The sequence below is a fragment of the Phenylobacterium sp. genome, from assembly GCF_036563285.1.
GTDB lineage: Bacteria > Pseudomonadota > Alphaproteobacteria > Caulobacterales > Caulobacteraceae > Phenylobacterium.
In genome coordinates, this window is record NZ_DATCMR010000012.1 from 111951 (window position 1) to 167634 (window position 55684).

The 55684-nt window shown below is 70.5% G+C and carries 53 protein-coding genes and 1 pseudogene (2 of these 54 only partly in view); 33 read left to right on the top strand and 21 right to left on the bottom strand.

Features of this window, described 5'->3' with window-relative positions; all coding sequences use genetic code 11:
* Positions 1–931, bottom strand: partial view of a M20/M25/M40 family metallo-hydrolase gene (locus tag VIL76_RS18890; protein WP_332046623.1) — the 5' end (the start) only. Its footprint begins 1313 nt before the window's first position; 931 of the gene's 2244 nt are visible here — the first part of the coding sequence; it begins with the start codon at positions 929–931; its stop codon lies off the left edge, out of view.
* Between the two features lie 110 nt (positions 932–1041).
* On the opposite strand from VIL76_RS18890, the gene glmU reads away from it, so the two are divergent.
* From glmU to VIL76_RS18920, 6 genes and pseudogenes are all read left to right on the top strand, one after another.
* On the top strand, positions 1042–2403 hold the full coding sequence (gene glmU, locus VIL76_RS18895; RefSeq protein ID WP_332046624.1) for a bifunctional UDP-N-acetylglucosamine diphosphorylase/glucosamine-1-phosphate N-acetyltransferase GlmU: 1362 nt from the start codon (positions 1042–1044) through the stop codon (positions 2401–2403).
* Complete coding sequence (gene rpiA, locus VIL76_RS18900) at positions 2400–3086, top strand: ribose-5-phosphate isomerase RpiA (protein WP_332046625.1); 687 nt, start codon at positions 2400–2402, stop codon at positions 3084–3086. The genes glmU and rpiA overlap by 4 nt, the downstream gene beginning before the upstream one ends.
* Before the next feature lie 13 nt (positions 3087–3099).
* Positions 3100–4482 (top strand): glutathione-disulfide reductase, encoded by a 1383-nt coding sequence (gene gor / locus VIL76_RS18905; protein WP_332046626.1) that lies wholly within the window; start codon positions 3100–3102, stop codon positions 4480–4482.
* Complete coding sequence (locus tag VIL76_RS18910) at positions 4479–5693, top strand: O-antigen ligase family protein (protein ID WP_332046627.1); 1215 nt, start codon at positions 4479–4481, stop codon at positions 5691–5693. The genes gor and VIL76_RS18910 overlap by 4 nt, the downstream gene beginning before the upstream one ends.
* A gap of 60 nt (positions 5694–5753) precedes the next feature.
* The gene (locus VIL76_RS18915; RefSeq protein ID WP_332046628.1) at positions 5754–7133 is read left to right on the top strand and encodes a class II 3-deoxy-7-phosphoheptulonate synthase; all 1380 of its coding nucleotides are present in this window, start codon (positions 5754–5756) and stop codon (positions 7131–7133) included.
* An 88-nt stretch (positions 7134–7221) separates the two neighbouring features.
* Positions 7222–8633: pseudogene (locus VIL76_RS18920) on the top strand (MATE family efflux transporter).
* Here the strand turns inward: VIL76_RS18920 and VIL76_RS18925 are convergent.
* The 3 genes from VIL76_RS18925 to VIL76_RS18935 all read right to left on the bottom strand — a co-directional run bounded on the left by VIL76_RS18925 (position 8630) and on the right by VIL76_RS18935 (position 12679).
* Positions 8630–10558, bottom strand: a complete 1929-nt coding sequence (locus tag VIL76_RS18925; protein WP_332046630.1) for a pyrroloquinoline quinone-dependent dehydrogenase — start codon at positions 10556–10558, stop codon at positions 8630–8632. The pseudogene VIL76_RS18920 and the gene VIL76_RS18925 sit on opposite strands and share 4 nt — an antisense overlap.
* Positions 10559–10703: 145 nt before the next feature.
* On the bottom strand, positions 10704–11606 hold the full coding sequence (locus tag VIL76_RS18930; RefSeq protein ID WP_332046631.1) for a cobalamin biosynthesis protein CbiG: 903 nt from the start codon (positions 11604–11606) through the stop codon (positions 10704–10706).
* Positions 11607–11677: 71 nt separating this feature from the next.
* On the bottom strand, positions 11678–12679 hold the full coding sequence (locus VIL76_RS18935) for an NADP-dependent oxidoreductase (protein ID WP_332046632.1): 1002 nt from the start codon (positions 12677–12679) through the stop codon (positions 11678–11680).
* 101 nt (positions 12680–12780) lie between these two features.
* On the opposite strand from VIL76_RS18935, the gene VIL76_RS18940 reads away from it, so the two are divergent.
* On the top strand, positions 12781–13713 hold the full coding sequence (locus tag VIL76_RS18940) for a Gfo/Idh/MocA family oxidoreductase (RefSeq protein ID WP_332046633.1): 933 nt from the start codon (positions 12781–12783) through the stop codon (positions 13711–13713).
* A 31-nt stretch (positions 13714–13744) separates the two neighbouring features.
* Positions 13745–14224, top strand: coding sequence for a glutathione peroxidase (locus VIL76_RS18945; RefSeq protein ID WP_332046634.1), 480 nt, complete (start codon positions 13745–13747; stop codon positions 14222–14224).
* Between the two features lie 3 nt (positions 14225–14227).
* Here the strand turns inward: VIL76_RS18945 and VIL76_RS18950 are convergent, their stop codons facing one another.
* A complete protein-coding gene (locus VIL76_RS18950) occupies positions 14228–15178 on the bottom strand; it encodes an amidohydrolase family protein (RefSeq protein WP_332046635.1) in 951 nt (316 codons plus the stop codon).
* A 53-nt stretch (positions 15179–15231) separates the two neighbouring features.
* Positions 15232–16068, bottom strand: coding sequence for an enoyl-CoA hydratase-related protein (locus tag VIL76_RS18955; RefSeq protein ID WP_332046636.1), 837 nt, complete (start codon positions 16066–16068; stop codon positions 15232–15234).
* Between the two features lie 43 nt (positions 16069–16111).
* Here VIL76_RS18955 and VIL76_RS18960 point away from each other — a divergent pair, with 43 nt between their 5' ends.
* The gene (locus VIL76_RS18960; protein ID WP_332046637.1) at positions 16112–16495 is read left to right on the top strand and encodes a hypothetical protein; all 384 of its coding nucleotides are present in this window, start codon (positions 16112–16114) and stop codon (positions 16493–16495) included.
* Positions 16496–16547: 52 nt separating this feature from the next.
* On the opposite strand, the gene VIL76_RS18965 is transcribed toward VIL76_RS18960, so the two are convergent.
* On the bottom strand, positions 16548–19253 hold the full coding sequence (locus VIL76_RS18965) for a TonB-dependent receptor (protein ID WP_332046638.1): 2706 nt from the start codon (positions 19251–19253) through the stop codon (positions 16548–16550).
* A gap of 379 nt (positions 19254–19632) precedes the next feature.
* Between VIL76_RS18965 and ilvD the strand changes: the two genes are divergently transcribed.
* Together ilvD and VIL76_RS18975 are read left to right on the top strand one after the other, a co-directional pair.
* Entirely contained in the window at positions 19633–21372 is a 1740-nt protein-coding gene (ilvD, locus tag VIL76_RS18970; RefSeq protein ID WP_332046639.1) for a dihydroxy-acid dehydratase, read from the top strand.
* Positions 21372–22085: an aspartate/glutamate racemase family protein gene (locus VIL76_RS18975; protein ID WP_332046640.1), complete on the top strand. Its 714-nt coding sequence runs from the start codon at positions 21372–21374 to the stop codon at positions 22083–22085. The genes ilvD and VIL76_RS18975 overlap by 1 nt, the downstream gene beginning before the upstream one ends.
* Here the strand turns inward: VIL76_RS18975 and VIL76_RS18980 are convergent.
* From VIL76_RS18980 to erpA, 5 genes are all read right to left on the bottom strand, one after another.
* Complete coding sequence (locus VIL76_RS18980; RefSeq protein ID WP_332046641.1) at positions 22055–22747, bottom strand: NnrU family protein; 693 nt, start codon at positions 22745–22747, stop codon at positions 22055–22057. The two genes, VIL76_RS18975 and VIL76_RS18980, sit on opposite strands and share 31 nt — an antisense overlap.
* Before the next feature lie 45 nt (positions 22748–22792).
* Positions 22793–23509, bottom strand: coding sequence for a hypothetical protein (locus VIL76_RS18985; RefSeq protein WP_332046642.1), 717 nt, complete (start codon positions 23507–23509; stop codon positions 22793–22795).
* Between the two features lie 49 nt (positions 23510–23558).
* Positions 23559–24338, bottom strand: coding sequence for an exodeoxyribonuclease III (gene xth / locus VIL76_RS18990; protein ID WP_332046643.1), 780 nt, complete (start codon positions 24336–24338; stop codon positions 23559–23561).
* A gap of 159 nt (positions 24339–24497) precedes the next feature.
* On the bottom strand, positions 24498–24872 hold the full coding sequence (locus VIL76_RS18995) for a hypothetical protein (protein WP_332046644.1): 375 nt from the start codon (positions 24870–24872) through the stop codon (positions 24498–24500).
* Between the two features lie 103 nt (positions 24873–24975).
* Positions 24976–25311: an iron-sulfur cluster insertion protein ErpA gene (gene erpA / locus VIL76_RS19000; RefSeq protein ID WP_332046645.1), complete on the bottom strand. Its 336-nt coding sequence runs from the start codon at positions 25309–25311 to the stop codon at positions 24976–24978.
* Between the two features lie 81 nt (positions 25312–25392).
* On the opposite strand from erpA, the gene VIL76_RS19005 reads away from it, so the two are divergent.
* From VIL76_RS19005 to VIL76_RS19065, 13 genes are all read left to right on the top strand, one after another.
* On the top strand, positions 25393–26571 hold the full coding sequence (locus VIL76_RS19005) for a deoxyguanosinetriphosphate triphosphohydrolase (RefSeq protein ID WP_332046646.1): 1179 nt from the start codon (positions 25393–25395) through the stop codon (positions 26569–26571).
* Positions 26572–26730: 159 nt separating this feature from the next.
* A complete protein-coding gene (locus tag VIL76_RS19010) occupies positions 26731–27537 on the top strand; it encodes an SPOR domain-containing protein (protein WP_332046647.1) in 807 nt (268 codons plus the stop codon).
* Positions 27534–28553: a beta-N-acetylhexosaminidase gene (nagZ, locus tag VIL76_RS19015; RefSeq protein WP_332046648.1), complete on the top strand. Its 1020-nt coding sequence runs from the start codon at positions 27534–27536 to the stop codon at positions 28551–28553. The genes VIL76_RS19010 and nagZ overlap by 4 nt, the downstream gene beginning before the upstream one ends.
* Entirely contained in the window at positions 28550–29353 is an 804-nt protein-coding gene (locus tag VIL76_RS19020) for a ScpA family protein (protein ID WP_332046649.1), read from the top strand. The genes nagZ and VIL76_RS19020 overlap by 4 nt, the downstream gene beginning before the upstream one ends.
* Entirely contained in the window at positions 29350–30003 is a 654-nt protein-coding gene (scpB, locus tag VIL76_RS19025) for an SMC-Scp complex subunit ScpB (RefSeq protein WP_332046650.1), read from the top strand. Before VIL76_RS19020 ends, scpB begins: the two co-directional genes overlap by 4 nt.
* Before the next feature lie 103 nt (positions 30004–30106).
* On the top strand, positions 30107–30316 hold the full coding sequence (tatA, locus tag VIL76_RS19030; RefSeq protein WP_332046651.1) for a twin-arginine translocase TatA/TatE family subunit: 210 nt from the start codon (positions 30107–30109) through the stop codon (positions 30314–30316).
* Positions 30317–30391: 75 nt separating this feature from the next.
* Complete coding sequence (tatB, locus tag VIL76_RS19035; RefSeq protein ID WP_332046652.1) at positions 30392–30910, top strand: Sec-independent protein translocase protein TatB; 519 nt, start codon at positions 30392–30394, stop codon at positions 30908–30910.
* Positions 30907–31800: a twin-arginine translocase subunit TatC gene (gene tatC / locus VIL76_RS19040; protein WP_332046653.1), complete on the top strand. Its 894-nt coding sequence runs from the start codon at positions 30907–30909 to the stop codon at positions 31798–31800. The genes tatB and tatC overlap by 4 nt, the downstream gene beginning before the upstream one ends.
* A gap of 58 nt (positions 31801–31858) precedes the next feature.
* Entirely contained in the window at positions 31859–33193 is a 1335-nt protein-coding gene (serS, locus tag VIL76_RS19045) for a serine--tRNA ligase (protein ID WP_332046654.1), read from the top strand.
* On the top strand, positions 33190–33966 hold the full coding sequence (gene surE, locus VIL76_RS19050; protein WP_332046655.1) for a 5'/3'-nucleotidase SurE: 777 nt from the start codon (positions 33190–33192) through the stop codon (positions 33964–33966). Before serS ends, surE begins: the two co-directional genes overlap by 4 nt.
* A 3-nt stretch (positions 33967–33969) precedes the next feature.
* Positions 33970–34629, top strand: coding sequence for a protein-L-isoaspartate(D-aspartate) O-methyltransferase (locus VIL76_RS19055; protein WP_332046656.1), 660 nt, complete (start codon positions 33970–33972; stop codon positions 34627–34629).
* Positions 34630–34748: 119 nt separating this feature from the next.
* Positions 34749–36557, top strand: a complete 1809-nt coding sequence (locus VIL76_RS19060) for a LysM peptidoglycan-binding domain-containing protein (RefSeq protein WP_332046657.1) — start codon at positions 34749–34751, stop codon at positions 36555–36557.
* 4 nt (positions 36558–36561) lie between these two features.
* Positions 36562–37893 (top strand): MltA domain-containing protein, encoded by a 1332-nt coding sequence (locus VIL76_RS19065; protein WP_332046658.1) that lies wholly within the window; start codon positions 36562–36564, stop codon positions 37891–37893.
* A 157-nt stretch (positions 37894–38050) separates the two neighbouring features.
* Here the strand turns inward: VIL76_RS19065 and VIL76_RS19070 are convergent, their stop codons facing one another.
* Positions 38051–38890 (bottom strand): ATP-binding protein, encoded by an 840-nt coding sequence (locus VIL76_RS19070; protein WP_332046659.1) that lies wholly within the window; start codon positions 38888–38890, stop codon positions 38051–38053.
* A gap of 117 nt (positions 38891–39007) precedes the next feature.
* On the opposite strand from VIL76_RS19070, the gene yajC reads away from it, so the two are divergent.
* From yajC to VIL76_RS19100, 6 genes are all read left to right on the top strand, one after another.
* Positions 39008–39358, top strand: coding sequence for a preprotein translocase subunit YajC (yajC, locus tag VIL76_RS19075; protein ID WP_332046660.1), 351 nt, complete (start codon positions 39008–39010; stop codon positions 39356–39358).
* A 12-nt stretch (positions 39359–39370) separates the two neighbouring features.
* On the top strand, positions 39371–40969 hold the full coding sequence (gene secD, locus VIL76_RS19080) for a protein translocase subunit SecD (RefSeq protein WP_332046661.1): 1599 nt from the start codon (positions 39371–39373) through the stop codon (positions 40967–40969).
* Positions 40970–40981: 12 nt separating this feature from the next.
* Positions 40982–41950, top strand: coding sequence for a protein translocase subunit SecF (gene secF / locus VIL76_RS19085; protein WP_332046662.1), 969 nt, complete (start codon positions 40982–40984; stop codon positions 41948–41950).
* 13 nt (positions 41951–41963) lie between these two features.
* Complete coding sequence (locus VIL76_RS19090) at positions 41964–42323, top strand: Mth938-like domain-containing protein (protein ID WP_332046663.1); 360 nt, start codon at positions 41964–41966, stop codon at positions 42321–42323.
* Positions 42324–42556: 233 nt separating this feature from the next.
* A complete protein-coding gene (locus VIL76_RS19095) occupies positions 42557–43156 on the top strand; it encodes a urate hydroxylase PuuD (protein ID WP_332046776.1) in 600 nt (199 codons plus the stop codon).
* A 61-nt stretch (positions 43157–43217) separates the two neighbouring features.
* Positions 43218–43871 (top strand): squalene/phytoene synthase family protein, encoded by a 654-nt coding sequence (locus tag VIL76_RS19100; RefSeq protein ID WP_332046664.1) that lies wholly within the window; start codon positions 43218–43220, stop codon positions 43869–43871.
* Between the two features lie 141 nt (positions 43872–44012).
* Here VIL76_RS19100 and trmFO read toward each other — a convergent pair whose 3' ends face one another.
* Positions 44013–45416, bottom strand: a complete 1404-nt coding sequence (trmFO, locus tag VIL76_RS19105) for a methylenetetrahydrofolate--tRNA-(uracil(54)-C(5))-methyltransferase (FADH(2)-oxidizing) TrmFO (protein WP_332046665.1) — start codon at positions 45414–45416, stop codon at positions 44013–44015.
* A gap of 134 nt (positions 45417–45550) precedes the next feature.
* On the opposite strand from trmFO, the gene VIL76_RS19110 reads away from it, so the two are divergent.
* Positions 45551–46453 carry a hypothetical protein gene (locus VIL76_RS19110; RefSeq protein ID WP_332046666.1) on the top strand — a complete coding sequence of 301 codons (903 nt, stop codon included), beginning with the start codon at positions 45551–45553 and terminating at the stop codon, positions 46451–46453.
* Complete coding sequence (locus VIL76_RS19115; RefSeq protein ID WP_332046667.1) at positions 46450–47289, top strand: hypothetical protein; 840 nt, start codon at positions 46450–46452, stop codon at positions 47287–47289. The genes VIL76_RS19110 and VIL76_RS19115 overlap by 4 nt, the downstream gene beginning before the upstream one ends.
* Here the strand turns inward: VIL76_RS19115 and VIL76_RS19120 are convergent.
* Positions 47273–47884 (bottom strand): glutathione S-transferase family protein, encoded by a 612-nt coding sequence (locus VIL76_RS19120; protein ID WP_332046668.1) that lies wholly within the window; start codon positions 47882–47884, stop codon positions 47273–47275. The genes VIL76_RS19115 and VIL76_RS19120 overlap by 17 nt on opposite strands.
* Complete coding sequence (uvrA, locus tag VIL76_RS19125) at positions 47881–50781, bottom strand: excinuclease ABC subunit UvrA (RefSeq protein ID WP_332046669.1); 2901 nt, start codon at positions 50779–50781, stop codon at positions 47881–47883. Before uvrA ends, VIL76_RS19120 begins: the two co-directional genes overlap by 4 nt.
* Positions 50782–51004: 223 nt before the next feature.
* On the opposite strand from uvrA, the gene VIL76_RS19130 reads away from it, so the two are divergent.
* Positions 51005–52588, top strand: coding sequence for a PQQ-dependent sugar dehydrogenase (locus VIL76_RS19130; RefSeq protein ID WP_332046670.1), 1584 nt, complete (start codon positions 51005–51007; stop codon positions 52586–52588).
* 5 nt (positions 52589–52593) lie between these two features.
* Here VIL76_RS19130 and VIL76_RS19135 read toward each other — a convergent pair whose 3' ends face one another.
* The 5 genes from VIL76_RS19135 to VIL76_RS19155 form a co-directional block, all read right to left on the bottom strand.
* The gene (locus VIL76_RS19135) at positions 52594–53316 is read right to left on the bottom strand and encodes a Crp/Fnr family transcriptional regulator (protein ID WP_332046671.1); all 723 of its coding nucleotides are present in this window, start codon (positions 53314–53316) and stop codon (positions 52594–52596) included.
* Between the two features lie 222 nt (positions 53317–53538).
* Positions 53539–54261 carry a hypothetical protein gene (locus tag VIL76_RS19140; RefSeq protein ID WP_332046672.1) on the bottom strand — a complete coding sequence of 241 codons (723 nt, stop codon included), beginning with the start codon at positions 54259–54261 and terminating at the stop codon, positions 53539–53541.
* A 19-nt stretch (positions 54262–54280) separates the two neighbouring features.
* Entirely contained in the window at positions 54281–54517 is a 237-nt protein-coding gene (locus tag VIL76_RS19145) for a hypothetical protein (RefSeq protein WP_332046673.1), read from the bottom strand.
* A 105-nt stretch (positions 54518–54622) separates the two neighbouring features.
* Positions 54623–55297 (bottom strand): hypothetical protein, encoded by a 675-nt coding sequence (locus tag VIL76_RS19150; RefSeq protein ID WP_332046674.1) that lies wholly within the window; start codon positions 55295–55297, stop codon positions 54623–54625.
* Between the two features lie 339 nt (positions 55298–55636).
* Positions 55637–55684, bottom strand: partial view of a DUF1203 domain-containing protein gene (locus VIL76_RS19155; RefSeq protein ID WP_332046675.1) — the final stretch only. It continues 423 nt past the right edge of the window; the window shows 48 of its 471 coding nt (coding positions 424–471); the start codon falls outside the window, past its right edge; it ends in the stop codon at positions 55637–55639.

Consider the following 55684-nt stretch of genomic DNA (forward strand, 5'->3'; position numbering starts at 1 on the left):
AGTCGGACTTCACCGCGATCCGGACCTTGGCCTGCTCGCCGCCGCCCACGCGGTAGGTGATCGGCAGGGAGCCGCGGAAGGCCGGCGGCGCCACGGGACCGTCTAGCGCGCGCAGCAGCATCTCCGCCTGGCCATAGGCGATCGGCAGGGTGGGGATCTTGAGTATGGTCTGGGCTTCGCTGCGGTCGAGGCGCTTGGCGTTCCTGGTGGCGCCGTAACCGGGCGTCAGCGGGTCACCTGCGTAGACCGTCATGTCCGCAACCGAGCCGCGCTGCAGGCCCTCCGGCGGGCGCATGGGGCCTTCCGGATAGACGCCGCCGACCGAATAGCCGTCGTCGCGGGGGTCCGAGTAGATGATGGCCCCCACCGCGCCATGGTCCTGGGCGAGCTTGGGCTTCAGGCCGCGCCAGCCCTGGCCGTAGCGTGCGATGACGATCTTGCCCCTCACGGAGACGCCCATCCGCTCAAGGGCGTCGTAGTCGGCGGGCATGCCGTAGTTGACGTAGACCAGCGGGGCGGTGACGTCCCCGTCGCCCTGGAACGCCACGTAGGCGGGCAGGGCGCCCGGGCCCGCGGACGTCTGGTCCTTGGCAGGCTCGGTGAGCTGGATCTGCACCGGCGCGCCCGGGCCGGACACAAGCTCCAGGGCCGTGCTGATCGGGGTCGGGTAGAGGACCCAGTAGGTCTCCATCTTCGCGTCCCAGCCCCAGCTCCTGAACTGGGCCAGCGTCATCTCGGCGTTCTTGCGCCCATGCTCGGAGCCGACGTGGGTGGGGGCCGCGGCCATGGTGCGGATCCACGACCCCAGCTCGGCCGGGTCGATCATCGCATCGAAGCGCGCCTCCAGGTCGCGGTCCGGCGCCGGCTGGGCGTGCGCGGCGGTGAGCGCGCAGGCCGAAGCGCAGGCGGCCAGGAGCAGACGAAGCGACATGGAGATCCCCCTCAGACAGCGGTGACGCTAGCCGGTTCTCGCCCACGGCCACAAGGCTTGCTAAGGCTCGCGAACCAAACCGCTGACTCGACGCTCCGGAGACGCCCTAAATGCCCTCACGCGCCGCCGTAATCCTGGCCGCCGGCCAGGGCACGCGCATGAAGTCCCCGGTGCCCAAGGTGCTGCACAAGGTGGGCGGCCGGACCCACCTGGACCGGATGATCGACACGGTCACCGCGGCGGGCTGCGAGCGGATCGTGGTGGTGGTGGGCACGCACAGCCCCGCTGTGCGCGAACTCGTGGAGAAACGGCTGGGCCCGCAAGCGGTCGCCGTGCAGGAGCAGCCGCTGGGCACCGCCCATGCCGTGCTGGCGGCCCGGGAGAACCTCGCCGACTTCACCGGTGACGTCCTGATCACCTACGCGGACGCGCCGCTGCTGACCGCGCAGGACCTGGAGCCACTGTTCCTGCTGCGCGAGCGGCGCGCGGACCTCGCCATGCTGAGCTTCGAGCCGGTCGATCCGCTGCTCTACGGCCGGGTGATCAAGGGCGCCGACGGCCACGTGATCCGCATCGTCGAGGCGCGCGACGCAACCGAGGAGCAGAGGGCTGTCCGCTGCTGCAACGCCGGCATGATGGTCGCCGACCGTGCGCGGCTGTTCGGCTGGCTGTCACAGGTGGGCAACCAGAACGCCAAGGGCGAATACTACCTGACCGACATCGTGGGCATCGCCGTCCACGAGGAGGCGCTGGTGCGCAGCCATACGGCGCCGGAGTCTGCGGTCATGGGCTGCGACACGCCGGCCCAGCTCGCCCAGGCCGAGCACCTGTTCCAGCAGCGCCAGCGCCAGCGGTTCCTGGCCGACGGCGTCACCATGCTGGCGCCCGAGACGGTGCACTTCTCCTGGGACACCCAGATCGCGCCGGGCGCCATCATCGAGCAGTTCGTGGTGTTCGGCGTGGGCGTGAGGATCGAGGAGGGAGCCGTCATCCGCGCCTTCAGCCACCTTGAGGGGGCGACGGTGCGCTCCGGCGCCCTGATCGGCCCGTATGCCCGGCTGCGCCCCGGGGCCGAGATCGGCAAGGACGCCCACATCGGCAACTTCGTCGAGGTGAAGAACGTGAGGGTGGGCGAGGGCGCCAAGGCCAATCACCTCAGCTATCTGGGCGATGGCTCGGTGGGGGCGAAGGCGAACATCGGCGCCGGCACCATCTTCTGCAACTACGACGGCTTCTTCAAATACGAGACCCATGTCGGAGAGGGCGCCTTCGTGGGCTCCAACACCGCGCTCGTGGCGCCGGTGACGCTGGGGGCCGGCGCGATGACCGGCTCCGGCTCGGTGATCACGCAGGACGTGGCGGCCGACGCGCTCGCCTTGGAGCGCAGCCCGCAGACGGTCAAGGCCGGCTGGGCGGCGGCCTTCCGCAAGAAGAAGTCGGCGGAGAAGGCGGCGAAGGCGAAGAAGAAATGAGCGACGTCGAAGCGCAGAAGCGCGCCGCCGGAGACGCGGCTGCGCAGCTCGTCGAGAGCGGCATGGTCGTGGGGTTGGGCACCGGGTCGACCGCCGTCTGGTTCGTTCGCGCCCTGGCGGCGCGCAAGCTGGACGTGCTCTGCGTCGCCACGTCGAGCTCGACCCAGGCGCTGGGCGAGGAGCTGGGCCTGCGGTTCGGCGAACTCGGCGAGACGCGGGAGATCGACCTCACCGTGGACGGGGCCGACGAGATCGGCCCCGGGCTGTCGTTGATCAAGGGCGGCGGAGCGGCGCTGCTACGCGAGAAGCTGGTGTGGGAGGCGTCCAGGCGCTGCGTGGTCATCGCCGACGCGGCCAAGCAGGTGAACACCCTGGGCAAGTACCCCCTGCCCATCGAGGTGGTGGCGTTCGGGCACAAAACCACGGCGCTGCGGATCTGCGACGCACTCGCCGAATGCGACCTGGGCGTCGCGCCGCGGATGCGGGTGAAGGACGGCGCCCCCGTGCGGACCGACGGGGGAAACCTCATCTATGACGTAGCCTGCGGGCGGATCGAGGAGCCGGCGGCGCTGGCCAGTGCCCTGAAGAGCGTCACCGGGGTCGTGGACCACGGCCTGTTCCTCGACCTGGCCGACCTGGCCCTGATCGGCGCCGAGACCGGTGTCGTGACGCTGGAACCGTAAGGAGGCCACGACCTTGGCCAAGTACGACTACGACCTCTTCGTTATCGGCGCGGGTTCGGGCGGCGTCCGCGCGGCGCGCCTGGCGGCCATCTCCGGCGCCAAGGTTCTCGTGGCCGAGGAGCACCGGGTCGGCGGCACCTGCGTGATCCGCGGCTGCGTGCCCAAGAAATTTATGGTCTACGCCTCGGAATTCGCTCACCATTTCGAGACGGCGAAGGGGTACGGCTGGACCGTGGAGGGCGCCAGCTTCGACTGGCCGGCCTTCATCGCCGAGAAGGACAAGGAGATCGCCCGGCTGTCGGGGATCTATGTCCGCAACCTGCAGAACGCCGGCGCCGAGCTGGTGCACGGCCGGGCGAGGCTGGTGGACGCCCACACCGTGGAGGTGGAGGGCCGAGGCTCCGTCACTGCCGACAAGATCCTCATCGCCACCGGCGGGCGGCCGTGGCGGCCGAGCGAGCTCCCCGGCTGCGAGCTCGCCATCACCTCGGAGGAAGCCTTCCACCTGCCGCAGCTGCCCAAGAGCATCGTCATCGCCGGCGGCGGCTACATCGCCCTGGAGTTCGCCGGCATCTTCGCGGGTCTCGGCGTCGACACCACCCTGGTCCACCGCGGGCCGAACGTGCTGCGCGGCTTCGACGACGACGTCCGCGCCCACATCGCCGAGGAGATGGAGCGCCGCGGCATCAAGGTGCTGCTGGGCACCCAGCACACGGCGCTGGAGAAGACCGACACCGGCATCCTCAACCGCTTCACCAACGTTCATCACTGCGAAAGCGACGTAGTGATGTTCGCCCTCGGGCGCGTCCCCTACACCGCGGGCCTGGGCCTGGAGAACGCCGGGGTGAAGCTCGCCGACAACGGCGCCGTCGTGGTGGACGCCTATTCGAAGACCAGCGTCGACAACATCTGGGCGGTGGGCGACGTCACGGACCGCATCAACCTGACCCCCGTCGCCATCCGTGAGGGCCAGGCCTTCGCGGAGACGGAGTTCTACGGGCGGCCCACCACCTTCGACCACGAGATGGTGGCGCTGGCGGTGTTCGCCCAGCCGCCGATCGGCTCGGTGGGCCTGTCCGAAGCCGACGCGCGGCGCCAGTACGGCAAGGTGGACGTCTACCTCGCCCGCTTCCGGCCCATGAAGTACGCCTTCATGCACGGCGAGGAGAAGTGCCTGGTGAAGCTCGTCGTGGACGCCGCCAGCCAGAAGATCGTCGGGTGCCATGTGGTCGGCCCCGACGCGCCCGAGATCATCCAGATGGCCGCCATCGCCATGAAGATGGGCGTGACCAAGGCCCAGTGGGATTCCACCTGCGCCGTGCACCCCACCCTGGCCGAGGAGCTGGTCACCCTGCGTGAGAAGTACGTGCCGCAAGGGCTGGGCCAGGCGGCATGACGATGGAGGCGGGGAAGCCTCCGCGGGACCTACTCGGCATGTGGTGCGGCGCGGTCCTGATACTGGGGGCCGTGCTGACGCCGCTGCTCGCCTGGCTCGGGCCGCTGGGGTTCGCCGCCTTACTGGCGCTGATGGGGCTGCTCAGCCTGCCGGCGCTGCGGCTGAGGGCGCTGGACCGGCCGGTGGCGATCGCGCTGCTGGCGGGCCTCTTGTGGGCGGGGGCCTCGACGATCTGGACGGTGCACCAGCCGAAGAATCCCGAGGACAGCCAGGCGCTGAAGCTGGCCCTCGAGCTCCCGCTCTACTGGGCGGCGGTGTGCGGGGCGCGGCGTGCGGACCCGAGGCTCGCCCGCTTGGCATTACTGGTGGTGGCCTGGGGCCTGGCGCTAATGGGGCTGATGCTGCTCGTGGAGGCCTGGCTCGGCGCCGGGGTTTACCGCTGGCTCCACGAACGCTTCTACGAGCCGATCCGGCCCGACCTGGCGGGCAAGAACCTCGGCCAGTCCACCTTCGTGCTGGCGCTGCTCTGGCCGCTGGCGGCGGTGGGCGGGCGCCGCGCCGGCGCGAGCGGCTGGCTTGCCGTGCCCATGGTGCTGGGCGCCGCGATCGGCGCGGTGACCTTCAACGCCGATGCGCCGGCCATCGCCGTGGCGCTGGCGGTGCTGGTCGGGTTGGCGGCGATCCGCTGGCCGGTCGGGGCGCCTAGGACGCTCGGCGGCATGGCCGGCGCTCTGTTCCTGGCTATGCCGGCTGTGGTGCTGGGGGTGCGCGCGGCGCTGGAAGCGCTCAAGGTGACCATTGACCTGCCGCTCTCCTGGTCGATGCGCATCGGCTACTGGAACCGGGCCGTGGACTGGACGGCGGAGCATCCGCTCCGCGGCTGGGGGCTGGACGCCAGCCGGGCCTTCTCGCCGGGCATCCAGCTGCACCCGCACAACGGGCCCCTGCAGGTCTGGCTGGAGCTGGGCGCGGCCGGCGCCCTGATCGCTGCAGCGTTCTGGTGGCTGGCGCTGAGCAGCCTGGCGCGGCCGAGGTCGAACGTGGTGGCGGCGGCCACCACGGCGACGGCGGCGGTGTACCTGCTCTTCGCCTGTGTGAACTTCGGGGTCTGGCAGGAATGGTGGCTGGCCCTGGGCGCGCTGGCCGTTGTCCTGGGCGCCACGGTGGCGCGGCTTCCGCCCGCGCGCCCATCGACCTCAGCCCCCATATAGAGGTAGAAGGCGCCCCTCGCGCTGACCGCCCGTGGGGGGCGTTGGAAGATTGTTGCCAAGATGACCGAACACTGGACGCCCGCTTCCTGGAGATCGAAGCCCGCCAAGCACATGCCGACGGACTATCCGGACCTGTCGGCGGTGACCAAGGTGGAGCAGACGCTGCGCGGGATGCCGCCCCTGGTGTTCGCCGGTGAGGCGCGCCGGCTGAAGACCCTGCTGGGCGAGGTCTCGGAAGGCCGCGCCTTCCTGCTGCAGGGCGGCGACTGCGCCGAGAGCTTCAAGGAATTCCACGCCGACAACATCCGCGACACCTTCCGCCTGATCCTGCAGATGGCGGTGGTGCTGACCTTCGCCGGCGGCAAGCCGATCGTGAAGGTGGGCCGCATGGCCGGGCAGTTCGCCAAGCCCCGCTCGGCGCCCATCGAGACGCAGGGGGACGTCACGCTCCCGTCCTACCGCGGCGACAACATCAACGGCATGGAGTTCACCCCGGAGGCCCGCACGCCGGACCCGCAGCGGCTGCTGCAGGCCTACTCCCAGGCCGCCTCGACCCTGAACCTGCTGCGCGCCTTCGCCGGGGGCGGCTACGCCGACCTGCACAACATCCACCGCTGGACGCTCGGCTTCGTGGCCGACAGCCCGCAGGGCGCCCGCTACCGCGAGTTGGGCGAGAAGATCAGCGAGGCGCTGACCTTCATGGAGGCCATTGGGGTCACGCCAGAGAGCCAGCCCGCGCTGCACCAGGTGGAGTTCTTCACCAGCCACGAGGCCCTGCTTCTGGGGTTCGAGGAAGCGATGACGCGGATCGATAGCACCTCGGGCCAGTGGTACGACACCTCGGCCCACCTGGTGTGGATCGGCGAGCGGACGCGCGAGCTCGGCGGCGCCCACGTGGAGTTCTTCCGCGGCATCAAGAACCCCATCGGCGTGAAGGTCGGACCGACCGTGGAGGCCGACGACCTGCTGCGCCTCATCGACGCCCTGAACCCGCAGAACGAGCCCGGCCGCCTGACGCTCTATGGCCGGTTCGGCTACGACAAGATCGAGGATCGCCTGCCGCGCCTGCTGCGCGCCACGAAGGCCGGCGGCCGCAGCGTGGTCTGGGCCATCGATCCGATGCACGGCAACACGCTGACGGCCGCCACCGGCTTCAAGACCCGGCCGTTCGACCGGATCCTGTCGGAGGTGAAGAGCTTCGTGGAGCTCTGCAAGGCCGAGGGCGTGCACCCCGGCGGCGTGCACCTGGAGATGACCGGCCAGAACGTCACCGAGTGCCTCGGCGGCGCGCGTGCGCTCTCCGAGACGGACCTCGCCGACCGCTACCACACGCACTGCGACCCGCGCCTGAACGGGGAGCAGGCGCTGGAGCTGGCCTTCCTGCTGGCCGAGAAGCTGAAGGAAGAGCGGGCCGAGCAGCAGCGGCGGGCGGCGAGCTAGCCCGCCCGCTGTGCCCCGCGGGACACGGCGGCCGAAACACCGTTAACAATGGCGAAGCTCCGCTTGCCGGGCCGGCGGGCGGGCGCCAGTGTCCGCGGCTTCTTTGAAAACCCAGGTGCTGCCATGGACCGCGAAGCGGCCCAGGCGTCCCCGCGCGGCGGAGGGCGCTGGTCCCTCGTCCGCCTCGAACTGGCCGAGCTGTCGAAGCTCTCCTGGCCGGTCGTGCTGTCGCGCCTGGGTATCATGACCATGGGCCTCACCGACGCCGTGGTCGTCGGGCGCTACTCGGCCAAGGAGCTGGGCTACCACGCGCTCGCCTGGGCGGCGGCCAGCGTGATCGTCACCGGTCTCATCGGGCTGCTGGCCGGCATCCAGGTGATGACCGCCCGCGCGATCGGCGAAGGCCGCCGTCACGAGACGGGCGCGGTGCTCCGGCGCGGCCTGACCTACAGCCTGCAGGTCGGCGTCGCCTCCATGGTGCTGCTGCTGGTGATCGGCCCGCCCTTCCTCCACGCAATCGGGCTGGACAAGGACCTGGCGGACGGCTCCAGCCGGGCGCTGCTGGTGTTCGCCCTGTCGCTGCCGTTCTACGGCATGAGCGTGGCGACCGGCTTCTGGCTGGAGGGCCTCTCCAGGCCTGGTCCCGGCGCGGCGCTGATGTGGGCGGCGAACGCCGTGAACCTGGCGCTCGTCCTGCTGCTGGTTCCGGGGACCTTCGGCCTGCCGGCGCTGGGCGCGGTGGGCGGCGCCTGGGGTACTCTGGGCGCGCGGGCCTTCCTCGGCTTCTCCACCCTGGCCTTCATCCTGATGATGCGCGAGGCGCGCGAGCTCGGGGTCTACGACAAGCCGCCCCGCGACCGGGCCGCGGAAGCCGAGCAGCGGCGCATCGGCTTCGGCGCCGGCGTCTCCAACATCTTCGAGGTGGCCTCATTCGCGAGCATGAACGTGATCGCCGGTTGGATCGGCGGCCTGGCCGTCGCCGCCTGGGCGATCGTGCTCAATGTGGCGGCGATCGTCTTCATGGTCCCCCTGGGGCTCTCCACCGGCGCCGCCGTGCGGGTCGGCCGAGCCTATGGCGCGCGCGACCCGCAGGCGGTCACCCGGGCCGGCCTGGTGGCCTTCGGCGTCACGGCGGTATTCGGCGTGGTCGTGACCGTCATTGTCTGGCCGCTGGCAGGCCCCATCACCCGCGGCTACACGCTCGACGATGCCACGCTGGCCATGGCCGTGCCGGCGCTGATCATCACCTGCCTGATGTACTTCCCCGACGCGCTGCAGGTGGTGGCGGCCCAGGCGCTGCGGGCCCGGGGCGACGTGTGGCTGCCCAGCGGCACCCACCTGATGAGCTACATCGTCGTGATGATGCCGCTCGCCTACTGGCTGGCCATCCCGCTCGGCATGGGCGTCAACGGCATCGCCTGGGCGGTGGTGATCGCCAGCGTGATCAGCTGCGTGCTCCTCCTCGGCCGCTTCTGGATGCTGGCGCGGCGCGGGATCTAGCCGGGCAGGGCGTAGGCCACGACCGTGTCGCCCCTCTTCGTGTCGGACTTCGAGTGCCCGCCGGCGGCGATCACCACGTACTGCCGCCCCTTCCAGACGTAGGTCATCGGAGTCGCCTGGCCGCCGGCCGGCAGCCGGCCGCGCCAAAGCTCCTTGCCGGTGCGGCCGTCGAAGGCGCGCAGGTAGTCGTCCATGGCCGCTCCGATGAACACCACGCCAGACGCCGTAGCGATCGGCCCCCCGAAGTTCGGCGTGCCGGTCCCGCGCATGACCAACTGTGAGCCGGGAGCGAGGTCGCGGGTCGTACCCAGCGGAACCTCCCAGAGCACCTGGCCCGTGCGCATGTCGATGGCGTGGAGCTGGCCCCACGGCGGCGGATTGCAGGGCAGGCCCCAGGGCGAGAGCAGGGCCTCGCGGCGCATGCCGAACGGCGCCCCCGTCTGCGGCGAGATCTCGGTCTCCAACTCGGCGCGGCGCCGCGCCTGCACCTGGGCCGCGGGGATCAGGGTGACGAGGTGCATGGCGCTGGAGGTGTTGACGTAGGCCACCTGCCTGCCGGGATCGAACGCCAACCCGCCCCAGTTCACCCCGCCGCCGGTGAACGGATAGAGGATCGTCCCTTGGGTCGACGGCGGGGTGTAGATGCCCCCTCGGCGGGCGCCCTCGATCACCTTGCGGCACTTCCCGCGGTCCCAGGGCGTCAGGCCGAAGGCGTCCTTCGGCTCGATGTGCATCGGCGCCAGCGGCTTCGGCGCGATCGGGAACGGCTGGGTCGGCGAGAGCTGCTCGCCCGGCGCGCCGTCCTGCGGCACGGGCCGCTCCTCGACCGGAATGACCGGCGCCCCGGTGTCGCGGGCCAGGGTGAAGACCAGCCCCTGCTTGGTGGCCTGGATCACCGCCGGCGTGCGGCGGCCGCCGTAGGCCACCTCGGCGAGGGTCGGCTGGGCGGGGATGTCGTAGTCCCAGACGTCGTGGTGGGTGGTCTGGAAGCTCCAGGCCGGCTTGCCGGTGGCGGCGTCCAGCGCCACGACCGAGTTGGCCATCCCACCGGCGCCCTTCCTGAGGCCGCCGAAGAAGTCGGGGCTGGCGCTGGAGGTGGGCAGGAAGACCAGCCCGCGGCCCTCGTCCACGGACATCGGCGCCCAGACGTTGGCCGCCCCCGCCACAACGCCCGGCCCGGCGTTGGCGAGCGGGTCGAAGCTCCACTTCGGCGCGCCGCTGCGGACGTCGTAGGCGCGCACCACGCCGGGGATCTCGCGGACCCGCTGGTTGTCGTCGATCGAGGAGCCCACGATCAGGGTGTCGCGCACCACGACCGGAGGCGAGGTGATCTGCATCTGGCCGTCGCGCACCAGCTGCAGCCCTGCGCCCACGTCGACCGGGGCGCCGCCCGCAAAGCCGGGGCAGGCCCGGCCGCTGGCGGCGTCGAGGGCGTAGAGCCGGCGGTCGACGGTCGCCAGGAAGATGCGGGCCGCACAGGGCGCTTCCGGCGCGGCCGTCGGGTCTCGCCAGTAGGTCACGCCTCGGCAGACGAAGTCGTTGGGATAGCGCACTTCGGGGTCGACCTTCGGGTCGAAGGTCCACAGCGGCCGTCCGGTGGCCGGATCCAGCGCCGCCACCTTGTTGAACTGCGAACAGACGTAGAGCCGCCCGCCGGCCAGGATTGGCGTGTTCTCGAAGGAGGCGCGTTCCAGGGAGTGGCGCTTGGCCTCGCCCGTGGAATAGGTCCAGGCGACCTTCAGGCCGCGCACGTTCGAGGGCGTGATCTGCCCGGCGTTGGAATAGCGCTGGCCGCCCGCGTCGCCGCCGTAGTGGGGCCAGTCCACGTCCGCGGCGGGCGGGACGGGGCCGGTGGAGCCGGACGAGCAGGCGGCCAGGACGAAGAGGATCGCGAGCGTAGCGGGCAGGGGGCGCGGGTGGGTCATATGAGGTCCAACTGGGTGTCGTTGGGCGAAGTGGACCCTTGCCCGCAACGCCGCCAAGGCCGCCGTGACGAGCGGCGGCGCGGCTGTGACGACGCCTGCGCCGTACGGGACGAGCGGCGGAGCGGCAGGGCCGAGCGGTTCGGCCTTAAGCGCCTGCGCCCAGGATCCAGCCTTCCTCGCGCTCGGCGTCCAGCACCACGTCGGCGGCGGTGCCCTTCGGCGGCGCGAACAGGGCGCCCAGCTTGTTGGCCTCGTCCAGGCGGGCGAAGTGCTCGGCCATGGCGCGCACCTGCACCAGGTCCTTCACCTCGCCGGGCGCGCCCTGGGCTTTCAGCAGGGACGGGTAGACCTCGGCCGCGACCACGTCGACGCCGGCCAGGTCGGCTTCGGTCAGCGCGCGGAAGCCCGTCTCGAACGGCCAGACCTTCAGGGCCTCCCCGCGGGCGAGCTTCAGGCGGCGCACCACCGGCATGCCCAGGATGGCCTGACCGCCCACCGAGCCGTTGTAATAGAGCTTCCAGATCGAGGCCGCGCCCTTGGCCGCGAGGTCGCCGTGGCGGAACTCCGGCAGGTCGTCGGCGCCGTGGGCGCGGGTGCGCTTCGGCTGCAGCGTCGTGAGCGCGTCCTTCGGCGGACACCCCCAGAACGGGAAGGGGCCCCCTGTCAGCCGCCGGTTGATCTCCGACGCCACGCCGAACCGGTTGTTGGTGTTGTCGGCCTTGTCCTTGACCATCTTGTCCACCTGGTCCCAGGCGGCGCGCCAGGCGAGCTCGCCCGGCAGCTTCAGGGCCGCCGCGAACCCGCGCGGGAATCCCAGCGGGAAGTCGAAGCCCACCAGCGCGCGCTCCGACCGCTTCTTCAGGTCGTCGAGGATCAGGTTGAGCCGCTTCTCGGCCTCGCCGCGGGTGGACGGGTTGAAGCTCTCGAACGCCATGCGGAAGCGCACGTCGCGCTTGAGCACACCGATCCATACCGAGTCCGCCCCGGTCGTGGGCTTCGCCGCGGCGCTCCAGTCGACGATCACATAGGCGCTGAAAAGGCGCGGCACGGCGGCGCTCCGCTGGAGGATTGACGGTGGCTTTTAGACCCGCGGGGACAACGGGCCAACGCCCGTCGCGTTCAGCCGAGCCTGACCAGCATCTTGCCGAGGTTCTCGCCCTTGAAGAGGCCGAGGAAGGCGTCGGGCGCCTTCTCGATCCCTTCGAACACGGTCTCGCGCCATTTCACCCTGCCATCGCGCGCCCAGCCGGAGAGCTCGTCGATGTACTTTGGCATCATGTCGAAGTGGTGGGAGACGATGAAGCCTTCCATCCGGATGTTCTTGCCGATCAGCAGCGCCATGTTGCGCGGGCCGGGCTGCGGCTCGGTGGCGTTGTAGATCGAGATCATCCCGCAGATGGCGAAGCGGGCGAACAGCTTCGCTGCATTCAGCGCGGCTTCGAGGTGGTCTCCGCCGACGTTGTCGAAGTAGACGTCGATCCCTTCCGGCGCGCCCGCGAGGATGGCGGCCGTCAGGTCCTTCTCGGCCTTGTAGTCGATGGCGTGGTCGACCCCGATCTCCTTCAGGAACGCCACCTTCTCCGCCCCGCCGGCCGAGCCGATCACCCTGTGCCCCTTGGCCTTGGCGATCTGGCAGACCATCGACCCCACGGCCCCGGCCGCGCCGGAGACGAACACCACGTCGCCCTCCTTGAGCGCCGCGATGCGCAGCAGCCCGGCGTAGGCGGTGAGCCCCGGCATGCCGGCGGCGCCCAGGAAGGCCTGGGGCGGCAGGCCTCGGGGATCGAGCTTCTGCAGGCCCTGGGCCGAGGCGGTGAAGCCCTCGCGCCAGCCGAGCTGGGAGAGCACCAGCTCGCCCTCCTTGAAGTTGGGATCGCCGGAGGCCGTCACCTGGCCCACGGCGCCGCCGTGCATCGGCTCGCCCAGGGCATAGGGCGGGGCGTAGCTCTTCACGTCGTTCATGCGACCGCGCATGTAGGGGTCGACCGTCATCCAGAGGTTCTTCACCTGGACCTCGCCGGGGCCGGGGTCCCTCAGTTCGACCGTCTTGATCTCGAAGTTCTCATGGGAGGGCATGCCCACCGGGCGGCTCTTCAGGTGGACTTCGCGGACGCTCGTCATGGCCTTCCCCTCCCAATGGTGCGTAACGGGCTTAGCCGCGCGGGCGGGTGGCGTCGAGCGCCATCACCTGCTAGGGCGCGTGCCCAGTTCGGAGCTACGGGATGTCTGAGTCTCTCCGCGGGGGCGTGATCGGCGCGGGCGTGTTCGGCGGCTACCACGCCCGTCAGTACGCCAGGCTGCCCGGGGTGGTGCTCTCAGCCGTGCTAGACCCGCATCCGGAGCGGGCCGCCAAGGTCGCCGTGCCGCTGGGCGGACGGGCCTTCCACGACATGGCCGAGTTCCTGGACGCGGTCGACGTGGTGACGATCGCCTCGCCGGCCACCCACCACGCTGAGCAGGCGCTGGCGGCCATCGCCGCGGGCAAGCCCGTCTATATAGAGAAGCCGATCGCCGTCAGCGTCGCCGAGGCCGAGAAGGTCCGCGCGGCTGCAGCGGCCAAGGGGCTGGTGGTGGCTTGCGGACACCAGGAGCGGGTGGTGTTCCGCGCCATGGGCCTGCTGGACGTCCCCGAGCAGCCGCTGCTGCTCGAGGCGCTGCGGCACGGCCCGCCCTCGCCGCGGAGCCAGGACGTCTCGGCCATCCTTGACCTGATGGTGCACGACCTTGACCTGGCGCTCGTCCTGTCGGCCGCCGAGCCGGTGACCGCGGAAGGCGAGGGGCGGCTGGGCGCCGGCGGCGGCTGGGACCGGGCGCGCGCGGAGGTGAGCTTCGACGATGGCTTCACGGCCCTGTTCGACGTCTCCCGCGTGGCGCCGGAGCGCAAGCGGACGATGCGGGTGGTCTATCCCTCTGGCGAGGTGGAGATCGACTTCATGACCCGTGAATTCCGCAACACCACGCCCTTCACGCTGAACCCGGACTTTGCCGACACGCCGGCCGCCGCCGATCCGCTGGGGAGCAGCGTCGAGGCCTTCCTGCAGGCCGTGCGCGGGGACGCCCCCCGGCCGGTGGTGACCGTGGAGGAGGCGATCCGGGCGCTGGACCTGGCGCTCGCCGTCGAGCAGGCGCTGGAGGAGCAGCCGCAGGAGGCGTAGCGTCGGCGCCGTTTCAGTCCGGAGACCCGCCATGACCTCAAGCGCGCACGAGTTCTCGTTCAAAGCCATCGACGGCGGAGAGCTGCCGCTCACCAGCTTCCGCGACAAGGTGGTGCTGGTCGTGAACACAGCCTCGAAGTGCGGCCTCACTCCGCAGTACGAGGGGCTGGAGCGGCTCTACTCCGACTACAAGGACAAGGGCCTCGTGGTGCTGGGCGTACCGTGCAACCAGTTCATGGGGCAGGAACCCGGGACGGAGGCGGAGATCGCCGAGTTCTGCCAGTTGAACTTCAACGTCGACTTCCCGCTGACGGCCAAGACCGACGTTAAGGGCGAGACTGCGCACCCGTTCTACAAGTGGGCCAAGGACCAGCTGGGGGAGCCGGCCGAGCCGGTCTGGAATTTCCACAAGATCCTGATCGGGAAGAACGGCGAGGCGATCCGCGCCTTCGGGCCCCGCACCGACCCGCTCGACGCCGAGGTCACCGCCGAGATCGAGAAGGTCCTGTAGGCGCTAAGCGCCCCGTCGCAGGTATGGGGCCACGTTGCCCGCGATGCGGCTCAATTCCGCGTCCGTCAGCGGGACCTTGGCCCGGAACACCTTCCAGCCTTCCGCCAGGGACGGATTGCCGCCGATCGGCAGGTCGGAACCGAACACCACCCGCTCGACGCCGATCTCCCGGATGCGCCGGGCGATGAGCGCGCCCTCTTCGGCCGACGAGCTCGGCGCGGCCACGGTCGTGGCGTCGAAGATCACCCGGCGCATGCGCGAGTCGCCCTTGCGGATCGCCTCGATGTAGGTCGCGAGCGCGGCGTCCGCCTGAGGGCTGTGGCCGGGCCCCGCTCCGGCGAGGTGGGCGATCTGCACCGTGACGTCCGGGGCCTGCGGCAGCAGGTGCTCGATGAACAGCGCCGCGTCCTCCGCGCCGTAGGATCCTCCGCCGCGCGAGCGAAGGTGCGCGGCGATGGGCGCACCCAGGCGGTTGGCCAGGGCGAACACTTCGCGCATCCGGCTGACGTGCGCAGGGTCGCGGAGGCTGACGCCGCTGTTGCCGAAGTGGAGCTTCACGCCGCGCATGCCGGGCAGGCGGTTGCAGCGCTCGATCTCGGCCAGGGCTCCAGGGGTCAGCGGATTGACCCCGCAGAACCCGACCAGGCGCCGGGGCGCGGTCATGACCTGCGCCGAGGTCCAGTCGTTTTCCTGGCGGACGCGGGCTTCGGGCTCGCTGAGGCCTTTGCGCTCGTCGGCGAAGCTGTAGCCGACGGACAGGACGACGCCGCGCCGGCTTCCCGCATCGTCCATCATCCTCAGCAGCGCGGCGGCGTCGATGGGCGGCTGCCCCACGATGGGCGAGAAATCGGGGCTGATCAGGTGCTGGTGGTGGGCGATGGCCGGGCCTCGCGCGGCGTCGGCGCTGGGCCTTGTCGCGCATGCCCCGGCCAGGAAGCAGGCGAGGGCGATCAAGGCTGGCCTTGCCCCAAAGCCAGGTCGTTTGATCGCACTCACATCCATGCGCCCTACTCGGCAGCCTCGGCGGGCTTGGCAAGCCCGAACCGCTCGCCGCGCTTGCCGCGGACGGCCAGGTCGACGGTAGCCAGGCGCCGGACGCCCTCCACCCGCATCTCCCCGCCGGGCATCCACATCATCGCGACGTAGTCGCCCAGGCTGTCCTCCACCGCCTGGGTGAAGCCTTGGGCGTCCTGGGCCTTGTTCATCTGGATCTTGGCCATGCGCAGGGCCTCGGGGCTGTTCTCCGCCACGCGGCGGGCCCAGGCGAGGGTCTCCCGCTCCAGGTCGGCGTTGGCGAGCACGCGGTTGACGAAGCCGTAATGGGCGGCCTCGGCGGCGGAGATGAACCGGCTTTCGAAGACCAGCTCCTTCGCCCGCCGGATCCCGATATCCCAAGGGATGGAGTTGTACTCCACGAAGCCCCCGAGGAACTCGGCGTCCTCGGCGGCGAAGACCACGTCCATGGCCGCCGCAAGCATCCAGCCGGCGTAGATGCAGTAGCCCTCGACCATGGCCACGGTGGGCTTGGGGAAGTTGCGCCACCTCACCAGCAGGTCGAGGTTGTACTTCTTGAACTGGTCGTAGGTCTGGATGCCCGGCTTGGCGCCCAGCGCCTTGCGGTACTCCATCCCCTCGGCCGTGCCGAGGTCGTGGCCGGTCGAGAACACCCCGCCGGCGCCTCGGATCACCACCACGCGCACCGCCTCGTCAGCCCGCGCGAGATCGAAGGCCTGGTCAATCTCGTCGAGCATTCGGTAGCTCTGGGCGTTGCGATATTTCGGCCGGTTGAGCGTGATCAAGGCCACGCCGTCGCGCGCTTCGTAGAGGATGTCCTGGAACGCCATGCGGCCCCTCCCTCGGGTGTTTCGTTATTGCGACTATAGGCGGATGAGCGGACCGGTCGAACAGAGCCTCCAGATGCTGGCCGAGCGGGCAGGGGACCCCGCGCACCTGGTCTACAGGCGGCTGTTCGCCGAGTTGCCGCACACCGAGCCGCTGTTCGCCCACGACGACACCGGCGCCATCCGCGGCGAGATGCTGGCCATCGCCTTCCAGTGCCTCATGGAGCCTGAGGGCGCCTACACCGCCAACCTGGTGCGGGCGGAGCGGGCGAACCACGATGGCTGGGGGGTGGAGGCGGCGGACTTCCCGCGGTTCTTCCCGATCGTGCGCGACGTCTGCCGCGAGGTGCTGGGCGAGGCCTGGACGGCCGAGTTCGACACGGCCTGGTCGGAGGCGCTGGCGAGCCTCGATACCGCCAGCCGGACATGAGAAGGGCGCCCCGCATCTCTGCGGGGCCCCCTCACCATTTCAGGCCTGCGGCCTAGAAGAAGCGGTACTGCAGCTCGATGCCGAAGGTGCGCGGCGGTGTCAGCGGATAGGTGCTGGCGATGCCTTCCACCACAGGCCTGGCCGCGAAGCCTGGCTGGCCGAGGGCGAACGCCGGCACGAAGCCCGCCCGCCGTCCGGCGCCTGCGCCGCCTTCGTAGCCGAGCTCGTCGAAGACGTTGCGGACAAAGGCAATGACGCTGTAGCGGTCTTCCGGCCCCTTCCAGGTCGCCCGCAGGTCCACCTGATCGTAGGCAGGCGACTTGTAGTACTCGCGGTCGAAGATCGAGCCGTACTGCTCATCGCGCCAGACGTAGGTGCCCGAGGCGGTGAGCGAGCTGTCCCCGAACTGCCAAGTGTAGTTCACGTTGAAGGTGAACTTGTGCTCCGGCGCGTTCGGCAGGTGGTCGCCGTCCAGGTTCTGGCCGCGCTGCACATTGCCGGTGAAGACGTCGCACGAGCCCGTCGGATTCGCCGCGCAGGTCTGCAGCGGTCCGGTCGGGTTTGCGCCCGACGCGACCGCCGTCGGGTCGGTGGGATCGATGACCCCCGACGCCTCGGTGATGTGCGCATCCAGGTAGGCGTAGTTGACGAGGATCTGCAGATTGTCGATCGGCTGCCAGGTCCCCTCGAATTCGACACCCTGCGTCACCGCCGCGGGGATGTTGTAGAAGACCGATTGCACCTGCGCGAGGCCGCCGCCCGTGGGCACGATGCTGATCGGCACCTGGGCGTTCTCGTACTTGGTGTGGAACACCGCCACGTTCGTCTGCAGCGACGGGCCGAAGTTCTTCTTCAGCCCCACTTCGAAGGCGTCCGCGTACTCGGGATCGCTGTTGGGCGAGCTCGAGATGGTGGTGTCGATGCCGACGCGCAGGGCGCCCGCCTTGTAACCGCGGCTGTAGCGGGCATAGGCCATGGTGTCGGTGTCCGGCTCCCACTGGACGCCCACGGTGCCGGTCGTCGCCGTCCACGAATTCTCGTAGTTGCGGCTCGCGAAGCCGCTAGCCGGATCGACCGTGGTGAGGGAGGTGACCCCTTGGGTGACGCCAGGGGACCCTGGCTGGCCCGGGATGTAGCCGCTGATGACGGTCGGCAGCTGGGTCAGGTCGATGAGGTTGTTGCCGACGATCTCGGGCGGGAAGCCGCCGGAGCAGGCCTGCACGTCGAAGCAGAGCAGGCGCAGGGACTCGGTGCCGCTGATCTCGTCCTTCGTGTAACGGAGGCCCGCCGTCAGTTTCCAGGTCTCGGCGAACGCCCAGTCGATCTGACCGAAGGCCGCCTTGGAGCTGATGCTGAACTTGGGCTTGTTGTCATAGATCCGCCCGATCGGCGCGGCGCAGGCGTTGCCGGTGAAGACGCAGGTGGTCTGCGTCAGGAACGCGCCGCTCGCGGCGGGCTCGTCAGGAAAGTAGGTGGAGACCGGCTGCTCGAAATCCTCGAGGTAGAGGTAGAGGCCACCGAGCCACTGGAGCGGGCCGTCGTGCGTGGACGACAGGTTCACTTCGTGGCTGAACCAGTTCTTGATCTCCTCGTAGGAGAATTCGTAGCGCGGCCGCACCAGAGCGCCGGGCGTCCCCGGAGCAAGCAGGTTGAGGAAGCGGAACTCCTGGATGGGAGCCTGCTCCACCGGCGTCGGGCCGTTCAGGTAGTAGTGATAGTGCGTTCCGCCCGCGAGGTACTTCAGGTCCATCGTGTCGAAGTGCCAGATCCACTCGCTGGCGAAGATGACGGTGGCGTCGAGGTCCACGTCATACGGCACGATGGAGGCGATCTTGCGTGGGTCGTTGATGGCCGGGTTCACGCAGCCCGCCGGCGAGGGGTTCACCACATTGGTCGTGAGGCCGGGGCGGCAGGCATAGCCGGGGTTCAGGGCGATGGCCGCGTTGCCCGCCTGATAGGTGGGGTAGGGGTGCGGGGTCCAGGTGTAGCGGGCGCCGGGGCCGCCGCTGCCGTTCTCCCAGCGGTAGGTGGCGAGCTTCATCCAGCCGTCGAAGTTCTCGCCGAACTCGAACTGCAGCTGTCCCTCGACGATCATCGTGTCGATGATGTTGCCTTCGTCGGGCTGGCCCGGGACGATGTTGTCGATCCAGCCCTCGCGCTGCTTGTCCCAGTTGGCCGCGAGCCGGAAGTTCACGCCCGGGATGATCGTCGGACCGGAGACGGCGCCTTCCAGGACGGTGCGGTTGTAGTTCTGCAGCTGGGCGCGGATCTCGGCGTACATCTCCTCCGTGGGCCGCTTTGAGATCACGTTGATCGCGCCCCCGATGGAGTTGCGGCCGTAGAGGGTGCCCTGCGGGCCCCGCAGCACTTCCACGCGGTCTGTGAACAGCGGCGTCTTGCCGGCCTCGACCGTGGAGGAGGTGAAGATGCCGTCGGAGTAGATGGCGACGGCGCCCTGCGCCGTGTGCACGTTGGTGAGTCGACCCACGCCGCGCACGCTCGTGCGGTCGAGCTGCGTCGAATACTGCAGGCCCGGGGTGAAGTTGGTCATGTCCTGGATCGTGGTGATCCCGATCAGGTCACGACGCTCCGAGGTGAAGGCGGAGACGGCCACCGGCACGTCCTGCAGGCTCTGCTCCCGCCGTTCGGCGGTGACCACGAGCTCTTCGATCGTATTGCTGGACTGCGCGTACGCAGACGTCGCGATGGCAGCCGCCAGCGTGGCGCTGGACGCCATGAGAAATAGCTTGCGTTGCATATGTGAGCCGCCTCCCCGCAGCATGTTTTGGTGGGCGCTATTGACTGCGCTTGTTGCAAGGCTGAAGCACGCCCCGCTAACCGTCAATGGTAACGTTGTTAAGTGAACGGCGATCACTCACGCTGGTCACTTACGCTGGCGCCAGGGACACAGTGCTGGGATGACAGCGGCTTGTCGGCGCAAGAAATGTGCAGCAAGGTCCGCCTGTTAGTGACTTTGTTCTTCCCAGAGAACGACCTAGGGGCGCGCGAAAGCGCGCCTCCTTTGTTTCGCGCAAGACTTTCCTCACGAGTTCTCACGCCGCCGATTCGGAGGAGGCTTCCGCGCGGCCGCCGCCGCCCTTAAGGAGGGCGCCGCAAGTCGGAGGCGCGTGGGACAGATGCATCGCAAACCGGACGGGTCCTGGGACAAGAGCCGCCTGCCTAGCCGGCACGTGACCGAAGGCCCGGCGCGTGCGCCGCACCGCTCCTACTACTACGCCATGGGGCTCGGCAGCCGGGACATCGCGGCCCCCCTGGTGGGCGTCGCGTCCTGCTGGAACGAGGCGGCGCCCTGCAACACCGCCCTGATGCGCCAGGCGCACGCCGCCTCGGAGGGCGTGAAGGCCGCGGGCGCGACCCCGCGCGAGTTCTGCACCATCACCGTCACCGACGGCATCGCCATGGGCCACGAGGGGATGCGCTCGTCCCTGGTCAGCCGCGAGGTGATCGCCGACTCGGTCGAGCTGACCATGCGCGGCCACTCGTACGACGCCCTGGTGGGGATCGCCGGCTGCGACAAGAGCCTGCCCGGCATGATGATGGCCATGCTGCGGCTCAACGTGCCGAGCGTCTTCCTCTACGGCGGCTCCATCCTGCCGGGCCGGCTCGACGGGCGCGATCTGACCGTCCAGGACGTCTTCGAGGCCGTGGGCCAGTTCTCCGCCGGAACGATCACCGAGGAGCGGCTGTGCCAGGTGGAGCAGCACGCCTGCCCCGGCGACGGCGCCTGCGGCGGGCAGTTCACCGCCAACACCATGGCCTGCGTCTCCGAGGCCATTGGCCTGGCCCTGCCGCTGTCGTCGGCCCTGCCGGCCGCCTACCTGGACCGGGACGCCTATGCCCGCGCCTCGGGCGAGGCGGTGGTGCGGCTGATCGAGCAGAACATCCGTCCGCGCGACATCTGCACCCGCAAGGCGTTCGAGAACGCCGCCGTCGTGGTCGCCGCCAGCGGCGGGTCGACCAACGGCGGCCTGCACCTGCCGGCGATGGCCCACGAGTGCGGGGTTGAGTTCACCCTGCGCGACTTCGCCGAGATCTGCGCGCGCACGCCCTACATCGCCGACCTGAAGCCCGGCGGCCGGTTCGTGGCCAAGGACATGGGCGAGGCCGGCGGCGTGCCGATGCTGCTGAAGACCCTGCTGGAGGGCGGCTACCTGCACGGCGACTGCATGACCGTGACCGGCAAGACCCTGGCCGAGAACCTGGCCAACGTGCAGTGGCGCGACGACCAGGAGGTGATCCGGCCGGTCTCCAACCCACTGTCGCCCACCGGCGGCGTCGTGGGCCTCTGGGGCTCGCTCGCCCCCGACGGCGCCATCGTCAAGGTCGCCGGCCTGAAGCACGTGAAGCACCGCGGCCCGGCGCGGGTGTTCGACGGCGAGGAGGCCTGCTTCGCCGCCGTCGAGGCCCGCGACTACAAGGAAGGCGACGTCCTGGTGATCCGCTACGAAGGACCCAAGGGCGGCCCCGGCATGCGCGAGATGCTGTCGACGACGGCGGCCCTCTACGGCCAGGGCGTGGAGAACATCGCGCTGATCACCGACGGCCGCTTCTCCGGCGCCACGCGTGGGCTCTGCGTCGGCCACGTGGGCCCCGAGGCGGCCGATGGCGGACCGATCGCGCTCGTGAAGAACGGCGACATCATCACCATCGACGCCGACGCCGGAACCATCGAGCTGGAGGTCGACCCCATCGAGCTGGAGCACCGCGCCCACGAGCTCGCCAAGGAGCCGCCGCGCCGCACCGGCTACGGCTCCGGCGCAATCTGGAAGTTCGTCCAGGCGGTCGGCCCCGCCTACGCCGGCGCGGTGACGCATCCCGGCTTCGCCGGCGAAGAGCACGTGTACGCCGACATCTGATGCGCACCCTGGGCCTGATCGGCGGGATGAGCGCCGAGAGCACGGCGATCTACTACCGCGAGCTCAACCGCCTGGTCCGCGACCGGCTGGGCGGGCTGCATTCGGCCCAGCTGATCCTGTGGAGCGTCGACTTCGCGCCGATCGCGCAGCTGCAGGCGAAGGACGACTGGGCAGCGACCGGGGCGCGGCTGGCCGACGCCGGTCGGCGGCTAGAGGCCGCCGGGGCCGAGGCCCTGCTGATCTGCGCCAACACCATGCACATCAATGCGCCGGAGGTGACGGCGGCGGTCTCGATCCCGTTGATCCACATCGGCGACGCCACGGCCTCCGCGCTGAAGGCGAAGGGCGTGACCCGCCCGCTGCTGCTCGCCACGCGGTTCACCATGGAGAAGGCCTTCTACCGCGACCGCCTTGCCGCGGCCGGCCTGTCCCCCCTGACGCCGGACGCCGAGCGCGAACGCCTGCACGCCGTCATCTTCGACGAGCTCTGCCAGGGCCTCGTGCGCGAGGACTCCCGGCAGGCCGTGCTGGAAATGATCGCCCGGGGGAAGGCCGCCGGCGCGGACGGGGTGATCTTCGGCTGCACCGAGATCGGCCTCCTGCTGGAGCCGGAGGCGACGGGGCTGCCCACCGTCGACACCACCATCGTCCATTGCGAGGCCGCGGTGGACTTCGCGCTCGGTCAGTACAGGACGGCGACCCCGAACAGGTAGGGGTGGCCCCAGATCAGGGCGACCCAGACGGCGATCGCCAGCGCGATCCGCCACCAGCCGAGCTCGCCCAGCGCCAGCCGCTGCCGGCCCTGGATGATGGCCAGGAACGGCGTGTTTGAGGTCTGCACGGCGAACTGGTCCCACTTGGCCCCGAGCGCCCGCTTGCGCTTGGCGTCGATCGAGGCGGTGCCGAACAGCGCCAGCGCCAGCATCGAGCCGAACAGCACCAGGCTGGCGGCGTCGCCGTTCACCAGCAGGTGGCCCAGCGCCCAGACCGCCACGCCCCACAGGAACGGGTGCCGGGTGATCCTGAGGATCCCGCGCACCAGCTCGGGCCGGTCCAGGGCCGCCTCCTGGCGGACGCTGGTCGGGTTGGCCGTGGTGAGGCCCACAACGATGAACAGCACCGCCACCAGCTGCAGGACGAACTGCAGCCCGTGGGTGAGCGAGCCCATGCCCCAGATCACCTCGTTGCCCGGCGCGCCGCGCGTGCCTGCGAAGGCCCAGCCCAGCCAGACGATGCCGAGGAGCGAGACCAGCGAGAACAGGCCCATGTACGGGCCCGCCCCCAGTCGCAGCACCAGCACGTCGCGCACGCGGGTGCCTGAGATCAGCAGGTGGATCAGCACGAAGAAGGTGGCGGCAGCGATCAGGTTCAGCATCTGTGGCCCTCCCGGGCGTGACTGTCCGCCCGTCGATTTACGCCGTCAAGCTATGCGCTCGTCCTCGTCGGCGTCCTCGTCTTCATCGTCTTCCCAGGGCGGCGCCTCGGCCTCGGCGTCGGCGTCCTCGACGTCGATCTCAGCCTGGGTCTCGTCCTCGTCGTCCTCGGCCTCTTCAATCTCCTCGTCGTCCTCGGACGACGCAGCGACGGCGGCGGCCGGCGCCTCGCGGCGGGGCAGGGGGCGGCGCAGCAGGGCCTCGACGCGGGCGATCCAGCGGTTCGCCTCCTGCACGGCGTCCTCGGCGTCCGGGGCCCCGCGGCGGGCCTCGTCGGAAGTCTGCCACAGCACCAGCACGAACTCGGGATGCCGCGGGTCGTCGAAGATCAGCCGCAGCCGGACCTCCTTCTCGGCCCCGCCCAGCACGTCCAGGGCGCGGCGGGCCTCGCCGCGATGGGCGCGGGCGGCCACCTGGCCGTCGAGGATCAGCTCGGCCCCGATCAGCTCGTCGATGCGGTAGATCAGGCACCACTCGCCGGTGTCCCAGGCCACCGCCATGCGGTTGGCCCCGAAGTCGAAGCCCGCTCCGCGGCCCCGGCCGCGCGCCACGATCAGGGCGTGCGGCTCCGCGCCCAGCACCTTCTTCAGGCCGCGGCGGACACGCCGCGCCTCGTCGTTCAGCCGGATGGCCAGCGCGCCCAGGAGCGTCAGCACCGCTCCGGCCAGCACCAGCATCAGGATCAGGCGCGGGACCTCGTCCATCGTGGGGCGGAGGCTAAGCCTGTTTGCTGAGTCTCCCCAAATGCGCGAGTCAGACGTCCAGTTCGACCACCAAGGGCACGTGGTCGGAGGGCTTCTCCCAGCCGCGGACGTCGCGGTGGATCGACACCCCCACCAGGCGGTCCACCGCCTGGGCCGAGAGGAGGGCGTGGTCGATGCGAATGCCGTTGTTCCGCTGCCTCGCGCCGGCCTGGTAGTCCCAGAAGGTGTAGGCGCCCGGCGCGCCGTCGGCCTCCAGGTAGGCGTCGGTCAGGCCCAGCCACTTCAGCGCCCGGAACGCCTCACGGCTCTCGGTCTGGAAGAGGGCGTCGGTCTTCCAGTTGTCGGGATATTCGGCGTCGCGCGGCTCGGGGATGACGTTGTAGTCGCCCACCAGGACCAGCGGCTCCTCGAACTGCAGCAGGTCGCGGGCGTGCGCCTGCAACCTCGCCATCCAGGCCAGCTTGTAGGCGAATTTCTCGGTGCCGATCGGATTGCCATTGGGCAGGTAGATGGAGGCGACCCGCACCGGCGTCGGCCCGGAGACCACGGCCTCCAGGTAGCGGGACTGCTCGTCCTCACCCCCGTCTGGCAGGCCCCGGCGGACGTCCTCCAGCGGCCGCTTCGAGAGGATGGCCACCCCGTTGTAGGACTTCTGCCCGTGGATTGCGAGGTTATAGCCAAGCCGTTCAAAGGGTTCGGCCGGGAACTTCTCGTCGACGCACTTGATCTCCTGGAGGCAGGCCACGTCCGGCTGGCAGGCCTCGAACCACCGCACCACCGTCTCCAGGCGGGCGTTGACCGAGTTCACGTTCCAGGTGGCGATGCGCATCGAGGAATCCCCGTTTCCCCCCCTTTATGGGGAGGGGCCGGCCGACGCTAGTCGGCCAGGGTGAGGAAGCGTGGGCGGGCCTCGGAAGCGGGGCTTGAACACGACTTCCCCACCCGTCTCGCTTCGCTCGCCACCTTCCCATGAGGGCAGGGAAAGCGCCTATTTCGCGGCCTTGGTCAGCTTCAGCGGGATCGACCCGCCCTGGGTCCAGGAGCCGTCCAGCGTCTTGCCGTCTGCCGACAGCTTGCCCTTCAGCTCGCCCATGATCGGCATGAACAGGATCTGGAGCTCGCCCCCGTCGGTCTTCACCGCCGTGGCGGGAATGGTCGCCTGCTGGTCGAGGCTCTCCAGGACTGCCTTGGTCTCGCCGCCCTCGGTCTTCACGTGCAGGGCCAGCCGCAGCTTCGTCCCGTTCGGGACCTCCAGCACGCCAGCCCAGTCGCCGTCGTAGGTCTGGGCCGCGGCCGGTGTGGCGGCGAGCGCGCCGGCCAAGGCGGCAAGCGCCAGGCGCCGGGTGATGGCGGCAAGCTTCATGAACCGGTCCCCCCTCGAACGCGTCGAGTTGCGCCAACTATGACGCTGGGGCAGCGGGTTGCACGTTAAGCTTGCGTAACCGTGACGCGACGTCGCGCAGGTGTCAGATCGAGAAGCTGACGCCGCAGCCGCAGGAGGACTTGGCGTTCGGGTTCCGCACCCGGAATTCCGCCCCGGCCAGTTCGTCCACGAAGTCGATCTCCGAGCCCTTCAGCAGGACCAGGGACATCTCGTCCACCAGCGCCGCGGCGCCGTCGCGCTCGATCCTCAGGTCGTCGGCCTGAGCCGCCTCGACCAGGTCGAACTGGTACTGGAAGCCGGAGCAGCCGCCGCCTTCCACCGCCACGCGCAGCATCACGGCTCGGCCCTCCGCCTCGCCGATGGCGCGGATCCGCTTGGCGGCCCGTTCGGATAGGGTGACGTCAGGGGTGCTGGTCATCTCTGTTAAACGTCTTCGTGGCTTAGCCTATATGTGCGCCACCGCGGCTTCGACCAAGAGGCCAATGTCCAGAATGGTTTGATGGCCTCCACGATCCCGCCCCGAGCGCCCTACGCCGAAGACCCCTCGACCTCGCGCGGCCGCAAGTTCGCCGAGCCGGAGAGCCGCACCCGTACGCCCTTCGCCCGCGACCGCGACCGGATCATCCATTCCACGGCTTTCCGGCGGCTCAAGGAGAAGACCCAGGTCTTCGTGGCCCACGAGGGCGACCACTTCCGCACCCGCCTGACCCACTCCCTCGAGGTGGCGCAGATTGCCCGCTCCTTGGCGACGGCGCTGGGCCTCGACCCGGACCTCGCCGAGACCATCGCGCTCGCCCACGATCTCGGGCATCCGCCCTTCGGCCACGCGGGCGAGGACGAGCTGCAGGTCCAGATGCAGGGCTTCGGCGGCTTCGACCACAATGTGCAGACCTTCCGGGTGGTGACCCGCCTGGAGCGCCGCTACCCGCGCTTCGACGGCCTGAACCTCACCTGGGAGACGCTCGAAGGCGTCATCAAGCACAACGGCCCGGTGGTGGATAAGCTGGACCGCCCCTCGTGGCGAGCCATCGCCGAGTTCGACAAGGACTACGACCTTAGGCTCGGCACCTGGGCCTCGGCGGAGGCGCAAGTCGCCGCGCTCGCAGACGACATCGCCTACAACAACCACGACGTGGACGACGGCGTGCAGGCGGGCCTCTTCTTCCTGAAGGAACTGCTGGACGTCCCCCTGATCGGCCCGCACGTGGCCAGCGCGCTCAAGGACTGGCCCGAGTGCGACCAGTCCATCGTGCGGATGGAGGCCGTGCGCCGGATGATCGGCGCCATGGTGGACGACGTCCTCGCGGAGACCCGCCGGCGGGCCGAGGCGGGCAAGGTCCGGTCGGGCGAGGATGTCCGCAACCTCGACCACGCGCTCGTCGCCTTCTCCCGCGACATGGTCGAGGACCTTTCGGCCCTGCGGGCCTTCCTGATGGAGCGGATGTACCGCCACTGGCGGGTCAACCGCACCCGCAGTCAGGCGCGGCGGATCCTGGCGGAGATGTTCCAGCTGTTCATGGCCGAGCCGGACGTCCTGCCCACCGAGTGGTCGGAGCGCGCCATGAGCCGTGATGAGGCCTACAAGGCCCGCGTCGTCTGCGACTACATCGCCGGCATGACCGACCGCTTCGCCATCGAGGAGCACCGCAAGCTCTTCCACCTCGACGTCTGGGGCTGATCCCTGCGGCCAGACGCCGCCTTCTGAGCGCCGCATCGCCCACAGAAAATGCGTCCGGCGGCCGTCGCGGACCTTGCCTGTCCGATAGACTGTCGGCGAGTGCGCGCGATTCGCTGACAGACCGTTTGCGGCGCGCCGGGATTGCTCGGAGCTTAGACGATGGCCGACACCGACCGCGGCGCCTACACGCCTCCCACCGACGCGCCGCTGTCCTTCGACGCGCGACAGCCGGTCCGCGGCTCAAGGCCTATCCCCTTCACCATGATCATCTCGGCCCTGGTGCTGGTGGGTCTCGTGGTGGCCATCGTGGTCTTCTACCGCTCCGGCGTACGCGAGGCGGGCCAGCCGCCGCAGACCGTCGGCGCCTCCATCGGCGACATGAAGTCCCCGGCGCCGGCCGAGGCCCAGCCGCAGGACCCCGCCGCAGGTCTGCAGATCTACAAGGCCGAGAACGCCCAGCCGGCGGACGACGCCCCGATCTTCACCGCCCCGCCGGAAGAGCCCCAGGCGCGTCCGGCGCCCGCGCCCGTCGTCGTCGCCCCGCCGTCCGCTCCGGTGGTCGCCGAGCCGGCCCTGCGTCCGGCCATCAAGTCCTCCGACACGCCGCCTGCGAAGGTGGTCCCGCCGCCCGCGCCGAAAGCGGCGGTGGTGACGCCGCCGCCTGCGCCGAAGGTTGCGCCCAAGTCCGCCCCGGCTCCGGCCGTGAAGGCCGCAGCGCCCGCCGCCGGAGGCGCGGTCGTGCAGATCGGCGCCGTCTCATCGACGGCGCTGGCCGACAAGGCCTGGAGCGAGGCCGTCGCCGCCGCGCCGGGCCTTGCCGCCGGCAAGGGCAAGAGCGTGGAGAAGATCGAGCGCAACGGCGGCGTCCTCTACCGCACCGCCGTGACCGGCTTCGCCAGCCGCGCCGACGCCGCCGCCTTCTGCGACCGCCTCAAGGCCGCCGGGAAGAGCTGCTTCGTCCGGTGACCGCGGCGGCCGCCATCCTGGGCTGCGCCGGCGCAACCCTCTCGGGCGAGGAGAGGGCCTTCTTCCATGACGTGAGGCCGTGGGGGTTCATCCTCTTCGGGCGCAACGTCGAGAGCCCGGACCAGGTGCGGCGGCTGACGGACGAGCTGCGGGCCTGCGTGGACCGGCCCGAAGCGCCCGTGCTGATCGACCAGGAAGGCGGACGGGTCCAGCGGTTGGGACCGCCGCATTGGCGGCGCTATCCGCCGGGCCGCGCCTATGGCCGGGTGAAGGGCGCCGCGCTCCGGCGCGAGGTCGCCCGCCTCGGCGCCCGCCTCATGGCCCACGACCTGGCTGAGGTCGGGATCAGCGTCGACTGCCTCCCGGTGCTGGATGTGCCGGACCCCGACGCCCACGAGGTGATCGGCGACCGCGCCTACGCCGACACGCCTGAAGCGGTGGCGGTGCTGGGCCGCGCCGCATGCGAGGGGCTGATCGCCGGCGGGGTGCTGCCGGTGACCAAGCACATGCCTGGCCACGGCCGCGCCCGGGCCGACAGCCACAAGGCGCTGCCGGTGGTGGACGCCGCCTGGAACGAGCTGGAGGCGCGTGACTTCGCACCGTTCAAGGCGCTCTCAGACATGCCCATGGCCATGACGGCCCACGTCATCTACTCGGCCATCGATCCGGAGCGGCCGGCGACGACCTCGAAGACGGTCTTCGAGCGCGCGATCCGCGGCGCCATCGGCTTCGCCGGCCTGGTGATGACAGACGACCTCTCCATGCAGGCGCTCTCCGGCGGCTTCGCCCAGCGAGCGCGGGCCGCGCGGGCGGCCGGCTGCGACGTGGTCCTGCACTGCAACGGCGACATGGCCGAGATGCGCGAGGCCGCGGCTGGCGCTGGCGAGCTCATCGGGGAGGCGAGGCGACGCGCCGACGCCGCCCTGGCCCGCCTCCCGAAGGTCGTGGAGCCCTTCGACGCGGCCGCGGCGCGCGCCCGCTTCGACGCCGCCTTCGAAGGCCGGTGGGCGGCATGAGCGAAGGCTTCCAGCCCGGGCTGAACTTCGACGCCGCCGCCACCGCGGCGGAGGATGGCGAGGCCCTCATCGTCGACGTGGAGGGCTACGAAGGCCCGCTGCACGTGCTGCTGGCGCTCGCCCGCAGCCAGAAGGTGGACCTGCTCAAGCTCTCGGTGCTCAAGCTCGCCGAGCAGTACCTGGTGTTCGTGCAGGAGGCTCGCCGCCGGCGGTTCAGCCTCGCCGCCGACTACCTCGTGATGGCGGCGTGGCTGGCCTACCTGAAGTCCCGCCTGCTGCTGCCCAGGCCCGAACGGCCCAAGGCGGAGGAGGCGCCGGCCGAGGAGATGGCGGCGCGGCTTGCCTTCCGGCTGGCCAAGCTCGACGCCATGCGCAAGGCGGCCGACGAGCTGAAGGAGCGGCCGCAGCTCGGCCGCGATGTCTTCGTCCGCGGCGACCCGGAGGCCATCAAGGTCATCCCGTCCGGCCGCATCGAGGGCGACCTCTACGGCCTGATGAGCGCCTACATCGGCCAGCGCCGTAAGGAATCCTCCCGCCACTACCAGCCCCGGCCGCCCCAGGCTTATCCGCTGGAGGACGCCCGCGAACGTCTGCGCCGCCTGCTGCCCGACCTCGAGCGCTGGACTCCGCTCACCGGCGTGGCGCCGTTCGGGCCGCAGGACCACGGCCCCAGCCGCGCCTCGTTCGTGGCCTCGACCCTCTCCGCCAGCCTGGAGCTGGTGAAGGAGGGCGCCCTGGAGGCCCGCCAGCTGGAGGCCTTCGCCGACATCTACCTGCGGTCCAAGGTGCGAGTCCCATGAGCGAGCCCTCCAACACCGAGCGCGAGGTCGAGGCCCTGCTGTTCGCGGCCGCCGGACCTTTGAGCGAGGCCGACCTGGCCCGCCGTCTGCCGGAGGGCGCGGACGTGGCGGCGGCTCTCGCCGCCCTGCAGGCGCGCTACGAGGGCAGGGGCGTGGAACTGGCCCGCGTGGCCGAGCGCTGGCGCTTCCAGACCGCCCAGGACCTCGCCTGGCTGATGACGGAGGAGCGCGACGAGCCTCGCCGGCTGTCCCGCGCCGCCCAGGAGACCCTGGCCATCATCGCCTACCACCAGCCGGTGACGCGCGCCGAAATCGAGGCCGTCCGCGGCGTCCAGGCCAGCCGCGGCACGCTGGACGTCCTGCTGGAGCTGGGCCTGGTGCGGATGCGCGGCCGCCGTCGCACGCCGGGCCGGCCGGTCACCTACGGCACCACCGACGCCTTCCTGGAGCATTACGGGCTGGCGAGCCTTTCCGACCTGCCGGGCGCGGCGGAGATGAAGGCGGCCGGCCTGCTCAGCCTGGACCTGCCCGCCGACTTCTCCGTCCCGGATCCCTCTGCGCTCGCCCCGGACGAGGACCCGCTGGACGACGGGTCCGAGGCGCCGGAATTCCACACCGATTATCTGGGCGAGGAACAAGCTGAGCGGTGACGCGCTCTGGTCCGTGGCGCGCTTCGGCGGGACCGACTATATACCGCGGTGACATATGCGGGGCGCGGCGAGTCCGCCCGCTCGCGCTCAGGGAGTTGGGCACATGGGTGCGTTGAATATCTGGCACATTCTGCTGATCGTGGTGGCGGCTGCGCTGCTGTTCGGCGGCCGGGGCAAGATCTCCAGCCTGATGGGCGACACCGCCAAGGGCATCAAGGCCTTCAAGGAAGGCCTGAAGGGCGACGAGCAGGAGGCCGAAGAAGAGGCCAAACCCCTGCCGAAGACCCGCAAGAAGGACACGGCCCGCAGCTGACGCCGGCTGCGCCAGCGCATTTCCGCGCCGGCCTGCGCTTGATCGCGGCCGGCGCTTCCGTTTAGGGCAGGGTCCATGCTTCCCGAGATCGGCGCCACGGAGCTCCTGGTCATCGCCATCGTGGCGCTGATCGTGGTGGGTCCGAAGGACCTGCCGGTGATGCTGCGCAAGTTTGGCCAGTTCATGGGCAAGCTGCGCGGCATGGCCGCCGAGTTCCGCTCCAGCTTCGACGAGATGGCCCGCCAGACGGAGCTCGACGACCTGCGCAAGGAGGTCGAGGCGATGCGGCGCGGCCTGAACGCGGACCCGCTGCAGATCAACCAGGCCGCCCAGGAGATCGAATCCAGCCTGGCCGACGTGGGCGTGAATTTCGGTCCGCCCCTGGGCGCTCAGCACGAGGCCTTCCAGGCGGCCCAGGCTGCCGAGGCCGCGGAAGCGGCGCCTGCCGCCAAGAAGCCCCGCGCCCGCAAAGCCGCGCCCAAGAAGACGCCGGCGCCCGCCAAAACGGCCTCCGCCCCGGCCCGCAAGCCGCGCGCCGCCAAGACTGTCGAAGGCGGCCGGCGCTCCAAGGGAATCGTTGAGGGCGGCGCATGAGCGACGTCGATCATGACGAGTCCGAGATCGAGGCCAGCCGGGCGCCGCTCCTCGACCACCTGATCGAGCTGCGCAAGCGGCTGGTCGTCTGTGTGGCGGCGATCGTCGTGGGCTTCGCGATCTGCTTCACCTTCGCCACGCCCATCTACCAGACCCTGCTCTATCCCTTCGAGATGGCCGCGCGCATGTTCGCCGCCACCAAGGGGGGGCACGGCCAGGGGCCCTTCGACCTCCTGTTCGTGCTGATCGGGCTGAAGGACGCCCCGCCCATGACCGGGGAGAACCTGCGGCTGGTGTTCACCGCGCCGCTGGAATTCTTCTTCACCAAGCTGAAGCTGGCCGCCTTCGGCGCGGTGGTCCTGACCTTCCCGGTGCTCGCCTGGCAGGTCTACGCCTTCGTCGCGCCGGGCCTCTACAAGCGCGAGCGCAAGGCCTTCATCCCGTTCCTGCTGGCCGCCCCGCTGCTGTTCCTGCTCGGCGCGGCGCTGGTCTACTTCCTGATCCTGCCCTTCGTCCTTTGGTTCTCGCTCTCGCAGCAGATCATGGGCACGGGCTCGGTCACTGTGGAGCTGCTGCCGAAGGTTTCGGACTACCTGACGCTCGTCACCACCCTGCTGCTGGCCTTCGGCCTCTGCTTCCAGCTGCCCGTCGTGCTGACCCTGCTGGGCCTGGCCGGCATGGTCAGTTCGCAGATGCTCTGGAACGGCTGGCGCTATGCCGTCTTTGGCGTGGTGGTGGTCGCCGCCGTCGTCACCCCGCCCGACCCGATCAGCCAGCTGATGCTCGCGACCCCGATCATCGGCCTCTACTTCGTCTCCATCGCCTGCGTGAAGCTGATCGAGCGAGGGCGCAAGAAGGCCGAGCAGAGCACCGCCGTCGTCACGGCCTGAGCTTGGCGCCCTAGCCGACGCGCACTAGGAAGACCGCTCACTTCCACCCGCGGGCGCCATGCACGACATCCGAGCCATTCGCGAGACACCCGAACTGTTTGTGAAGCAGTGGGACGCGAAGGGTCTGTCCGGCTCGGAGCTGGTCGCCCAGATCACCGACCTCGACGCCCGCCTGCGCGGCGCGCAAACCGAGCTGCAGACCGTCCAGGCCGAGCGCAACAACACGTCGAAGCTGATCGGCCAGGCCAAGGCGAAGAAGGACGAGGCCGAGGCTTCGCGCCTCATGGCGCAGGTGGAGAGCCTGAAGGCCCGCATGGAGGAGCTGACCGGCTCCGAGCGCGAGGCCGGCGAGGCGATGCGCAACCTGCTGGCGGGCCTGCCTAACATCCCCGCCGCCGATGTTCCGCCCGGCGCGGATGAGGCGGGCAACGTCGAGGTCCGCCGCTGGGGCGAGCCGTTCGCGATTCACCAGCCCAAGGACCATGCCACCCTCGGCGAGGCCCTCCGCCTGATGGACTTCGAGGCCGCCGCCCGGATGAGCGGCGCCCGCTTCGTGGTGCTCAAGGGCCAGCTCGCGCGGCTGGAGCGCGCGCTCGGCCAGTTCATGCTGGACATCCAGACCCGCGAGCACGGCTACCTGGAGGTCTCTCCGCCGCTGCTGGTGCGCAGCGAGACCATGTTCGGCACCGGCCAGCTCCCGAAGTTCGAGGAGGACCAGTTCGCCGCCTTCCCCGGCCTGAAGACGGCCCGCGGCAGCGACAACCCCGCCGGCTCGCCCGAGCTGCGCTGGCTGATCCCCACCGCCGAGGTGTCGCTCACCAACCTCGTGCGCGAGCAGATCACGGCCGAGGAGGAGCTGCCCCTGCGGGTGACCGCGCTCACCCACTGCTTCCGGGCCGAAGCGGGCGCTTCAGGCCGCGACACCCGCGGCATCATCCGGCAGCACCAGTTCCAGAAGGTCGAGCTCGTCTCCGTCACCACGCCCGAGCAGTCGGAGGCGGAGCACGAGCGCATGGTCGGCTGCGCCGAGGCCGTGCTCAAGCGGCTGGAGCTGCCGTTCCGCACCATGCTGCTGTGCGCCGGCGACATGGGCTTCTCGGCCAAGAAGACCTACGACCTGGAGGTCTGGCTGCCCTCGGAGGGCCGCTACCGCGAGATCAGCTCCTGCTCCAACTGCGGCGACTTCCAGGCCCGCCGCATGGACGCCCGCACCAAGAAGGCCGGGGAGAAAGGGACGCGCTACGTCCACACCCTCAACGGCTCGGGCCTGGCCGTCGGCCGCACGCTGGTCGCCGTCATGGAGACCTACCAGGACGAGGGCGGCCGCATCGCCATCCCGCAGGCGCTGCACCCCTACCTGCCGGGCCTGACCCATATCGGCGGCGACGCGTGAGGATACTGCTCACCAACGACGACGGCATCCACGCCCCGGGCCTGCTCGCCCTGGAGCGTATCGCCCATGCGCTCACCGACGACGTCTGGGTCTGTGCCCCGGAGTACGAGCAGTCCGGGGCCAGCCGCGCGCTGACACTGGCCGATCCGATCCGCGTCCGCGCCGTGGGCGAGCGCAAGTGGTCCACCACCGGCACCCCCACAGACTGCGTCATGCTGGGCATCCACGAGCTGGTCGAGGGCAGGAAGCCCGACCTGGTGCTCTCCGGCGTCAACCGAGGGGCGAACCTGGCGGAGGACGTCACCATGTCCGGCACGGTGGCGGGCGCCATCGAGGCGATGGCGCTCGGCGTGCCCGGCGTCGCGCTGTCCCAGATGGGCGGCTACAACCAGGACGACGACTTCTTCCAGGCCGCCGAGGCCTTCGCGCCGGGCATCATCCGCCGCCTCGTGGAGGTCGGCTGGCCCGCCGACGTCGTGATCAACGTCAACTTCCCCAACCTGCCCGTCGACCAGATCGACCAGGTGGAGGTCACCCGCCAGGGCTTCCGCGACGCCCACATCCGCATGGCCGAAAAGCGCACGGACCTTCGCGGTCGCGAGTACTATTGGATCGGATTTCGCCAGGAGCGCTCCAAGCCCGCCGAGGGGACGGACCTGCGCGCGCTCTACGAGGGCCGCATCTCGGTGACGCCGCTGCACATCGACCTGACCCATGCGCCTGCCGTGCACGACCTGAAGAAGGTCCTGGGCGGCGCACCCCCGAAAGCCTGAGCCATGGCCAAGCCGCAGCAGGACGCCACGCACGAGCACATGGCCCGCCTGATCCTGGCGCTCCGATCCCAGGGCGTGACCGACGCCAAGGTGCTGAACGCCATCGAGAAGACGCCGCGCGAGCTGTTCACGCCGGAGCTGTTCAAGGAGCGAGCCTTCGAGGACTCCGCCCTGCCGATCGCCTGCGGCCAGACCATCAGCCAGCCGTTCATCGTCGGCCTGATGACCCAGGCCCTGAAGGTCGAGAAGCGCGACCGCGTCCTCGAGATCGGCACCGGCTCCGGCTACCAGACGGCGGTGCTCTCCAGGCTCGCGCGGCTGGTCTACACCATCGAGCGCTACCGCACCCTGATGAAGGACGCCGAGGCGCGCTTCAAGCTGCTGGGCCTCACCAACGTCATCACCCGCTTCGGCGACGGCGGGAAGGGCTGGGCCGCCCAGGCGCCCTTCGACAAGTGCATGGTCACCGCCGCAGCGCCGGGCGAGCCCACCGAGCTGCTGAAGCAGCTGAAGCCCACCGGCGTCCTCGTCGCCCCCATCGGCAAGGGCCCCGTGCAGACCCTGCGCCGCTACACCGGCGACGGGGAGGGCGGCTTCGACGTGGAGGACCTGCTCGACGTCCGCTTCGTCCCGCTCCTCGACGGCGTCGCCAAGGAGCTCTAGCCGCAAAACCGCTCGAATCCTGCGGCGGATTGCGGGTTGGCCCAGGGGGGCGGCTTCCCGCAAACTCGCCCGACACGCCGAATGATTCCCCCATCAGTTGAGAGACGTCCGAACCGGCGATGACGAATCCCCTGAAGCGAACGCTCCTCATCCTAGCCGCCGGCGGCGCGCTGTCGGCTTACGCCGGCGCCGCGCAGGCCCAGCTGCGGCCGAACTTCCCCACGCGCCTGGACCAGCTCCCGGGCCGCGAGGCGCAGCCTGCGCCCGCCCAGGAGGAGGAGGCTCCTGCCGTCACCCCCCCGGCTGCGGCCGCGCCGGCCCCGCGCACCGCCGCGGTGGAGTCGCGCCCGCTCGCTCCGCCGCCGGCCGCCCGCCGCATCGTGCAGCCGGCGGAGCCCGACGAGCCGGCCCCCCGCACCCAGACCCAGCGCAGCGTCACCGGCCGCGTGGTCGAGGTGGACGGCCGCGCCCGCACCTACGAGGTGAAGAAGGGCGACACGCTGACCAGCGTCGCCCGCAAGCTCGACACCACGGTCGAGCAGCTCAGGAAGGACAACAAGCTCAAGGGCTCGGCCATCCAGCCGGGCGACGAGCTGAAGGGCCCGAAGACCTCCGCCAAGGCCTACGTCGTGGGCTCCGGCGACACCCTCTCGGCGGTCGCGCGGCGCTTCGGCGTGACCGCCGAGGCCCTGCGTGAGGAGAACGACCTCTCCCGCGACGCCTCCCTGAAGGCCGGCCAGCGCCTGCGCCTGCCGTCGGGCTACCGCGACCGCGGCCCGATCACCACCACCACCCGCGTGACCGCGGAGGAGGCCGCCCCGCGCGCCACCCGCGCCTCGCCGTCCCGCCCGCAGCGCACCAGCCCGGTGGAGCAGCAGGAGGACGACGGGCCCCGCGCCTCGGGGCCGACACGGCGCACCGTCACCGGCCGCGTGGTGGATGTGGATGGCCCCGCCCGCAGCTACACGGTGAGGAAGGGCGACACCCTCGAGGAGATCGCCGACAAGCTCGACACCACCGTCTCGGCGCTCAAGAAGGACAACCGGCTCAAGGGCTCCACCATCCGCCCGGGCCAGACGCTGAAGGGCCCCCGCACCGAGGCCAAGGCCTACGTCGCCGGCGAGGGGGACACGCTCGCCGCCATCTCGCGTCGCTTCGGCGTCTCGGTGAACGCTCTGCGCAGCGCCAACGGCCTCGGGCGCAACGCCCAGGTCCGCCCCGGCCAGCGTATCCGCTTGCCGTCCGGCTACCGCGACCGCGGCCCGATCACAGTCGAGATCCCGGCGACCACCCCAAGGCTGGTCCCGCCGATGCCGCAGCCGGCCGAGCAGCGCCCGACGCCGCCCCCCCTCCGCACCGAGGAGCCTGCGCCCGCCCTGCCGAGCCGCCCGCAGCCCTACGCGCCGACCCGACCGGTGGCGCCGCCCGTGCAGACGGTCCCGCGCACGCCACCTGCCACGTCCTCCGGAGGCCCGCCCGCCGCCCCGATCGCCGCTCCGCCGCCCACCGACGCCGCCGTTTCGGCCATGGGCCGCGGCCGCTTCATCTGGCCCCTGCGCGGCGACGTCATCTCCGACTTCGGCCCCAAGGCCGCCGGCCAGCGCAACGACGGGATCAACATCCGCACCGACGCCGGGACGCCGGTCCGCGCCGCCGCCGCCGGCGAGGTGGTCTATGCCGGCGACCAGGTGCCGGGCTTCGGGAACCTGGTGCTGATCAAGCACGAGGACGGCTGGGTCACCGCCTACGGCCACCTCGCCCGCGTCGAGGTGAAGATGCAGCAGAAGGTCACTCAGGGGCAGCAGGTCGGCCAGGCCGGCTCCAGCGGCGGCGTCGCCGAGCCGCAGCTCCACTTCGAGGTGCGCTATGCGCCGCGGGTGGACGAGCGCGCCCGACCCGTCGATCCCACGCTGGTCCTGCCGCGGTAGGGCGATGCGCGCGCTCAGAACCGGCCTTGCCCTCGCCGCCGTCGCCGTCCTGGCCGCGGCCTGCACGACGCCCAGGTACGACGTCGATCCGCTGCCCGGCCCGCGTCCCGGCACGACCCGGCCGATCCCGCCGCAGCCGACCACCCCTAGGCCCAGCACGCCCCGGCCCACGACCCCGCGGCCCACGCAGCCCTCCACACCTGCGCCCCCGGAGACCACCGCCACCTTCCGCCTGGACGGCGCGGCCTTCACCGACCTGCCGGGCTGGACTGCCGCCGAGGCTACGGCCGCCCGCGACGCCTTCCGCCGCCATTGCGCGCTCTGGTCCCGCCGCGACCCTCAGACCCTGCTCACCCGAGTGGAAGGCGCCTACGGCGGCAGGATCGCCGATTGGCTCCCGGCCTGCGAGGCGGCCCGCACCGAGGGCGACGCGCGCGCTTTCTTCGAGACCCGGTTCCAGCCCTGGCGGGTGGGCTCCGAGGGCGGGGAGGCGAGGCTGACCGCCTACTACGCCCCGAGCATCGAGGCGCGCCGCGCCGCCGAGCCCGGCTTCACCGAGCCGCTGATCCCCACGCCGTCCGACCTGCTGATCGTCGACATCCCCGAGTTCGCGCGCGCGCTGGACAGCGAGACCCTGCGCAAGGCCGGCGCGGCGCTGAAAGGCCGCCTGCGCGGCAACCGCGTCGTCCCCTACGCCGACCGCGCCGAGATCGCGCGGGCCGGCCACCGCGCCTTCGCCTGGGCCCACCCCGCCGACGTCTACAACCTGCAGGTCCAGGGCTCCGGGCGCATGACCCTGCCGGGCGGGGAGACCCGCTGCGCCGCCTTCGCCGAGCAGAACGGCTACCGCTGGCGCTCGGTGATCGGCCAGGTCAACAAGCGACCCGACTGGCCGCGCAACCCCGCCGGGACCTGGGCGTCGCTCCGCCAATACTTTGACGAGCACCCCGGCACGGTGCGCCAGGACCTCGACCTCGACCCGTCCTACGTCTTCTTCCAGGAGAAGCCGGTGGGCGAGGGCGGCGGCTGCGCCACCGGCGCCTCGGGCGCCCTGCTGGTCGGCGGCGGCTCGCTCGCCATCGACCCTCGCTACCACCCCTACGGCGTCCCCATCTTCGTCGCCGACCCCACAGGCGCGGCGGCCCAGCTGCCGCGCCTGGTCATCGCCCAGGACACCGGCGGCGCCATCCGCCGCGGCCCCCTGCGCGGCGACCTCTTCGTCGGCGAAGGCCCCGAAGCCGGCCGGACGGCGGAGCGCATCAACATCGCCGGGCCGGCGTTCTGGGTACTGCTGCCAAAGGGGATGCAGCCTGCGCCGAGCTCTTCCCTCCCCTGATGGGGAGGGACAGCTCGCCGAAGGCGAGCCGGGTGAGGCAGTGCGGGCCGGAGTTCGGCCTTTGGAGATGAGCTAATCGCCAGGTGTGGGTGTCCTTTCACCTGACTCCCTCACCCGGGCCGCTGCGCGGCCTGTCCCTCCCCAGGGGGGAGGGAAATCACAGCGGCAGTCCCTTCCCCAGCTCCCCCGCCAAGTCCCGGATGAACTGCCACGCCACCCGCCCCGACCGCCCCCCGCGCAGCTGCGCCCACTGCAGGGCCCGCCGCTCGAGGTCCGGCGCGGCCAGCCCGTACCGCTGCGCATAGCCCGCCACCGCCGCCAGGTAGGTGGGCTGGTCCATGGGCGGGAAGCCGATCCACAGGCCGAACCGGTCGGAAACGCTGACCTCCTCCTCAGCGTCCTCGTGGGCCGCCACCAGGCCGCGGTCCTCCGCGTGCCCCCGGGGCATCAGGTGCCGCCGGTTCGAGGTCGCCACGAACAGCACGTTCGCCGGCGGGCCGGAGACGCCGCCCTCAAGCGCCGACTTCAGCGCCTTGGCCGCCGCCGCCCCCTCCTCGAACGACAGGTCGTCGCACAGCACCACGAACCGCTCGGGCCGGACGCGCAGCAGGTCGAATAGGGCGGGCAGGGCGGTCACCTCGTCGCGATCCACCTCCACCAGCTTCAGGTCCGCTGCGCCGGCCGCCACGGCCATGAACGCCGCCTTGGCCAACGAGCTCTTCCCCGTGCCCCGCACCCCCCACAGCAGGGCGTGGTTGGCCGGCAGGCCGCGGGCGAACCGCTGCAGGTTCTCCACGAACCGCGCCTTCTGCCGGTCGACGCCCACCAGGCTCTCCAGGGGCAGGGGATAGTCCGGCGCGGGGTGGAAGGCGTGGGCCCGCGGGTCGTGCCGGAACAGCCGCGCCTCGCCGAACGCGGGTTTCGCCGGGACGGGCGGGGCGAGGCGTTCCAGCGCCTGGGCGATGCGCTCCAGCACAGGTTTCAGCTCGGCGTCCATTGCGGGCAGGCTTAGCCGCCCCCACGTCGTTTGCAAAATCAGGTGGCTGCGCATAGCTTCCGCCGACTTTGAACCGGGGCCCTCCGTGGCCCCGGGATCGCGCTTTTCGGAGAGGCCATGTTCGCCACCCCAGCCTACGCCCAAGCCGCCGATGCCGCCGGAGCGGCGGGTCCGCAGGCGTTCCTCATCCAGATGCTGCCGCTGATCGGCCTGGTGATCCTGTTCTGGTTCCTCCTGATCCGGCCGCAGCAGCGCCGCATGAAGCAGCACCAGGCCATGATCGCCGCCGTGAAGCGGGGCGACACCGTGGTCCTGAACTCCGGCGTCATCGGCAAGGTGGTGCGCGTCGAGGACAAGGAAGTCGGCGTCGAGATCTCCTCCGGCGTCACCGTGAAGGTGGTGAAGACCATGGTCGCCGAGGTGCGCACCCGCGGCGAGCCGGCGCCTGCCAACGACGCCAAGACCTAAGGCCCATTCCTCATGATGAGCCTTTCGCGCTGGAAGGTGGTCCTGGTCGTCCTGGCGACCGTGATCGGCCTCCTTCTCACGCTCCCTAACCTGCTGCCGCCGGCCGCGCGGTCCAGCCTGCCGGGCTTCCTGCCCAGCAAGGCGCTGAACCTCGGCCTCGACCTGCAGGGCGGGTCGTACCTCCTGCTCGAGGTGGACACGGCCGCGATCGGCCAGGAACGGCTGACCAACACGATCGAGGACGTGCGCACCACCCTGCGCAACGAGGAGATCGCGTTCAGCGACCTGGGCCAGGTCAACGGCGAGGTGACGGTGCGGATCACCGATCCCGCCCAGGTGAGCAATGCGACGGGCTTGCTGCGCCAATCCATCGGCGTCGTGCTGCCCAGCGGCCAGAAGGACGTGGTCGTCTCCGGCGCTCCCGACCAGCGGATCCGGATCACCTTCAGCCCCGACGCCATGCAGGCGGCCTCGCGGGACGCGGTGAAGCAGTCGATCGAGATCATCCGCCGCCGTATCGACGAGCTCGGCACCAAGGAGCCGGACATCGCCCAGCAGGGCGCCAACCGCATCGTCGTGCAGGCGCCGGGCGAGAGCGATCCGGAGCGGCTGAAGAACATCATCGGCCAGACCGCCAAGCTGACCTTTCAGATGGTCGACGAGACCGTCCGGCCCGAGGACATCGCCGCCGGCCGTATCCCGCCGGGCTCCGAGCTGCTGCCCAGCGAGGACGGCTATGCGCCGTCCTACGTGGTGCGCAAACGGGCCGTCGTGACCGGTGAGATGCTCACCGACGCGCAAGGGTCGTTCGATCCGCAGACCGGCGCGCCGGAGGTGAACTTCCGCTTCAACGGCCAGGGCGCGCGGCGCTTCGGCGACGTCACCCGCGACAACATCGGCAAGCGCTTCGCCATCGTCCTCGACAAGAAGATCATCTCCGCGCCGACCATTCAGAGCGCCATCACCGGCGGCAATGGCCGGATCACCGGCAACTTCACCGCCGAGAGCGCCAACGACCTCGCCGTGCTGCTCAAGGCCGGCGCCCTGCCGGCCCCGCTGAAGGTCGAGGAGCAGCGGACGGTGGGCGCCGAGCTGGGGGCGGACGCCGTGCGCGCCGGCACCATCTCGGGCATCATCGGCCTGGTCGGCACGGCCATCTTTATGCTGGCGGTCTACGGCCTGCTGTTCGGCGGCATCTCGCTCGCGGGCCTGGTGGTCAACGGCCTGCTGATCCTCGGCATCATGAGCTTCACGGGCGCGACCCTGACCCTGCCGGGCATCGCCGGCCTGATCCTCACGCTGGCCGTGGCGGTCGACGCCAACGTGCTGATCTACGAGCGGATGCGCGACGAGCTCCGCGCGGGCCGGTCGCTGATCAGCGCCATGGACGCCGGCTTCTCCCGGGCCATGGCCACCATCCTCGACGCCAATATCACCCACCTGTTCTCGGCGGGGATCATGTTCGCGTTCGGCTCGGGCCCCATCCGGGGCTTCGCCTGGACGCTCTCGATCGGCGTGTTCACCACCGTCTTCTCGGCCGTGCTGGTCAGCCAGGTGATGCTCGCCTGGTGGTACCGGAGCGCGCGGCCCAAGACCCTGCCGATCGCCTAAGGAGCCACCCCCGTGAAATTCTGGCCCCTGATCAAGGTCCTGCCGGTCAAGACGAACTTCCGGTTCGTCCGCCTGGCGCGGCTCGCCGCGGCGCTCTCCATCGTCGCCATCGCCGGCTCTCTGTTCCTGACGCTCTATCCGCCCAAGCCGCCGTGCTTCGGCCTCGCCTGCGGCATCGACTTCAAGGGCGGCACGGTGCTGGAGATCTCCACGGCGCCCAAGGCCGTCGACCTCGCCCGCGTGCGCGGGACGCTGGAGCAGATGAACCTCGGCGACGTCCAGGTGCAGGCCTTCGGCGCGGACTCCTCGGCTATGGTCCGCTTCCAGACGCCGGACGGCGCGGACCCCAGCGCGACCGTCACCAACGTGAGGAACCGGATCACCCAGGCCCTGGGGGAGGTGCGCTTCGTCCGCGCCGACGTGGTGGGCCCCAAGGTCTCCGATGAGCTGATGACCAAGGGTCTGTTCGCCCTCGGCGGGGCCATCCTGGCCATGCTGCTCTACATCTGGTTCCGCTTCGAGCTGCAGTTCGGCCTGGGCGCCGTGGCCGCCCTGTTCCACGACGTGTTCCTGACCTTCGGCCTGATCGCGCTCCTCAGGATCGAGTTCGACCTCTCGGCCGTGGCCGCCATCCTGACCATCATCGGCTACTCGATGAACGACACCGTCGTCGTCTTCGACCGCCTGCGGGAGAACCTGCGCAAGTTCAAGCGCATGCCGCTGCGCGAGGTGATCGACCTGTCGATCAACGAGATGCTGACCCGGACGATCATTACCAGCTTCACGGCCATCGTGGCCCTGGTGGCGCTGGCCATGTTCGGCGGCCCCTCGCTTTGGGGCCTGTCGATCATCATGCTGTTCGGCATCCTGGTGGGCACCTACTCGTCGATCTACATCGCCGCCCCGGTGATCCTGCTCTGGGGCGTGCGCCGCGGCGAGGAAGAGGCCGAGCCGCTGACGCCCGCGGGCGTCCGCTCCTAGGGAAGGGCGGGTCGTGGCCCGCAGCGCGCCCTCCATCGACGCCTATGGCGGCGGCGGCTTCCGCCTCGACGGCCAGCGGCACGACGGCTCGCTGCTGATCGTCGCCGACGAGGCCCGCGATTGGTCCGTGCGCACCCTGGGCGAACTCACCCCTGAGTCCCTGGCCCCGGTGTTCGCCGCCGGCCGCGCCGAGGTGGAGTTCCTGCTGCTGGGGGTGGGCGCCCGCAACGCGCCGCCGCCCAAGCCCATCCGCCAGGCCCTGCTGGCGGCCGGCATCGGCCTGGAGTTCATGGACACGCCGGCCGCCGCCAGGCTCTACAACGTCCTCACCTCCGAAGGCCGCCGCGTCGCCGCCGCCCTGATCGCCGTCTGAGGACCATTTCCCTCCCCTCCGAGGAGGGACAGCTCGCCTCTGGGGAGCCGGGTGAGGAAGTCGCGATCAGGCCCCGACTCCCAGGTGCGTCCCCACACCTCCTCACCCTGGCCGCTCCGCGGCCTGCCCCTCCCCGAAAGCGGAGGGGAACACCGCCGCCGTTCGCCTTCCCGCCTGCGGCGAAACGACCTATACAGACGCCACAGGGTACAACCGGGAGGGCTTAACGAATGTTGGCCGGGCTTCTTTCAAATCTTCGCAACACGCTGATCGTCAGCTTCATTTTGGCGATCGTCGTTGTCGTCGGATACATGCAGCATCACGGCGGCGCGGATCAGATCTTCTGGCAGGCCGTCTTCCGCTGGCTGCACACGCTGGCCGGCATCCTCTGGATCGGGCTGCTCTACTACTTCAACTTCGTCCAGATCCGGAAAATGCCGGAGGTCCCGGCCGAGCTGAAGCCGGGCATCTCCAAGTACATCGCCCCCGAGGCGCTGTTCTGGTTCCGCTGGGCCGCCGCCGTCACGGTGCTCATGGGGGCGATGCTGGCGTGGAACCGCGGCTACATCGTCGACGCCCTGGCCCTCGGCCTGACCAGCGGCAACCCGCAGCACACCTTCATCGGCATGGGCATGTGGCTGGGGATCGTCATGTTCCTCAACGTCTGGCTGTTCATCTGGCCGAACCAGAAGGTGGCGCTCGGCATCGTCGAGGGCGACGCGGACGCCAAGGCCAAGGCCGGCAAGACCGCCATGCTGTTCTCGCGGATCAACACGCTGCTGTCGGTGCCGATGCTGGTCACCATGACCATGAACCAGACCATCTTCGGCTGACGTCCGAAGGCGACTACAAGCGAAGGCCCGCCGCTGCCGGCGGGCCTTCTGCTTTTCAACGATGACCGCCGACCACGACCTCGATGCGTTGCTGAAGCGGGTGGACCCCGACCGCTGGCTGTCCAGCCGGTTCGTCGTCGATCCCGAGCGCCGCGCCGATGTGGTGGCGATCTACGCCTTCGACCACGAGCTCGCCCGCGCCCCCAAGGTCGCCTCCAACCCGCTCCTCGGCGAGATCCGCCTCACTTGGTGGCGCGAGGTGCTGGACGAGGTGTTCGAGGGCCGGCCCGTCCGCCACCATCCCACCGCCCAGGCGCTCGGCCAGGCCGTCCGCCGCCACGCCCTGCCGCGCGAGCCGCTCGAGGCGATGATCGACGCCCGCTACCGCGAGCTCGACCCCGCACCGATGTCCGAAGCCGAGGCGCTTGAGTGGGCCCGCGACACCGCCGGCCGCGCGGCCGAGCTCGCCGTCCGCCTGCTGGACCCTGCCGCCGATGCGCCCGCCGCCCGTGACGCCGGCGCCGCCTGGATCCTGGCCCGCCGCGACCCACTCGCCGCCGCGCGACTGCTCGTGGACGCCCGGCCGGCCGCCTCGCAGCTCAGCGCCGCCGCCTTTCCCGCCGTCGCCCACGCCGCGCTGATCGGCGCGCCCCAGGGGCGCGAGCTCACCCGGCGCCTGCGCGTCACCTGGGCCGTCGCCCGCGGCCGGATCTGAGAACGGTAATCTTTGGCGCCGCAGGGCGCCTGCGATACAGTGAAGAGAGGATCTTTGACTTCGTGAATCAGCGACTTAGCGCAACGCGAGAGTTGTCGCGCTGACTCGTGCAAATAGGCCTGCCACGCAATGTGACATCGCCTATTCGGCGGCTTCAAGCACCGGCGCGCCGGCCAGCCAGGCCTCGATGTCGGCCAGGGCGCGTTCGCCCACCAGCCGCTTCTTCAGCCGGGTCTTCTCCTTGGCGCCGAGCCGCCGGCCGTCCTCGTCCCGCTTCGGCGGCGCGATCGGCGGCAGCAGGCCGTAGTTGATGTTCATCGGCTGGAAGGAGCCGGCGCCGGCGTCCAGGTGCCCGCCGGTGATGTGGCCGACCAGCGCCCCCATGGCCGTCGTCGCCGGCGGCGCCTGCAGCGGCCGCCCCAGCCGCTCGGCGGCGGCGAACCGGCCCGCCAGCAGGCCCACCGCGGCGCTCTCGACGTAGCCCTCGACCCCGGTCACCTGGCCTGCGAACCGGATCCGCGGCTCGACCTTCAGCCGCAGCGTGCCGTCCAGCAGCCGCGGCGAGTTGATGAAGGTGTTCCGGTGCAGCCCGCCCAGCCTGGCGAACACCGCCTTTTCCAGCCCCGGGATCGTCCGGAAGATCTCGGTCTGCGCGCCGTGCTTCAGCTTGGTCTGGAAGCCCACCATGTTCCACAGCGTGCCCAGGGCGTTGTCCTGGCGCAGCTGGACCACCGCCCAGGGCTTCTCCTGCGGATTGTGCGCATTGGTCAGCCCCACCGGCTTCATCGGCCCGTGCCGCAGGGTCTCGCGCCCGCGCTCGGCCATCACCTCGATCGGCAGGCAGCCGTCGAAGTAGGGGACGTGCTCCCAGTCCTTGAACTCCGACTTCGGCCCCGCCAGAAGCGCGTCGATGAAGCCGTCGTACTGCGCCTTGGTCATCGGGCAGTTGATGTAGGCCGCCGCGTCCCCGCCGGGGCCTTCCTTGTCGTAGCGCGACTGCCGCCACGCCACGTCCATGTCGATGCTCTCCAGGTGCACGATCGGGGCGATGGCGTCGAAGAACGACAGCTGGCCCTCGCCGGTCAGCTCCAGGATCGCCTCCGTCAGCGCGGGCGAGGTGAGGGGGCCGGTGGACAGGATCACGCTGTCCCACTCCGCCGGCGGCAGCCCCGCCACCTCCTCGCGCACGATGGTGACCAGGGGATGGGCCTCCAGCCGCTCCGTCACCGCCTGGGCGAAGCCCTCCCGGTCGACCGCCAGCGCCCCGCCGGCCGGGACCTGGTGCTCATCGCCCGCGGCCATGATGATGGAGCCCGCCCGGCGCATCTCGGCGTGCAGCAGGCCCACGGCGTTGCCCGCCCAGTCGTCGGCTCGGAACGAGTTCGAGCAGACCAGCTCGGCCAGCCTGTCGGTCTGGTGGGCGTCGGTGCCGCGCACCGGCCGCATTTCGTGCAGCACGACCGGCACGCCCGCCTGCGCGATCTGCCAGGCCGCCTCCGAGCCCGCCAGGCCGCCGCCCACCACATGCACAGGTCTGATCGTCATGGCCGGCTAACTAGCAACGATCCGCCTTGATCGCGAGCGGGGCCTTGCGCGCCGCGCCCGCTCCGACGAATTTGCAGCCAAAGGGGTGGCCGACTCGTTCCGGCGTCGGGCTGGGTCAGAGCCAAGGGACAGACATGGCGTTCTCGTCGACAGACGCAGGACTGGAAGGCTTTCGCCTCACGCGGGAGAACCCGCGCGCCTACCTGCGCTGGGCGTTCTTCTCGTTCGTGGTGAGCGTGCTGGGCGCGTTCGTGACGGTGAACATGCCGCCCGAGATCCGCAACGCCCTGCAGGTGCTGGGCGCCGAGGAGACGCCGGACGCCACCACGCTCGGCCGCGCCCTGCTGGCGGCCTCGCCGCTGCTGGTCATCGGGCTCCTGATCCAGTGCATGATGACCGCGGCGGTCTACCGGATCATCTTCCGGCACGACGACACGCGGTTCGGCTATCTCAGGATGGGCGCCGACGAGCTGAGGCTCGTGGCCCTCACCCTGATCTACTTCGTGATGGCCGTGGTCTTCCTCGCCCTGGTGATCCTGGTCGCGGGCCTGATCGCCGCGGCCGCGTCGGTGGCCGGCGGCGGCGTGGCGGTGTTCGTGGCCGCCGCAGCGGAGCTCGCCGTATTCGCCCTGGCGATCTACGTCGCGGTCCGGCTGTCCCTGGCGCCGGTGATCACCTTCGCCGAGCGCCGGCTCGCGGTGTTCGATTCCTGGGCGGTGACCCGCGGCCACTTCTGGCGGCTGTTCGGCGCCTACGTCCTGGCGCTGGCCTGCATCGTGGCCGTCGCGCTCCTGGCGCTGGTGATCTTCAGCATGCTGGCGGGGGTGGCGATCCTGCTCACCGGCGGCGAGCTTGCCGATCTGGGCGCGGTGTTCAGTCCCGACGAGACCACGCTCACCTCCTACCTGAACCCGTTCATGATCGCCTATATGGTGGTGGGCAGTTTCCTGACCGCCCTCTACTACGCCGTGGTCGCCGCCCCCGGCGCGGTGGCCTACCGCGAGCTCCACGGCGCCCCGCCGGCCGCGAAGGGATGAGCGAAGCCGCAGCGCCGGGCTTCTCGGCAAGCGACGCCGCCCTCGAAGGCTTCCGCCTGATCGGCCGCCACTGGCGCGTGGTCGTGGGTTGGAGCCTGTTCAACCTGCTCGCCTGGATCGCCATGATCCTGGTCTCCGCCGTGGTCCTGCTGATCCTGGTGGCCGTGGCAGGCGAGGGGGCCAGCGCCGCCTACGCCGCGCCGGTGGGCGGGGCGGTCTACCTCCTGGGCCTGGTGCTGATCGGCGCGATCCTGGCGTGCGGCGTCTTCCGCCTGATGCTGAGGCCCGAGGAGCCCGCCTTCCTGCACCTGCGGCTTGGCCCGGATGAGCTGCGTAACGCCGCGCTCGGCCTTGTGGCGTTGACGGCGATGGCCATCCTCGTCGCCGTAGGGGTGGCGCTCGCCCGGGCGATGGGCGCCGGCGGGTTGGCCGTCCGGATCATCCTCTGGGTGGCGGTCTTCGGGATCGCGCTTTGGCTCTTCCTCCGCCTGTGCCTGGCGTGGCCCTGGACCTTTGCCGAGCGCCGCCTGTCGATCCGCGCAGCCTGGCGGACGACCGGCGGCCGGGCATGGGCGCTGCTCGGCATGTGGGTGCTGAACCTCTGCCTGGTGGCGATGGTGGGCTTGGTCCTGTGGCTGGCGATGTTCGTGCTCACCGGCGCAGCCACCGGGTTCGAGGGGCTCCTGTCGTCGCTCTCCGACGCCGAGCAGATGGAGGCCCAGCCCGGCCGCTACCTGCTGCAGCTCTTCGTGCAGGTCCTCCTCGGGCCCTTCTTCACAGTGCTGGCCACCGCGCCTGTGGTCGCCGCCTACCGCGCGCTTAGGCCTGAGAGCTAGGCCGCGCCGTCACCCGTTCATGCCAGCCAGCGAGGTTGGTGAACTCCGCCTCGAGCGGTAGGCCGATCCAGTCGGCGAAGTCGACCGTGGTGAGCAGGCAGATGTCGGCCATCGTGTAGGCCTCTCCGGCCAGGAACGGCCGCTCGGCCAACTCGCGGTTCAGCCACTTCTGGGCGCCCTTGTAGGTCTCGCGGTTGGACTCGCCGAAGTCCTTGAACTGGGTAAGCAGGGCCGCAGTGCGGGGGTGGGCGTGACGCCAGAAGTTGCCCACCGGCATCATGACGGTGAACTCGGTGCGCCGGACCCACATGTCGACCATGGCCTTTTCCACTGCCGTGGTCCCGAAAAGCGGTGGCTCGGGCTGGACCTCTTCGAAGTACCGGCAGATGGCGACGGTCTCCGAGATGCAGGTCCCGTCGTCGAGCTCGAGCGTCGGGAGCTGGCCCATCGAGTTCTTGGCCCGGAATTCGGGGCTCTTGTGTTCGCGCTTCATCATGTCGACCCGCGTCTCCGGCAGGTCGATGCCCTTCTCGGCGAGGAAGATCCGCACGCGGCGCGGGTTCGGGGCGGGGTTCGGCGCGCCGTAGAGGATCATGCGCGGGCCAGCTTGCGCTTGGTCCCGCCGCTCCGCTGCCGGTGGCGCTCCAGCAGCTCGTGCAGGTAGCGGCCGGTCCAGCTCTTCGGGTTGGCGGCCACCTGCTCGGGGCTGCCCATGCCGACGATCTCGCCGCCGCCGTCGCCGCCTTCCGGACCGAAGTCGACGATCCAGTCCGCTGTCTTCACGACGTCGAGGTTGTGCTCGATGACCACCACCGTGTTGCCCTGGTCGGCCAGTTCGTGGAGCACCTCCAGCAGCTTCTTCACGTCCTCGAAGTGCAGGCCCGTGGTCGGCTCGTCGAGGATGTAGAGCGTCTTCCCGGTCGCGCGGCGCGACAGCTCCTTCGACAGCTTCACCCGCTGGGCCTCGCCGCCGGAGAGCGTCGTCGCCTGCTGGCCGACCTTGATGTAGCCCAGGCCCACGCGCTTCAGCGTCTCCATCTTCTCGCGGATCGGCGGCACGGCCTTGAAGAAGTCGGCGCCCTCCTCGACGGTCATGTCGAGGACGTCGGCGATGTTCCTGCCCTTGAACATGATCTCGAGCGTCTCGCGGTTGTACCGCCGCCCATGGCAGACGTCGCAGGTCACGTAGACGTCCGGCAGGAAGTGCATCTCGATCTTGATGAGGCCGTCGCCCTGGCAGGCCTCGCAGCGGCCGCCCTTCACGTTGAACGAGAACCGCCCGGGTCCGTAGCCGCGCGCCTTGGACTCCGGCAGGCCCGCGAACCAGTCGCGGATCGGCTGGAAGGCGCCGGTGTAGGTCGCCGGGTTCGAGCGCGGGGTGCGGCCGATCGGCGACTGGTCGATGTCGATGACCTTGTCGAAGTTCTCCAGCCCTTCGATCCGCTCGTGCGGAGCCGGCGCATCAGAGGCGTTGTGCAGCCGGCGCGCCGCGGCCTTGTAGAGCGTCTCGATGGTGAAGGTGGACTTGCCGCCGCCGGACACGCCCGTGATGCAGGTGAAGGTCCCCACGGGGATTTCCGCGGTCACGCCCTTCAGGTTGTTGCCGGTGGCGCCGACCACGCGCAGCACCCTTTTCTTGGAGATCGGCCGCCGCTCGGGCGGCACGGCGATCTCGCGCACGCCCGACAGGTACTGGCCGGTCAGGCTCTTGGGGTGCGCCATGATCTCGTCCGGCTTGCCCTGGGCGATGATCTCGCCGCCGTGGACGCCCGCCGCGGGGCCCATGTCGATGACGTAGTCGGCGGTCATGATCGCCTCCTCGTCGTGCTCGACAACGAGGACCGAGTTCCCGAGGTCGCGCAGGCCCTTCAGCGAGGTGAGCAGGCGCGTGTTGTCGCGCTGGTGCAGGCCGATCGAAGGCTCGTCGAGCACGTAGAGCACGCCCGTCAGGCCCGAGCCGATCTGGCTGGCGAGCCGGATCCGCTGGCTCTCACCGCCCGAGAGGGTGCCGGAGCCGCGCGAGAGGTTCAGGTAATCCAGGCCCACGTTGACCAGGAACCGCAGGCGGTCGTTGATCTCCTTCAGGATCCGGCGCGCGATCTCCATCTGCTTGTCGGTGAGCCGGCCGCCCAGGGCCTCGAACCACTCGCCCGCGTGCTTGATGGAGAGGGTCGAGACCTCGCCGATGTGCTTGCCGTCGATCTTCACGGCGAGCGCCTCGGGCTTCAGCCGGTAGCCCTCGCAGGCCTCGCACGGCGTCTCCGACTGGTAGCGGCCCAGCTCCTCGCGGACCCACGAAGAGTCCGTCTCGCGCCAGCGGCGCTCGAGGTTCGGCAGTACGCCTTCGAACGTCTTGTTGACCTCGTACTTGCGCGCGTTGTCGTCGTAGACGAAGCGGATCTTCTCGGAGCCGGACCCGTAGAGGATCTTGGACTTCGCCTCGTCGGAAAGCTTGTGCCACGGCGTGTCCATCGAGAAGCCGTAGTGGCGGGCCAGCGCCTGCAGGGTCTGGGTGTAGAGCGGCGAGGGGCCCTTGGCCCAGGGCGAGATGGCGCCCTTGTGCAGGGTCTTGTCCTTGTCCGGCACGACCATGTCGGCGTCGAAGGCAAGCTTCGCGCCCAGGCCGTCGCAGACCGGGCAGGCGCCGTAGGGGTTGTTGAACGAGAACAGCCGCGGCTCGACCTCGGAGATGGTGAAGCCGGAGACCGGGCAGGCGAACTTCTCGGAGAAGATCATCCGGCGCGGCTGGTCCTCGCCGGGCGCCTTGTCGGCCCACTCCGCCACCGCGATGCCGTCGGCCAGGCGCAGCGCCGTCTCCAGGCTGTCGGCGTAGCGGCTCTCGAGCCCCGGCTTGGTGACCAGGCGATCCACCACCACGTCGATGTCGTGCTTGAACTTCTTGTCGAGCGCGGGGGCGTCCTCGATCGGGTAGAACTCGCCGTCGATCTTCAGCCGCTGGAAGCCCGCCTTCTGCCACTCGGCGATCTCCTTGCGGTACTCGCCCTTGCGGCCGCGCACCACGGGGGCCAGCAGGTACAGGCGCGTGCCTTCGGGCAGGGCGACCAGCTTGTCGACCATCTGGCTGACCGTCTGGCTCTCGATCGGAAGGCCGGTGGCGGGCGAATACGGCACGCCGACGCGCGCCCAGAGCAGGCGCATGTAGTCGTGGATCTCGGTCACCGTGCCCACGGTGGAGCGCGGGTTGCGGCTGGTGGTCTTCTGCTCGATGGAGATGGCCGGCGACAAGCCCTCGATGAGGTCCACGTCGGGCTTGCTCATCAGCTCCAGGAACTGGCGGGCATAGGCCGACAGGCTCTCGACGTAGCGGCGCTGGCCTTCGGCGTAGATGGTGTCGAAGGCGAGCGAGCTCTTCCCCGAGCCGGACAGGCCGGTGATCACCACCAGCTCGCCGCGCGGGATGTCCACGCTCACGTCCTTGAGGTTGTGCTCGCGCGCCCCGCGCACGCGGATCTGGTTGTGCTGGTCGACCATCTTGTCCCGGAAACACCAAAACCGCGCGCGGAGGTCCGCACGCGGGACCGCGTTATTTAGGAACTGAGCGACTCACTTAACACGGGAACGGAAGCGGAACAAACGCCGGTGCGACGATCCTGCTGCCATGACGGTGGCAGGATTGGGGGGAAAGGGGAACGGCCATCGACCTGGGGGGCGGGAGCCCCTATGGCTGGAGACCATTCGTCGGCTGGGCAAACACATGAACATCGCAAAGGCGGGCCGCGCCGGCCTGACGGGCTTGCTGGCGGCCGCGCTCGTCCTTTCCGCCGGCGGCGGGTCCTCCCAGCCGGCGGCGGTCCCGCAGTTTCCGCCCGGCCCCGACTTCGCCGGGGTTGCCGGCTCAGCCCGCGAGCACGCCCGCATCACCGCGCTGTGCGGACCCAACCGCAACGCCCGCGACGGCTATTCGACCACGCCGGCCTTCCCGGGCCAGACCAGGGCTCCGATCGTCACGGCGGGCCAGGGCCATGCCGTGCAGTCCATCGCCAAGATCGATCGACCGTTCGGGATGGACCTGCTGCCGAACGGCAAGATGCTGGTCAGCTTCCGCAACGGCGGCATGCGGATCGTGACGCCGGCCGGCGTGGTCTCCGAGCCGCTGGCCAACGTCCCTCAGGTGGTGCAGCCGCGGCTCGGCTCGGGCATGTACGACGTGGCGGTAGACCGCGACTTCCGGCGCAACCGCACGATCTACTTCACCTACCACACGCGCCTCCCCCAGGACCGCACCGCCATGGGCCGCGTCGCCCGCGCGCGGCTGTCGGCCGACGAGCGCAGCCTCGAAGACGTGCGCACCCTGCGCGAGGCCGCGGACATCCAACCCCGGCGGATCGTCCAGGCGCGCGACGGCACGTTGCTGATCATGTCGGCCGGCAATCTCGCCGACGTCGGCCCTGCGCCGCAGACCCTGAGCAGCCAGGCCGGCAAGGTGCTGCGTATCAACACCGACGGGACGATCCCCGCCGACAATCCGTTCCGCGCCGACCCCAAGGCCGACCCGGCGGTCTGGGCGCTAGGCTTCCGCGACATCCACGCGGCCCTCATCCATCCACGCACCGGGGAGCTCTGGGCGGCCGAGAACACCCCCATGGGAGGCGACGAGCTGAACGTGGTCCGGCGGGGGCGCAACTACGGGATGCCGGTGATCAGCTACGGGCGCCAGAACTCCGGCGCGCTGATCAACGGCGGCAAGACCGCCCAGGCGGGCATGGAGCAGCCGCTCTACTACTGGACGCCCTCGTTCGCCCCCTCCGGGATCATGCTCTACACGGGAAAGGCGTTCCCGCGCTGGCGCAACAACCTCTTCATCGGCGGCATGTCCGGCGAGCAGCTCGTCAGGCTGGAGATGAGGGGCGAGCGGGTTGTCGCCGAGGAAAAGCTGCTGATGGACCGCTGCCAGCGCATCAAGGTGGTCAAGCAGGCGCCCGATGGCTCGATCTACATCCTCACCGACGAGATGCCGCCCGAGCAGAACGAGATCCTGCGCCTCGTCCCCGCCCGCACGGCCCCGGCGCCTCGGGTCGCACGCGCCGCTGCGCCAAGCCCCGTGGCGGCGGCCCCGGCCGGCGACCTCGGCGACGCCGTGTACCGCCGGACGTGCGCCGCCTGCCATGGACCTCAAGGCGCGGGCGGGCCGGCCCCGCGGATCGCGGGGCGCACCGACGCCCAGGCTGTCGCGGCTGTCGTCCGCAACGGCCAGGGGGCCATGCCGCCGCTCGGCGCGATCCTCTCCGCGGCCGAGGTCGAGGCGGTGGCCCGGCACGTTGGACGGCTGTCCCCCTGAGGGGCCTACGCCTGCCGCGCGACCGGCCTGGCGACCGGCGCGGCGGGCTCGTATCCGCACGCCTCAGCCAGGGCCTGCGGGTCGGGGAAGGTGGCGCGGCCGGAGCGGTAGACGATCAGGCCCTGGCGGCGCATCTGCTGGAGGGTGCGGTTGAGGTGCACGATGCTCAGCCCCAGCGCATCGGCCAGCACCTCCTGGGTCAGCGGCAGCGGCATGGTCTCTCCGGTCGTCAGGCCGGCGCGGCGCTGCCGCTCCATCAGTTCAAGTAGCAGGTGGCCGGTGCGCTCGAAGGCCAACATGCGGCCCAGCCTCAGGACCTGGGTCAGCAGGCCCGCCTGCTCCTCGGTCAGCGCCCGGCGGATGCGCGCCTCCAGGGCGTACGGACCGGCGGCGCCTTCGCGGGCAGCCGGGGCCGTCGACTGGGTCCTGGCTCGGGTCAGTGCGGTTGTGTCGGACATGGCGAGGTCGGGCGCCGGCCCCACGCAGAGGTCGCCCGGGATCAGTATCCGGAAGATCTGCCGGCGACCGTCGACCAGCGTGCGCGTCCGGGCCGCCCAGCCGAAGGTCAGCACACGGTACTCGCTGGCCGGCTGGCCTTCTCGGGCGATCAGGCCGCCCGCCTCGTGCCAATGCAGGTCCCCGGTCGCTTCGCGCTCGGACATGGCGGCGCGCCCTGTGGCGCCGGCTAGCGCGGCTGGGATCAGCCGCGCGTTCAATACTTCAGTCATCGGATTGTCCCCGTCTCATTCAACAGGGACTAGCCCCGGGACAGGCCCAGCGCGCAGTTACATGGGTTAGAGTCTGCGCCCGCCCGCAGGGCAAGCTCTTGTGCAAACAATTGTGAACGGCCGGCGGGCTCCGCCGTAGGAACCGGCCGCCCGATGGCGTTGCACAACCAGGGCGGCCGTCGTTTACTCCGGCCGCCAAGCGTCGTCTCAAGTTGCGCGGGCTCAGGCCTGCGGGGCCGTCTCACCGCCGGCTTCGGGGTTCCCGCTGCCGTGGCCGAGGACCTCCGACAGCCGCCGCACCAGCTCGCGGCCGGCCGCCATGATCGCCTTGTCCATCTCGCCGGCGGTCTCCGTCACGGCGACGGTCTCGCCGCGGTGCGGTGTGGCCTGGAGGGTGCACGTCCTGGGACCGGGCGAGCCGACCTCGCTGGCGTCGGTGAGATAGACCTGCACGTCTGAGAGCTCGCGGTCGAAGCGGGCTATGGCGCGGCGGACCCGCTGTTCGGCCTCCGCCCTGACGCCGCCGCCGCCGGGGACATCGCCTTCGTAATGCACCTGCACGGGCGTGCCGTGGCCGGCGTCGGGCGCGTCGGGCGAGCCGGCCTCGTCGGGCCCGCCTTCCCGGAAGCTGCGCGGCTCGCCCGTCTGCTCGTAGGAGGCCATCTCCGCCATCCGGTCGTGGCGGGAACGGTTACGGCGCCAGTCGTCGGTGGAGGTCGGGCTAGGCGTGCCCGTGGTGTGCGACTTGGAGCTGCGAAGATCGTCCACGTGGCTGTGCTTCTCGTCGCGCTCGCCGCCGCCGCCTGAGACCTGGCTGACCCGGGGATTGGTGCTGGCCGCGCCCTCCGGTTGGCCCGGGGTCGGGCGCGGCATGGGCTTCGTGCGATCCTCATGGCTGGCGCCTGGGCCGCCCCAGCGGACGGTGTTCGGATGCTTGTCGGGCATGGCTGCTTCCTCCTGCTGCTCAGCCGCCGCCGTTCCCGGCGCCGGCGGTCTCGTCGGGGCCGTCGACCTGGCCGCCGGCTCCGAACTCCCGCCCGGGCATGACGGAGTCGGCGCCTGGATCGCCCTCACGTGAGCCGCGGTCGCGCGGCTGGCCGTTAGGCGCGCCCTGGGCGCCGTGCTGGGCGTCAAAGCTGCGGTCTTCGGTGGTGCGATCGCGCGGGGCGTCGGACTGGTTGTCGGAGTTCGCGTCGGACATCTTGGGCCTCCCTGTGTGGAGGCAACCCGGCGTCGACAGGGCCTGTTCCATCGGTTCTCAAAGGACAGCGGCGGACCGGCGGCTCGGGTGCGCCGAGGGTCCCCCCTAGAACCGCCGGGTAAGGCCCACCTGCAGGATGGGGTAGTAGCGGATGCCCTTGGCGTCCTCCCGGACGTCGGCTTCTTCGGCCCGCAGCAGGCTCTGGAAGGTGGGGTCGTTGGAGAGCGTCCCGCCGGAGGCAGCGAGGCTCACGTCCGGGTCCTTGGAGAAGGCGACGCCGGCCAGCGCGCGGAAGCCCCAGCCGCTCCCGCTGGTGAAGGTGTTGTCGAAGCCCAGACCCACGAAGGGCTGGAACTTGGACATTTCCGCGCGGCCGGTGATGCGGCCGACCTGGGCGGGCGTGAAGGTCTGGCCGCCGATGTTGACCGGACCGGAGGGCGTGGCGTCGAGGTTCACCTTCCGCTCGCCGAAATAGGCGCCCGCGGAGACCAGGAAGGGCGTCGCGCCTGGATGCCAGTCGGCGAAGACGCCGGCGGTCATGGACTTCAGCTCAGCGCCGTAGGGCACGCCGGAGTAGTCCTCGTCGCGGTCGTAGCTCAGCCAGTCCGCGTCGCCGCGCAGAACGAGGCTGTCGGAGAGCTGCAACTGGAGCTCGGCGCCGATGCCTGGTGTGCCGAGGTTGACCCCGGCCGCCAGGGAGGAGGACTGGGCGAAGGCCGCCCCGGCCGGGGCGAGGGCGAGCGCGGCGGCGGCCGCCAGAATCTTCATGGCGCGAAGCACGGAATTCCCCTTCGGTCTGGAGCAGAACCGACCCGGTAACCGACGACGCGCGCCTCGGGTTCTCCTCGGTGACCGCGCAGTCGGCGGTGTGTGACCTCGCTGCGTCAAATGGGCGACACCCGCCGGCCGATTCAGCGGTCATCGAACGTCGGTTTGACAACAGTGGAGCTTGGCGCGCTCAATCCTGAGGTGAATCGCGTTGGGGGGCTGGTTGACCATCGCTGACGCGGATCTTCGGCGTCAGGTTCCGCCAGAGCTTCTAGAGCGCCTGCGACGCTCCGGACGGCCAGTATTCGCGCTGCCTGGCGACGAACCGGTGTCCACTTCGCCGGGCAGCGCTCAGCGCCGGTCGATCCGCGCGGCATAGCAGCCGCGCCCGGCATAGTG

Excerpts from the sequence above, each read along its gene's own strand:
- VIL76_RS19115 (WP_332046667.1), top strand. The coding sequence starts at position 46,450 with ATGAGCGAAGCCGCAGCGCCGGGCTTCTCGGCAAGCGACGCCGCCCTC.
- VIL76_RS19100 (WP_332046664.1), top strand. The coding sequence starts at position 43,218 with ATGACCGCCGACCACGACCTCGATGCGTTGCTGAAGCGGGTGGACCCC.
- VIL76_RS18960 (WP_332046637.1), top strand. The coding sequence starts at position 16,112 with ATGAGCGGACCGGTCGAACAGAGCCTCCAGATGCTGGCCGAGCGGGCA.
- VIL76_RS18955 (WP_332046636.1), bottom strand. The coding sequence starts at position 16,068 with ATGGCGTTCCAGGACATCCTCTACGAAGCGCGCGACGGCGTGGCCTTG.
- VIL76_RS18935 (WP_332046632.1), bottom strand. The coding sequence starts at position 12,679 with ATGACGAGCGTCCGCGAAGTCCACCTGAAGAGCCGCCCGGTGGGCATG.
- VIL76_RS19055 (WP_332046656.1), top strand. The coding sequence starts at position 33,970 with ATGGCCAAGCCGCAGCAGGACGCCACGCACGAGCACATGGCCCGCCTG.
- VIL76_RS19070 (WP_332046659.1), bottom strand. The coding sequence starts at position 38,890 with ATGGACGCCGAGCTGAAACCTGTGCTGGAGCGCATCGCCCAGGCGCTG.
- VIL76_RS19065 (WP_332046658.1), top strand. The coding sequence starts at position 36,562 with ATGCGCGCGCTCAGAACCGGCCTTGCCCTCGCCGCCGTCGCCGTCCTG.
- VIL76_RS19010 (WP_332046647.1), top strand. The coding sequence starts at position 26,731 with ATGGCCGACACCGACCGCGGCGCCTACACGCCTCCCACCGACGCGCCG.
- yajC (WP_332046660.1), top strand. The coding sequence starts at position 39,008 with ATGTTCGCCACCCCAGCCTACGCCCAAGCCGCCGATGCCGCCGGAGCG.
- ilvD (WP_332046639.1), top strand. The coding sequence starts at position 19,633 with ATGCATCGCAAACCGGACGGGTCCTGGGACAAGAGCCGCCTGCCTAGC.
- tatC (WP_332046653.1), top strand. The coding sequence starts at position 30,907 with ATGAGCGACGTCGATCATGACGAGTCCGAGATCGAGGCCAGCCGGGCG.
- VIL76_RS18980 (WP_332046641.1), bottom strand. The coding sequence starts at position 22,747 with ATGCTGAACCTGATCGCTGCCGCCACCTTCTTCGTGCTGATCCACCTG.
- erpA (WP_332046645.1), bottom strand. The coding sequence starts at position 25,311 with ATGACCAGCACCCCTGACGTCACCCTATCCGAACGGGCCGCCAAGCGG.
- VIL76_RS19020 (WP_332046649.1), top strand. The coding sequence starts at position 28,550 with ATGAGCGAAGGCTTCCAGCCCGGGCTGAACTTCGACGCCGCCGCCACC.
- xth (WP_332046643.1), bottom strand. The coding sequence starts at position 24,338 with ATGCGCATCGCCACCTGGAACGTGAACTCGGTCAACGCCCGCCTGGAG.
- scpB (WP_332046650.1), top strand. The coding sequence starts at position 29,350 with ATGAGCGAGCCCTCCAACACCGAGCGCGAGGTCGAGGCCCTGCTGTTC.
- VIL76_RS19005 (WP_332046646.1), top strand. The coding sequence starts at position 25,393 with ATGGCCTCCACGATCCCGCCCCGAGCGCCCTACGCCGAAGACCCCTCG.
- VIL76_RS19130 (WP_332046670.1), top strand. The coding sequence starts at position 51,005 with ATGAACATCGCAAAGGCGGGCCGCGCCGGCCTGACGGGCTTGCTGGCG.
- VIL76_RS18965 (WP_332046638.1), bottom strand. The coding sequence starts at position 19,253 with ATGCAACGCAAGCTATTTCTCATGGCGTCCAGCGCCACGCTGGCGGCT.
- VIL76_RS19145 (WP_332046673.1), bottom strand. The coding sequence starts at position 54,517 with ATGTCCGACGCGAACTCCGACAACCAGTCCGACGCCCCGCGCGATCGC.
- VIL76_RS18910 (WP_332046627.1), top strand. The coding sequence starts at position 4,479 with ATGACGATGGAGGCGGGGAAGCCTCCGCGGGACCTACTCGGCATGTGG.
- VIL76_RS19120 (WP_332046668.1), bottom strand. The coding sequence starts at position 47,884 with ATGATCCTCTACGGCGCGCCGAACCCCGCCCCGAACCCGCGCCGCGTG.
- tatB (WP_332046652.1), top strand. The coding sequence starts at position 30,392 with ATGCTTCCCGAGATCGGCGCCACGGAGCTCCTGGTCATCGCCATCGTG.
- VIL76_RS18925 (WP_332046630.1), bottom strand. The coding sequence starts at position 10,558 with ATGACCCACCCGCGCCCCCTGCCCGCTACGCTCGCGATCCTCTTCGTC.
- secD (WP_332046661.1), top strand. The coding sequence starts at position 39,371 with ATGATGAGCCTTTCGCGCTGGAAGGTGGTCCTGGTCGTCCTGGCGACC.
- serS (WP_332046654.1), top strand. The coding sequence starts at position 31,859 with ATGCACGACATCCGAGCCATTCGCGAGACACCCGAACTGTTTGTGAAG.
- tatA (WP_332046651.1), top strand. The coding sequence starts at position 30,107 with ATGGGTGCGTTGAATATCTGGCACATTCTGCTGATCGTGGTGGCGGCT.
- VIL76_RS19140 (WP_332046672.1), bottom strand. The coding sequence starts at position 54,261 with ATGCCCGACAAGCATCCGAACACCGTCCGCTGGGGCGGCCCAGGCGCC.
- VIL76_RS18945 (WP_332046634.1), top strand. The coding sequence starts at position 13,745 with ATGACCTCAAGCGCGCACGAGTTCTCGTTCAAAGCCATCGACGGCGGA.
- VIL76_RS19135 (WP_332046671.1), bottom strand. The coding sequence starts at position 53,316 with ATGACTGAAGTATTGAACGCGCGGCTGATCCCAGCCGCGCTAGCCGGC.
- VIL76_RS19110 (WP_332046666.1), top strand. The coding sequence starts at position 45,551 with ATGGCGTTCTCGTCGACAGACGCAGGACTGGAAGGCTTTCGCCTCACG.
- glmU (WP_332046624.1), top strand. The coding sequence starts at position 1,042 with ATGCCCTCACGCGCCGCCGTAATCCTGGCCGCCGGCCAGGGCACGCGC.
- VIL76_RS18915 (WP_332046628.1), top strand. The coding sequence starts at position 5,754 with ATGACCGAACACTGGACGCCCGCTTCCTGGAGATCGAAGCCCGCCAAG.
- rpiA (WP_332046625.1), top strand. The coding sequence starts at position 2,400 with ATGAGCGACGTCGAAGCGCAGAAGCGCGCCGCCGGAGACGCGGCTGCG.
- VIL76_RS18985 (WP_332046642.1), bottom strand. The coding sequence starts at position 23,509 with ATGGACGAGGTCCCGCGCCTGATCCTGATGCTGGTGCTGGCCGGAGCG.
- VIL76_RS18975 (WP_332046640.1), top strand. The coding sequence starts at position 21,372 with ATGCGCACCCTGGGCCTGATCGGCGGGATGAGCGCCGAGAGCACGGCG.
- VIL76_RS19060 (WP_332046657.1), top strand. The coding sequence starts at position 34,749 with ATGACGAATCCCCTGAAGCGAACGCTCCTCATCCTAGCCGCCGGCGGC.
- trmFO (WP_332046665.1), bottom strand. The coding sequence starts at position 45,416 with ATGACGATCAGACCTGTGCATGTGGTGGGCGGCGGCCTGGCGGGCTCG.
- uvrA (WP_332046669.1), bottom strand. The coding sequence starts at position 50,781 with ATGGTCGACCAGCACAACCAGATCCGCGTGCGCGGGGCGCGCGAGCAC.
- VIL76_RS18940 (WP_332046633.1), top strand. The coding sequence starts at position 12,781 with ATGTCTGAGTCTCTCCGCGGGGGCGTGATCGGCGCGGGCGTGTTCGGC.
- VIL76_RS18995 (WP_332046644.1), bottom strand. The coding sequence starts at position 24,872 with ATGAAGCTTGCCGCCATCACCCGGCGCCTGGCGCTTGCCGCCTTGGCC.